The sequence below is a fragment of the Thermodesulfovibrio hydrogeniphilus genome, from assembly GCF_054657355.1.
Genome location: NZ_BAAHYW010000001.1, coordinates 2,202,365 through 2,260,035, shown reverse-complemented (window position 1 = coordinate 2,260,035; position 57,671 = coordinate 2,202,365). Strand labels below are relative to the sequence as shown.

The 57,671-nt window shown below is 34.7% G+C and carries 56 protein-coding genes, 2 tRNA genes and 1 pseudogene (2 of these 59 running past the window's edge); 29 read left to right on the top strand and 30 right to left on the bottom strand.

The window, feature by feature from the left end; all coding sequences use genetic code 11:
- From ACYQ3P_RS11505 to ACYQ3P_RS11485, 5 genes are all read left to right on the top strand, one after another.
- Positions 1–11 carry the end of a glutaredoxin family protein gene (locus ACYQ3P_RS11505; protein WP_460178005.1) on the top strand. Its footprint begins 391 nt before the window's first position, so 11 of the gene's 402 nt are visible here — the last part of the coding sequence; the start codon falls outside the window, past its left edge; it ends in the stop codon at positions 9–11.
- Between the two features lie 116 nt (positions 12–127).
- Positions 128–2,134 (top strand): cytochrome c family protein, encoded by a 2,007-nt coding sequence (locus ACYQ3P_RS11500; RefSeq protein ID WP_460178004.1) that lies wholly within the window; start codon positions 128–130, stop codon positions 2,132–2,134.
- Complete coding sequence (locus tag ACYQ3P_RS11495; protein WP_460178003.1) at positions 2,134–2,766, top strand: cytochrome b/b6 domain-containing protein; 633 nt, start codon at positions 2,134–2,136, stop codon at positions 2,764–2,766. Before ACYQ3P_RS11500 ends, ACYQ3P_RS11495 begins: the two co-directional genes overlap by 1 nt.
- A 25-nt stretch (positions 2,767–2,791) precedes the next feature.
- Positions 2,792–3,163 (top strand): cytochrome c3 family protein, encoded by a 372-nt coding sequence (locus tag ACYQ3P_RS11490; protein WP_460178002.1) that lies wholly within the window; start codon positions 2,792–2,794, stop codon positions 3,161–3,163.
- A 70-nt stretch (positions 3,164–3,233) separates the two neighbouring features.
- Entirely contained in the window at positions 3,234–3,368 is a 135-nt protein-coding gene (locus ACYQ3P_RS11485) for a hypothetical protein (RefSeq protein ID WP_460178001.1), read from the top strand.
- 54 nt (positions 3,369–3,422) lie between these two features.
- Here the strand turns inward: ACYQ3P_RS11485 and ACYQ3P_RS11480 are convergent, their stop codons facing one another.
- The 4 genes from ACYQ3P_RS11480 to ACYQ3P_RS11465 form a co-directional block, all read right to left on the bottom strand.
- Complete coding sequence (locus ACYQ3P_RS11480; RefSeq protein ID WP_460178000.1) at positions 3,423–3,593, bottom strand: hypothetical protein; 171 nt, start codon at positions 3,591–3,593, stop codon at positions 3,423–3,425.
- Between the two features lie 244 nt (positions 3,594–3,837).
- Entirely contained in the window at positions 3,838–4,701 is an 864-nt protein-coding gene (locus ACYQ3P_RS11475) for a peptidylprolyl isomerase (protein WP_460177999.1), read from the bottom strand.
- Between the two features lie 984 nt (positions 4,702–5,685).
- The gene (ppdK, locus tag ACYQ3P_RS11470) at positions 5,686–8,406 is read right to left on the bottom strand and encodes a pyruvate, phosphate dikinase (RefSeq protein WP_460177998.1); all 2,721 of its coding nucleotides are present in this window, start codon (positions 8,404–8,406) and stop codon (positions 5,686–5,688) included.
- A 64-nt stretch (positions 8,407–8,470) separates the two neighbouring features.
- Positions 8,471–9,196 carry a YdcF family protein gene (locus tag ACYQ3P_RS11465; RefSeq protein WP_460177997.1) on the bottom strand — a complete coding sequence of 242 codons (726 nt, stop codon included), beginning with the start codon at positions 9,194–9,196 and terminating at the stop codon, positions 8,471–8,473.
- Between the two features lie 243 nt (positions 9,197–9,439).
- Between ACYQ3P_RS11465 and ACYQ3P_RS11460 the strand changes: the two genes are divergently transcribed.
- The 6 genes from ACYQ3P_RS11460 (at position 9,440) to ACYQ3P_RS11435 (ending at position 15,674) form a co-directional block, all read left to right on the top strand.
- Positions 9,440–9,577 (top strand): hypothetical protein, encoded by a 138-nt coding sequence (locus ACYQ3P_RS11460; RefSeq protein WP_460177996.1) that lies wholly within the window; start codon positions 9,440–9,442, stop codon positions 9,575–9,577.
- Positions 9,578–9,597: 20 nt separating this feature from the next.
- Positions 9,598–9,786 carry a hypothetical protein gene (locus ACYQ3P_RS11455; RefSeq protein ID WP_460177995.1) on the top strand — a complete coding sequence of 63 codons (189 nt, stop codon included), beginning with the start codon at positions 9,598–9,600 and terminating at the stop codon, positions 9,784–9,786.
- Between the two features lie 693 nt (positions 9,787–10,479).
- Positions 10,480–11,808 carry a methyl-accepting chemotaxis protein gene (locus tag ACYQ3P_RS11450; protein ID WP_460177994.1) on the top strand — a complete coding sequence of 443 codons (1,329 nt, stop codon included), beginning with the start codon at positions 10,480–10,482 and terminating at the stop codon, positions 11,806–11,808.
- Positions 11,809–11,905: 97 nt separating this feature from the next.
- A complete protein-coding gene (locus ACYQ3P_RS11445) occupies positions 11,906–12,184 on the top strand; it encodes a hypothetical protein (RefSeq protein ID WP_460177993.1) in 279 nt (92 codons plus the stop codon).
- 120 nt (positions 12,185–12,304) lie between these two features.
- Positions 12,305–14,461: an ATP-binding protein gene (locus tag ACYQ3P_RS11440; protein WP_460177992.1), complete on the top strand. Its 2,157-nt coding sequence runs from the start codon at positions 12,305–12,307 to the stop codon at positions 14,459–14,461.
- A 52-nt stretch (positions 14,462–14,513) separates the two neighbouring features.
- Complete coding sequence (locus ACYQ3P_RS11435; RefSeq protein ID WP_460177991.1) at positions 14,514–15,674, top strand: class I SAM-dependent rRNA methyltransferase; 1,161 nt, start codon at positions 14,514–14,516, stop codon at positions 15,672–15,674.
- Positions 15,675–15,685: 11 nt separating this feature from the next.
- Here the strand turns inward: ACYQ3P_RS11435 and ACYQ3P_RS11430 are convergent, their stop codons facing one another.
- From ACYQ3P_RS11430 to ACYQ3P_RS11420, 3 genes and pseudogenes are all read right to left on the bottom strand, one after another.
- The gene (locus tag ACYQ3P_RS11430) at positions 15,686–16,717 is read right to left on the bottom strand and encodes a zinc-dependent dehydrogenase (RefSeq protein ID WP_460177990.1); all 1,032 of its coding nucleotides are present in this window, start codon (positions 16,715–16,717) and stop codon (positions 15,686–15,688) included.
- Positions 16,718–17,314 (bottom strand): methyl-accepting chemotaxis protein, encoded by a 597-nt coding sequence (locus ACYQ3P_RS11425; RefSeq protein WP_460178091.1) that lies wholly within the window; start codon positions 17,312–17,314, stop codon positions 16,718–16,720.
- A gap of 495 nt (positions 17,315–17,809) precedes the next feature.
- Positions 17,810–18,469: pseudogene (locus ACYQ3P_RS11420) on the bottom strand (Cache 3/Cache 2 fusion domain-containing protein); the annotation flags it as partial.
- 553 nt (positions 18,470–19,022) lie between these two features.
- Here ACYQ3P_RS11420 and ACYQ3P_RS11415 point away from each other — a divergent pair.
- Both ACYQ3P_RS11415 and ACYQ3P_RS11410 read left to right on the top strand, forming a co-directional pair.
- Positions 19,023–19,469, top strand: coding sequence for a cupin domain-containing protein (locus ACYQ3P_RS11415; RefSeq protein ID WP_460177989.1), 447 nt, complete (start codon positions 19,023–19,025; stop codon positions 19,467–19,469).
- A 259-nt stretch (positions 19,470–19,728) separates the two neighbouring features.
- Positions 19,729–20,448: an SIR2 family NAD-dependent protein deacylase gene (locus ACYQ3P_RS11410; RefSeq protein WP_460177988.1), complete on the top strand. Its 720-nt coding sequence runs from the start codon at positions 19,729–19,731 to the stop codon at positions 20,446–20,448.
- A gap of 149 nt (positions 20,449–20,597) precedes the next feature.
- On the opposite strand, the gene ACYQ3P_RS11405 is transcribed toward ACYQ3P_RS11410, so the two are convergent.
- Positions 20,598–20,981, bottom strand: coding sequence for a hypothetical protein (locus ACYQ3P_RS11405; RefSeq protein WP_460177987.1), 384 nt, complete (start codon positions 20,979–20,981; stop codon positions 20,598–20,600).
- Positions 20,982–21,188: 207 nt separating this feature from the next.
- Between ACYQ3P_RS11405 and ACYQ3P_RS11400 the strand changes: the two genes are divergently transcribed.
- The 7 genes from ACYQ3P_RS11400 (at position 21,189) to ACYQ3P_RS11370 (ending at position 32,678) form a co-directional block, all read left to right on the top strand.
- A complete protein-coding gene (locus tag ACYQ3P_RS11400) occupies positions 21,189–24,272 on the top strand; it encodes a UvrD-helicase domain-containing protein (protein WP_460177986.1) in 3,084 nt (1,027 codons plus the stop codon).
- Positions 24,254–27,022: a PD-(D/E)XK nuclease family protein gene (locus tag ACYQ3P_RS11395; RefSeq protein ID WP_460177985.1), complete on the top strand. Its 2,769-nt coding sequence runs from the start codon at positions 24,254–24,256 to the stop codon at positions 27,020–27,022. Before ACYQ3P_RS11400 ends, ACYQ3P_RS11395 begins: the two co-directional genes overlap by 19 nt.
- Before the next feature lie 40 nt (positions 27,023–27,062).
- The gene (locus ACYQ3P_RS11390) at positions 27,063–28,157 is read left to right on the top strand and encodes an ABC transporter substrate-binding protein (protein WP_460177984.1); all 1,095 of its coding nucleotides are present in this window, start codon (positions 27,063–27,065) and stop codon (positions 28,155–28,157) included.
- Complete coding sequence (locus ACYQ3P_RS11385) at positions 28,141–29,700, top strand: sensor histidine kinase (RefSeq protein WP_460177983.1); 1,560 nt, start codon at positions 28,141–28,143, stop codon at positions 29,698–29,700. Before ACYQ3P_RS11390 ends, ACYQ3P_RS11385 begins: the two co-directional genes overlap by 17 nt.
- Before the next feature lie 382 nt (positions 29,701–30,082).
- A complete protein-coding gene (locus tag ACYQ3P_RS11380) occupies positions 30,083–30,688 on the top strand; it encodes a response regulator transcription factor (RefSeq protein WP_460177982.1) in 606 nt (201 codons plus the stop codon).
- Between the two features lie 95 nt (positions 30,689–30,783).
- Positions 30,784–32,091 (top strand): tetratricopeptide repeat protein, encoded by a 1,308-nt coding sequence (locus ACYQ3P_RS11375; protein WP_460177981.1) that lies wholly within the window; start codon positions 30,784–30,786, stop codon positions 32,089–32,091.
- Complete coding sequence (locus ACYQ3P_RS11370) at positions 32,091–32,678, top strand: RNA ligase partner protein (RefSeq protein ID WP_460177980.1); 588 nt, start codon at positions 32,091–32,093, stop codon at positions 32,676–32,678. Before ACYQ3P_RS11375 ends, ACYQ3P_RS11370 begins: the two co-directional genes overlap by 1 nt.
- Here the strand turns inward: ACYQ3P_RS11370 and ACYQ3P_RS11365 are convergent, their stop codons facing one another.
- Positions 32,679–33,638, bottom strand: a complete 960-nt coding sequence (locus ACYQ3P_RS11365; protein ID WP_460177979.1) for an NAD(P)-binding domain-containing protein — start codon at positions 33,636–33,638, stop codon at positions 32,679–32,681.
- Between the two features lie 272 nt (positions 33,639–33,910).
- Between ACYQ3P_RS11365 and ACYQ3P_RS11360 the strand changes: the two genes are divergently transcribed.
- Positions 33,911–34,042: a hypothetical protein gene (locus tag ACYQ3P_RS11360; RefSeq protein ID WP_460177978.1), complete on the top strand. Its 132-nt coding sequence runs from the start codon at positions 33,911–33,913 to the stop codon at positions 34,040–34,042.
- A 196-nt stretch (positions 34,043–34,238) separates the two neighbouring features.
- Here ACYQ3P_RS11360 and rpe read toward each other — a convergent pair whose 3' ends face one another.
- Together rpe and tkt are read right to left on the bottom strand one after the other, a co-directional pair.
- The gene (rpe, locus tag ACYQ3P_RS11355) at positions 34,239–34,904 is read right to left on the bottom strand and encodes a ribulose-phosphate 3-epimerase (RefSeq protein WP_460177977.1); all 666 of its coding nucleotides are present in this window, start codon (positions 34,902–34,904) and stop codon (positions 34,239–34,241) included.
- A 14-nt stretch (positions 34,905–34,918) separates the two neighbouring features.
- Positions 34,919–36,931 (bottom strand): transketolase, encoded by a 2,013-nt coding sequence (gene tkt, locus ACYQ3P_RS11350; RefSeq protein WP_460177976.1) that lies wholly within the window; start codon positions 36,929–36,931, stop codon positions 34,919–34,921.
- Between the two features lie 155 nt (positions 36,932–37,086).
- Between tkt and ACYQ3P_RS11345 the strand changes: the two genes are divergently transcribed.
- A complete protein-coding gene (locus tag ACYQ3P_RS11345) occupies positions 37,087–37,503 on the top strand; it encodes an acyl-CoA dehydratase activase (protein WP_460177975.1) in 417 nt (138 codons plus the stop codon).
- Between the two features lie 13 nt (positions 37,504–37,516).
- Here the strand turns inward: ACYQ3P_RS11345 and ACYQ3P_RS11340 are convergent, their stop codons facing one another.
- Both ACYQ3P_RS11340 and ACYQ3P_RS11335 read right to left on the bottom strand, forming a co-directional pair.
- A complete protein-coding gene (locus tag ACYQ3P_RS11340) occupies positions 37,517–37,795 on the bottom strand; it encodes a GYD domain-containing protein (protein ID WP_460177974.1) in 279 nt (92 codons plus the stop codon).
- A gap of 50 nt (positions 37,796–37,845) precedes the next feature.
- On the bottom strand, positions 37,846–39,201 hold the full coding sequence (locus ACYQ3P_RS11335; protein WP_460177973.1) for a rhodanese-like domain-containing protein: 1,356 nt from the start codon (positions 39,199–39,201) through the stop codon (positions 37,846–37,848).
- 304 nt (positions 39,202–39,505) lie between these two features.
- Here ACYQ3P_RS11335 and ACYQ3P_RS11330 point away from each other — a divergent pair, with 304 nt between their 5' ends.
- A complete protein-coding gene (locus ACYQ3P_RS11330; protein WP_460177972.1) occupies positions 39,506–40,612 on the top strand; it encodes an IS4 family transposase in 1,107 nt (368 codons plus the stop codon).
- Between the two features lie 145 nt (positions 40,613–40,757).
- Entirely contained in the window at positions 40,758–41,252 is a 495-nt protein-coding gene (locus tag ACYQ3P_RS11325; RefSeq protein WP_460177971.1) for a ribonuclease H-like YkuK family protein, read from the top strand.
- Positions 41,253–41,479: 227 nt separating this feature from the next.
- Here ACYQ3P_RS11325 and queF read toward each other — a convergent pair whose 3' ends face one another.
- Both queF and ACYQ3P_RS11315 read right to left on the bottom strand, forming a co-directional pair.
- Positions 41,480–41,845, bottom strand: coding sequence for a preQ(1) synthase (gene queF, locus ACYQ3P_RS11320; RefSeq protein ID WP_460177970.1), 366 nt, complete (start codon positions 41,843–41,845; stop codon positions 41,480–41,482).
- Between the two features lie 3 nt (positions 41,846–41,848).
- On the bottom strand, positions 41,849–42,310 hold the full coding sequence (locus tag ACYQ3P_RS11315; RefSeq protein ID WP_460177969.1) for a RidA family protein: 462 nt from the start codon (positions 42,308–42,310) through the stop codon (positions 41,849–41,851).
- 88 nt (positions 42,311–42,398) lie between these two features.
- On the opposite strand from ACYQ3P_RS11315, the gene ACYQ3P_RS11310 reads away from it, so the two are divergent.
- Positions 42,399–42,968, top strand: coding sequence for a helix-turn-helix transcriptional regulator (locus ACYQ3P_RS11310; protein WP_460177968.1), 570 nt, complete (start codon positions 42,399–42,401; stop codon positions 42,966–42,968).
- Positions 42,969–43,396: 428 nt separating this feature from the next.
- Here the strand turns inward: ACYQ3P_RS11310 and ACYQ3P_RS11305 are convergent, their stop codons facing one another.
- From ACYQ3P_RS11305 to miaB, 10 genes are all read right to left on the bottom strand, one after another.
- Positions 43,397–44,338, bottom strand: a complete 942-nt coding sequence (locus tag ACYQ3P_RS11305; protein WP_460177967.1) for a CsgG/HfaB family protein — start codon at positions 44,336–44,338, stop codon at positions 43,397–43,399.
- A gap of 18 nt (positions 44,339–44,356) precedes the next feature.
- Positions 44,357–44,758, bottom strand: coding sequence for a curli assembly protein CsgF (locus ACYQ3P_RS11300; RefSeq protein ID WP_460177966.1), 402 nt, complete (start codon positions 44,756–44,758; stop codon positions 44,357–44,359).
- 13 nt (positions 44,759–44,771) lie between these two features.
- On the bottom strand, positions 44,772–45,146 hold the full coding sequence (locus ACYQ3P_RS11295) for a CsgE family curli-type amyloid fiber assembly protein (RefSeq protein WP_460177965.1): 375 nt from the start codon (positions 45,144–45,146) through the stop codon (positions 44,772–44,774).
- A complete protein-coding gene (locus ACYQ3P_RS11290) occupies positions 45,143–45,493 on the bottom strand; it encodes a hypothetical protein (RefSeq protein WP_460177964.1) in 351 nt (116 codons plus the stop codon). Before ACYQ3P_RS11290 ends, ACYQ3P_RS11295 begins: the two co-directional genes overlap by 4 nt.
- 56 nt (positions 45,494–45,549) lie before the next feature.
- Entirely contained in the window at positions 45,550–46,107 is a 558-nt protein-coding gene (locus ACYQ3P_RS11285; RefSeq protein ID WP_460177963.1) for a hypothetical protein, read from the bottom strand.
- An 80-nt stretch (positions 46,108–46,187) separates the two neighbouring features.
- Entirely contained in the window at positions 46,188–46,667 is a 480-nt protein-coding gene (locus ACYQ3P_RS11280) for a hypothetical protein (protein ID WP_460177962.1), read from the bottom strand.
- Positions 46,668–46,923: 256 nt separating this feature from the next.
- Positions 46,924–47,289, bottom strand: a complete 366-nt coding sequence (locus ACYQ3P_RS11275; RefSeq protein ID WP_460177961.1) for a sirohydrochlorin chelatase — start codon at positions 47,287–47,289, stop codon at positions 46,924–46,926.
- Between the two features lies 1 nt (position 47,290).
- Complete coding sequence (locus ACYQ3P_RS11270) at positions 47,291–48,031, bottom strand: N-acyl homoserine lactonase family protein (RefSeq protein WP_460178090.1); 741 nt, start codon at positions 48,029–48,031, stop codon at positions 47,291–47,293.
- A gap of 398 nt (positions 48,032–48,429) precedes the next feature.
- Positions 48,430–49,647: a tRNA (N(6)-L-threonylcarbamoyladenosine(37)-C(2))-methylthiotransferase MtaB gene (mtaB, locus tag ACYQ3P_RS11265; protein ID WP_460177960.1), complete on the bottom strand. Its 1,218-nt coding sequence runs from the start codon at positions 49,645–49,647 to the stop codon at positions 48,430–48,432.
- Positions 49,644–50,939, bottom strand: coding sequence for a tRNA (N6-isopentenyl adenosine(37)-C2)-methylthiotransferase MiaB (miaB, locus tag ACYQ3P_RS11260; protein ID WP_460177959.1), 1,296 nt, complete (start codon positions 50,937–50,939; stop codon positions 49,644–49,646). The genes mtaB and miaB overlap by 4 nt, the downstream gene beginning before the upstream one ends.
- 63 nt (positions 50,940–51,002) lie before the next feature.
- Between miaB and ACYQ3P_RS11255 the strand changes: the two genes are divergently transcribed.
- Positions 51,003–52,985, top strand: coding sequence for a monovalent cation:proton antiporter family protein (locus tag ACYQ3P_RS11255; protein WP_460177958.1), 1,983 nt, complete (start codon positions 51,003–51,005; stop codon positions 52,983–52,985).
- Positions 52,986–52,991: 6 nt separating this feature from the next.
- Here the strand turns inward: ACYQ3P_RS11255 and ACYQ3P_RS11250 are convergent, their stop codons facing one another.
- The 4 genes from ACYQ3P_RS11250 to ACYQ3P_RS11235 form a co-directional block, all read right to left on the bottom strand.
- Positions 52,992–53,627 (bottom strand): flavodoxin family protein, encoded by a 636-nt coding sequence (locus tag ACYQ3P_RS11250; protein ID WP_460177957.1) that lies wholly within the window; start codon positions 53,625–53,627, stop codon positions 52,992–52,994.
- A 26-nt stretch (positions 53,628–53,653) separates the two neighbouring features.
- Positions 53,654–53,744: transfer RNA gene (locus ACYQ3P_RS11245), tRNA-Ser, on the bottom strand.
- A 47-nt stretch (positions 53,745–53,791) separates the two neighbouring features.
- Positions 53,792–54,625, bottom strand: coding sequence for an oligopeptide ABC transporter permease (gene opp4C, locus ACYQ3P_RS11240; RefSeq protein WP_460177956.1), 834 nt, complete (start codon positions 54,623–54,625; stop codon positions 53,792–53,794).
- On the bottom strand, positions 54,618–55,598 hold the full coding sequence (locus tag ACYQ3P_RS11235; RefSeq protein WP_460177955.1) for an ABC transporter permease: 981 nt from the start codon (positions 55,596–55,598) through the stop codon (positions 54,618–54,620). The genes opp4C and ACYQ3P_RS11235 overlap by 8 nt, the downstream gene beginning before the upstream one ends.
- 805 nt (positions 55,599–56,403) lie before the next feature.
- On the opposite strand from ACYQ3P_RS11235, the gene ACYQ3P_RS11230 reads away from it, so the two are divergent.
- Positions 56,404–56,619 carry a lipopolysaccharide assembly protein LapA domain-containing protein gene (locus tag ACYQ3P_RS11230; protein WP_460177954.1) on the top strand — a complete coding sequence of 72 codons (216 nt, stop codon included), beginning with the start codon at positions 56,404–56,406 and terminating at the stop codon, positions 56,617–56,619.
- A 48-nt stretch (positions 56,620–56,667) separates the two neighbouring features.
- The gene (locus ACYQ3P_RS11225; protein WP_460177953.1) at positions 56,668–57,069 is read left to right on the top strand and encodes a phosphate-starvation-inducible PsiE family protein; all 402 of its coding nucleotides are present in this window, start codon (positions 56,668–56,670) and stop codon (positions 57,067–57,069) included.
- Between the two features lie 232 nt (positions 57,070–57,301).
- Here the strand turns inward: ACYQ3P_RS11225 and ACYQ3P_RS11220 are convergent, their stop codons facing one another.
- Positions 57,302–57,427 (bottom strand): hypothetical protein, encoded by a 126-nt coding sequence (locus tag ACYQ3P_RS11220; protein WP_460177952.1) that lies wholly within the window; start codon positions 57,425–57,427, stop codon positions 57,302–57,304.
- 207 nt (positions 57,428–57,634) lie between these two features.
- On the opposite strand from ACYQ3P_RS11220, the gene ACYQ3P_RS11215 reads away from it, so the two are divergent.
- A tRNA-Leu gene (locus tag ACYQ3P_RS11215) sits at positions 57,635–57,671 on the top strand (it continues 44 nt past the right edge of the window).

Genomic DNA, 57,671 nt, shown 5'->3' with positions numbered 1-57,671 from the left:
AAAGTCATTAATTAAGTTATTAAAAAAGTTTTATACCTTCCTTAGCATTTTTTATTGATATTATCTCTGTCATTTGTGTTATAATTTTCCAAACTTCAAATAAAAATCCATTTTAAAGGAGTGGCATATGCGAGCGATTTTTATTGGTGGATTTGTAATCCTGTGTTTCTTGATTTCTTATTTTGTGCCTTTAAACGATGCTGTTTCTGATGATGCCAAATCATGTCTGCGATGTCATGGAATCAAGACACTTCAAAAGTTGACGGAGAAGGGTGATAAGATTTCTCTATTTGTTGATGGAGCAAAGTTTGAAAAATCTGCTCATGGAGCTATGGATTGCTCCTCCTGCCATCCAAACATTAATCTTAAAAATCATCCAAAACCCAGAAAAATAGCGAATAAAAGAGTTTACACCGAAGAATTTTCCAAAAATTGCCTGACATGTCATCAAAAGACATCTCTTTTGAAACCAAGAGTTCATGGTGTTGTTGCAACAAAGGGTGAGGTTCTTTGTTCAGAATGCCACGATGCCCATTACATGACATCCATCAAGAAATGGAAGGATTCGACAAGCTTTACAGAATATTGTATGGCATGTCATAAAACATCAATGACAAGGCGGCTTCCAAGTGGTGAAACAGTTTCATTAAAAGTTAATTCAGACGAAATTAAAAAATCAGTTCACGGAAATTTCCAGTGCATAGTATGTCACAGTGGTTTTTCAAAGAAAGAACATCCAATTTACAATTATAAATCAAGAAATGAGTACAAAGCCGGACTTTCAAAAGAAATATGTCAGAAATGTCACACTGATGAGCAACTCAAGAAAAATCCAACCCATTATGCATTAACAAAAACTGCTTCATGTATTGAATGTCATGGATATCACGGAGTTAAATCTGCAAAAGTAGCAAAGAATCTTCCTGAAAATCAGTACTGCTTAAACTGCCACAGCAGAGCACTTACAATGAAAATGAAAAATGGAGAAACATTATCCGTACAAGTAAAGGAAGCAGATATTCTCAACTCAGTCCACAAAAAACAAAAATGCACAGATTGTCACAAAGAATTCTCAACAACCCAGCATCCAGTTAGAACATTTGAATCAGTAGCTGATTACAGGGCTCAATCAAAGCAGATTTGTAACAGTTGCCATCAAAATGAAGTGAAAAAATTTGATATAAGTATTCATGCAGAAGCAGTAAAGAAAGGCAATGCTCAAGCACCAGACTGTTTAAAATGTCATGGAGAACCTCATAAAGTTGCATCTATTAGCAAAGATAAATCAGCAAGCTTAGAACTTTGCGTAAAATGCCACAGTGATTCAGGAAAGGCATTTAAAAACAGTGTTCACTTTACTGCAATGAATCAAGGAAAGAAGGATGCTCCAGACTGCGTATCCTGTCATAATGCCCATGATGTTTTATCAACAAACATTGCAAAACTTGGTGATTCATGTATAAGATGCCATAAAGATGCAAAGACAACTCACAATAAATGGCTATGGAATCCACCATTTAGGCTAACAAGCTTTGTTGAAACTCACTTCAAATCAGCTACATGTTCATCATGTCACACAAGTGGGGAGAAGGCAATAATCCTTACTCTATTTGACAGAGCAAAAGGTAAGCCACTTACAGCTGAAGAGGTTGCAAAAGTTTTAGGTGTAGATGTTAAAGAAGTTAAAGCAAAGGTTGATTTTAACAGTGATGGAAAAATACAAGAAAATGAACTCTGGCAGTTCATGAAAATGATATCTGACAAAACAAAAGCAAATCTCTCTGGAAGAATTGACATAGCCATAGCAAATGATGCTCATAAGATTGAAGCAAAAGACAAAGCAATTAAAGACTGTGCAGTTTGTCACAATCCTTCTGCTCCATTTACAGGAAAATTGGAGATTAACCAAGAAGGAGCAAAACCTGTTAAATTTGCTCTTGAAACAAAGACTGTCAATTCTGCCTTTGCAATACCAAACATAAAAGACTTCTATGTGCTTGGACTCACAAAAATCAAAATTCTTGATACTTTATTCTTCTTGGCTTTGTTAGCAGGTATAGCAGTTCCAATAGGACATATAACACTTAGAATCTTAACTGCGCCAATTAGAAGAAAGAGAAGGGAGGGAAAATAATGAAAAAGATTTATTTACATCCATTACCAGTTAGGATATGGCATTGGATAAATGCAATTGGTTTTATTATTCTAATTATCACAGGAGCTCAAATAAGATTTGCTGATTCAATGGGACTTATGAGTTTTGAGACCGCTGTTCAGATTCACAGTTGGCTTGGATTCATACTTCTTGCAAACTATTTTATATGGCTCATATACTATGTTGCCACAGGCAAACTATTCAAAATTTACATTCCTCCTTTCTGGAAACCAATAGAATTCACAAAAAAAGCCATAAAACAGGCAAAATATTATGGTTTTGGTATAATGATTGGAGATAAAAACCCGCATCACCCAACACCTGATAACAAATTCAATCCAATGCAGCAAGTATCGTATTTGATGATTATGGTTCTTCTTATTCCACTTCAGATTCTAACAGGCTTAGTTCTTTGGGATCCAAAGGCTTTTGGCTGGTTAGGCTCTATAATGGGTGGAATTCAGATTGCGACATTGATTCATACAGGACTCTGGATTTTCTTCAGCGCGTTCATACTTGTTCATTTTTACCTTGCAACATTAGGACACACTCCAATGGCGCATATTAAAGCCATGTTTACAGGATATGAAGAAGAACATGATGAACACTAAAACATATGAAAGGAGGTGAAAAGAGATGAAAATTAAAAAAGGGTTACTTGTATTGGTTGCTACATTTTTCATGTTTGCTATTTCCTTTGTTTATGCTCAACCACAGGATGTCTACAAACTTCATTGGGAAGGAGCAAAGTTTCCGGCTGTTGATTTTACACACAAAAAGCATGCAGAGGATTATAAGATTGATTGCAAGGTATGTCATCACAAAGATGCAAATCCTGCAGAAAAGGCTCAGAAATGTACCTCCTGTCATGATATTGCAGAAGAAAAGGATGGAGCACCAAAGGCAATGGATGCTTATCACAAAAACTGCATAGATTGTCACAAAAAGGAAAATGAAGCTGGCAAGGCTGCTCCAACTAAATGCAACGATTGCCACAAAAAGTCTTAGTAAATGGTTTAAAATACTAAATTCAAAGGGAGACCATCAGGTCTCCCTTTTTTATTTTTAGAGGTCGCTTATGGAAAGATTCAAACATTTCATAGGCAAAGATGTAAACTTTAAAAAACTAAGTAATTTCAAAATATTTGAACAATACGGTATTAAATGCCAAAGTTTGCCCGATACGATAGTTTTGAAGAGTTTGAAGAAATAGAGTTACTGATAAATGAAACAGTTGTTCTATGCATTGCAATACTCAATGGACAAATCAAGAGAATAATGTTTCCCAAAAATAGAGATAGAAATCCAATAATTGGTATAACCATTTGAAAATTAAGCATTTTTTGCTGTCATTGCGAGCATCCGAAGGATGCGAAGCAATATCTACTTTATTTTTCAATAAAGCCTTATTAGAGACTGCTTCGCCCCAGATTGCCACGCTATCGCTCGCAACAGGGGGGCTCGCAGTGACGAGTGTCTATCGCTATTTTTGGGTGTTTGTTAAAATAAACAAAGAAGACCCTGATGCATGCAGTCCTTTGACAAAAGAAGAATTGAATAACTTATTACAAATAAATGGCGAAAAATTAATTCAATTTTTTGAAAGCATCACATCATGAACTAATTCTTATTTGATGGCGGTGGCTTTTTATAATTATTACCACCGCCCAATCATTTATTGATTAACGAACCTGTGGAGACTGTGAGGTTGGGGCGAGTATATCCTGTAAAACCTTTTCATTTACCTCAACCTTGTGTTTCTTCTTGAGCTCTTCAATGTAGCTGTTGAACCATTCTTGTTGTTTCTTAGCTTTTAACTGTTCTGTAAGTTGATTTTTAATCTGCTCAAACTCAACAGGTGTTCCTTTTACATCGGTAACTTTGAAAATATATATATCACCCTTTAGAGTAAGGGGCATACTGACCTGTCCTTTTCTGAGATTAAATACTAAATTTTCAATCTGTGGATTAAGTTGTCCTTTTTTGAAAAATCCCATATCACCGCCACTGGCTTTTGTCTTCTCATCCTTTGAAAGTTCCTTAGCTATTTTTGCAAAATCTTCACCTTTATCAACTCTTTCATATACTTTTTTGGCTTCATCTTCATTCTTTACAACAATCTGGCTTAACCTCACTTCTGTAGGTTTAATAAATTGGTCTTTGTTTTTCTCATAATATTCCTGAGCTTCCTTTTCTGTAACTTCTTGAAGCCCTTTTATTTCCTGCTCAAGAAGCATATTAATAAGTGTTATTTTCTTGAACTCCTCAACTCTTCTTTTGAACTCATCTGATTTTGCTAAACCTTTTTTCTTTGCCTCTTCATAAAGCACTTCTCTTTTAATTAGCTCATCTTTAAGGCGATTAACTCCTTCAGGTGATGCTAAAAATAGCTTGGTTTGGGGTGGAAGATTTTTTAAATCCTCCTGTAACTCTTGCTTTGTGAGTTTTGATGAACCTGCCTTCACTACTACTTCATCTTTACCTTTGCTGCATGAGAAGATAAAACTGAGCAAAAAAATGCAAACAACGATTTTAAAAAGCTTCATTTCATACTCCTTTCCTCTTTGAAATATTGCAAAACCTTAGATTTTTATTAAAACAAATCTCACAATTTAAATGCAACTTAAACTAATTGATTCTATAAAATTCATTACAATCTATGAAATTCTTTACACTCTATCAAAGCGAGTTAGGCTCACCTCAACATTGTGATGCCTCATGATGACTAAAAGGAGTCACTGCAAGGCATTATTTTTTGTCATTTCGAGCCTACTGTCTATGTTTTTCAGTCATTGAGAGTACTTCCCTCCTCGTTATTGCGAGGATGCGTAAGCACCTGAAGCAATTTCGCCTTTCTCTTGAATTGCTTCAGCATCCTTATGGATGCCTCGAAATGACTGTGTAGTGTGTTGCTGTTTTATTTTTCAGTCATCACGAGGCTTACGAATCAAACCGAAGTGCTCTATTTTTTAGGGAATAAAAAAGAGATTGCTTCGTCGCTATCGCTCCTCGCAATGACGGAGAGGGGAAGTCCTCGCAATGAAAAAGGAAGGGGTCATTGCGAGCCTTACCGATTATTTTTTCCGTCATTGCGAGCCTGCCGACAGGCAGGCGAAGCAATCTCTCTTCCTTTATTCCCATCCTGTCATTGCGAGTGAAAAGCACTGCGTGGCAATCCCGTTCCTTATTGAAAGAGAAAGGCGAGATTGCTTCGGGCACTTCGTGCCCTCGCAATGACGGAGAGGTGTTCACCATGCACCATCCACGAATCACCATCTACCAATCACCATCCACTAAACACTACTTAAAGACTGCTTTGCCCCAGATTGCCACGCTATTGCTCGCAACATAAGGGGCTCACAGTGATGGAGTGTTGGACTGCTACGCTATCGCTCAATAAAAGGAAAGCTCGTATTGACCGAAGTTAATTGTTAAATATTTAGCTTTTAAAGATAAAAAAAAGCATGGCAACTCATGATAAGACGAGCTGCCATGCTTTTTATGAGCTATAGTAAGTCTAAATTACAATATTACAATGTAGCCTTTGAGACTTTGGCTCCCTTTTCCTTTAATTTTGCATGAGCTGCTGCAAGTTTTGCTATAGGAACTCTGTAAGGTGAACAACTTACATAGTTCAAACCGATTTTATGGCAAAACTCAATGGATGCAGGATCACCGCCATGCTCTCCACAAATACCAAGCTTGAGATTTTTGTTGACCTTTCTTCCTTTTTTCACTGCAATCTCCATAATCTGTCCAACACCCTCTGTGTCAATTGATATAAAAGGATCCTCTGGTATAATTTTATTGTCAATATAATATGGCAAGAACTTACCTGCATCATCCCTTGAAAGTCCGTATACAGACTGTGTTAGGTCATTTGTTCCAAAGGAGAAAAACTCAGCCTCTGTGGCAATCTGATCCGCTGTAATTGCTGCACGTGCAAGCTCTATCATAGTTCCAACTGTGTATTTCACTTTAACGCCGTATGATTTCATTACATCCTCTGCTGTTTTTACAACAAGTTCTCTCATTACTTTTAGTTCGTTAACATGTGCAACCAGCGGAATCATTATTTCAGGAATTACTTTTATTTTTTTCTTTGCAAGTTCGCAGGCTGCCTCCATGATCGCTCTTACTTGCATCTCATAAATTTCTGGATATGTGATTCCAAGCCTACATCCTCTATGACCAAGCATTGGATTAAATTCTGCCAATGCTTTAACTTTTGCCTTTATCTTTTGCACAGAAACGCCTGTGTCCTTAGCCAAAATTTCAATCTCTTCGTTTGTCTTTGGTATGAATTCATGAAGAGGTGGATCAAGTAGTCTTATTGTAACAGGTAAGCCTTTCATTTCTTTGAAAATTCCTATGAAATCTTCTTTCTGGAAGGGTTTGATTTTATCAAGTGCTTTTTTTCTGTCCTCAACTGTATTTGCTAAAATCATCTCTCTGAAAGGTGTAATTCTTTCAGCTTCAAAGAACATATGCTCTGTTCTGCAAAGTCCAATTCCTACTGCTCCAAAATCCCTTGCAACGCGGGCATCTTTTGGAGTGTCAGCATTGGCTCTTACCTGAAGTTTACTTATCTCTTCAGCCCATTGCATTATCGTATAGAATTCTTTTGGAAGTTTTGGCATCACAAGTGGTGCCTGACCAAGAATAACTTCTCCTGTTGTTCCATTTAGGGTTATAAAATCTCCTTCACTGACCTTTATATCTCTGACTGTAAAATATTTTTCCTCTTCATTGATATTTACTGCTCCACAACCAACAACACAGCATTTGCCCATTCCTCTTCCAACAACCGCAGCATGGGATGTCATACCTCCACGGGCTGTGAGAATTCCTTCTGCTGCAGCCATTCCACCAATATCCTCTGGTGAGGTTTCATCTCTTACGAGAATAACCTTTTCACCATTTGCTGCCCATTCTTCAGCGTCCTTTGCAGTAAAAACAACCTTACCAACCGCAGCTCCGGGGCTTGCAGGAAGTCCTTTTGCAATGACTTTAACCTTTGCATTAGGATCAATTGTCGGATGAAGGAGTTGGTTTAGCTGTTCAGGTTCTATTCTTAAAAGTGCTGTTTTCTTATCAATAAGCTTCTCCTTTACCATATCTACTGCAATTTTAATTGCAGCTGCGGCTGTTCTTTTTCCTACCCTTGTCTGAAGCATATAAAGCTTTCCTTCTTGAACTGTAAACTCTATGTCAAGCATATCTCTATAATGCTTTTCAAGCTTTTTCACTATATTTTCAAGATCAGAGTATACTTTTGGCATTCTCTTTTTGAGCTCATCAATTTTCATTGGAGTTCTAATACCTGCAACAACATCTTCACCCTGAGCATTTGGTAAGAATTCGGCAAAGAACTTCTTCTCTCCTGTTGAAGGGTCTCTTGTGAAACCAACGCCTGTTCCTGAATTTTCTCCCATGTTTCCAAAGACCATTGCAACAATATTGCACGCTGTGCCAAGATCATCAGGAATGCCGTGAAGTCTTCTGTAAGTTACTGCTCTATCACCAAACCATGATGCAAAAACTGCCTCAATTGCCATTTTTAATTGCTCATAAGGGTCTGAGGGAAATTCTTTTCCAGTTTCCTTTTTATAAATATCTTTAAATTTTTTAACAAGATCCTTAAGGGTTGCTACATCAAGGTCAGCATCAGATGCTACACCTTTTTTCTTTTTTACTTCATCAAGCAAATCCTCAAATTTTTTTCTATCTATGTCAGAAACTATACTTCCAAACATTGTTATAAATCTTCTGTATGTATCATAAGCAAAACGCTCATTGTTTGTTTTTTCTATTAAACCTTTTAAAGTTTCGTCATTTAAGCCAAGATTTAATACTGTGTCCATCATGCCTGGCATTGAAAACTTTGCTCCAGACCTTACTGAAACAAGTAAAGGTTTTTTGGGATCTCCAAATTTTGCTCCCATTGATTTTTCAACTTTTTTAAGATTAGTAAGAACCTCATCCCACATGCCCTCTGGAAACTTTTTTCCCTTGTTAAAATACTCACGACAAGCCTCAGTTGTGATTGTAAACCCCGGTGGCACAGGAATTCCAAGATTTGTCATTTCGGCAAGTCCAGCTCCTTTTCCACCTAATAAATCCTTCATCTGACCTGTTCCTTCAGCCTTACCATCTCCGAAGTAGTAGACATATTTTTTCTTTAGAGTAGTTTTTTTGGTTTTTGAAGTTGCTTTGGCAGTTTTTTTTGTTTTTTTTGACTTCAATGCCATTTTAGGCTCCTCCCCATTTAATTTATTAAATGCTATTCATAATACTATGAAAATAAAAAATTTTTCAAGAAAAATTAAAGCTCAAAATCAAAAGAGCAAGGTATTCTCTTAATCCTTTGACTGCAAGATAAAAACTGCTGAATTTGGGTAAAAAGTCATAGATATTATAACTGCCACGAATCTTAAAATCTGTTGGATACGGCAAAACTTCAACTCCAGCTTTATTGAACAATTTTTTTGCCCTTTGCATGTGATAAGCAGAGGTTACAAGGATGACTTTCTTAAAATTTTTTTCCTTGCATTTATGAGACACATAAATAGCATTCTCTGAAGTATCTCTACTTTTCTTTTCAACAATTAGATTTTCCCTTTCAATCCCAATTTTTACTAAAAAATCAGACATAAACAGGGCATCTGCAATTTTTCCCTCACCAGCTCCTCCTGAGACAATGATTGGAAGTTTTGTTTTTTGATGAACAAAATACGCAGAAATTGTTCTGTTTGCTGTATCCTCTGAAAATGAATTTTCATTCCTTACGCCACCGCCTAAGACAACAATAGCATCTGCCTCAAGAGTTTTGGGAGTTTCATATTTTTTCTCAAGGGGATAAAAAATTAAATCTTTTGCAGGTTCAATTGAGATTAAATACAAAAATAAAGCAGAAAAAATTGCTATAATGCGAATGGATTTTCTCTTTTTCTCAACAAAAGCAATAAAGATAAAAATCAAAATAAAAAGACCCGGTGGGAGAATCAAAGATGTCAAAAGTTTTTTGAGAAAAAACATCATATTGACAGCTTCATAACCTTTTTTTATTTTAAATTATGTCTCATTCAAATCCTCAATTAAAGCGAGTTAACATAGCCTATCTTGAAAGCATAGGAATAAATCATAATAATATAAAAAGGTTTCTTAAGTCTACTTTACGCATTAGATAATAAAAAATGTCCGTAAAATTATAGAATACCTTCTGAGTTAAAAAGACTAAACTCAAGAGGACAAAACATAATACAGGAGTTTGATATGCAATTAATGACAAGGTTGATAAAAAACTACATAAACGCATCAAAAAACAAAAAATCTGAAATTATCAGACAGTATGCTGAAATCTCAGGTATTTCAATATCTACGGCTCAGAAGAGACTGAAAAGATTTGAAAAAAGTATTTGACAGGACAATATCATACAAAAATGAAAAATACTCAGAAAAACTCTAAAAGAAAAAAGAAGTACAATTGGCAACATATTGAACTATTGAGACAGTGCCTTAAACTTTCAGGTTTTATATGTGCAGAAAGGCTTCATCCAATACTTTCTGTCTGTATTGAAGAACTTACCAAAAATAGCGATAGAAATCCAATAATTGGTATAACTATTTGAAAATTAAGTATTTTTTGCTGTCATTGTATGTTAGATATATGGACATTGCGAGAGATTTTATTTCTGAGGCTATACTTTCTTTTTATGAGATTGCTTCGCCTGCCTGTTGGCAGGCTCGCAATGACCCCTTTCTTTGTCATTGCAAGCCTCAATGATTATTTTTTCTGTCATTGCGAGCCGCACAGAAGGTGAGGCGTGGCAATCTCTCTTCCTTGATGTCTACATTCTCTCACTGTGAGCAGTCTGAAGCATTGCAAAGCAATCCTGTTCCTTTATGCCCCATCCAGTCATTGCGAGGTATCCGTAAGGATGCCGAAGCAATCTCTGAAATCTCCACGTTATTGTTCGCAACAGGGAGTCGCAGTGATGCGTATCTATCTCCATTTTTTGGAAAATAAGCAAAAAAAACAGTTAAAAGATGACTTGAGGCATTTTTTACAAATTAAAAAATGATTTTAGATGTTAAGAAATGATGATAAATTAATCTTCATAGCTTTTAAAGTTGATTGTTAGTAAACACAAAGAAGTAAATACAATTTTGTCAAATCATACAAAATTGTCAGTATTTCATGTTTAAAACGTTTTGATTTTTCAAATTTTTTAATTTGGCATTTTTTTTGTAATAAGCCAGTTTAGTTAATCTTTGCTTTTTCATCATTTAGTTCGTATAAAAAATTAATTGGGAGGGGAGCTATGCTATCTGTATTAAAAATTTTCAAACCTCAAAACAATGGTAAAAATGGGACGGGGGAGTTAGATTTTTTAAGAAATGAAACCCTAAAAAGAGTTTTAGAAAATTCAGTGAAACTGATTGAGCTTGTCCCATGTATAGAAAATGAGACAAAAACACTATTATCTGGAACTTCAGAAATTAAATCCAGTGTAGAGGAGACTTCAAGTAAAATGCATATTCTCAATAGAGTGGTGGAGCAGGTATCATCATTCTCAAGGAGAAATTTTGAAGGAATAAATTTTTTAAGCCAGAATATTAATGATGTAAAAAGTAGTTTTACTGAAACTGAAGAAAGTATGATGGCTGTTAAAGAGGCGGTAATTTTACTTTCAGAAACATCAAAAAAAATGGATGAGACTATTAGGATAATATCAAAATTAGCAACGACAATAAAAGATATTGCTGACAAAACAAAGCTTCTCTCTATTAATGCATCAATTGAGGCTGTTCATGCAGGAGAATATGGAAGAGGATTTGAGGTTGTAGCACAAGAGGTTGGTAAACTTGCACAAGTTACAATGGAGGCAACAAAGGATGTTACTTCAAAAACAAAGGACATATTTGAATTAATTGATAGAGTTACAAAAGGAATAAAGTCAATTGAAGAGCAAGTAGGGAAAACTATGCAAAATTTGATTCAAAATAATGAAAAACTGAATGCAGTAGAAAAACCTATCGGTGAACTTACCTCAAATGCTAAGAAATTGGATGAAATTTCATTTCAGCTCAGAGAAACTTCTAATGTTGTTGAAAATTCGGTAGTTGTTTTATCCGAATTTATAAAAAAGCTATTGTCTTCATCTTCAAGTTTGAACCAATGTGCTGATAACCTTCATAAACTTTCTGAAGAACAAATATTGGATATTGGAAAAGTAAGAATAGGTATCCATCAGATGGCTAAAAAAATTATTGAAGAAGCTGCTAACTCTGAGGAAATCAAATCAATGCACAGATTTACAATGGAAAATTATCTGAGAGATTTATTCAAAAATTACAATATCTTTGAACTCCTATATGTTACTGATGAATACGGAAGACAGATAACAGACAATATATCTGGAGAGGAGTTTAAAGCTCAGTATGGCTCTACAGGTTTTGGTGAGGATTGGTCAAATAGGGAGTGGTTTGTAAGGGCTGTTGAGTTACAATCATCTTACATCTCGGATATTTATATCTCCGTTGCAACTAATTCATATTGTTTTACAGTTTCAACTCCAATTTTTGACAAAAATGGAAAACTAATTGGTGTATTGGGAGCAGATATTGATTTAAAGAAAATAATATCTTGAAATGAAGGGAAATGTAAATTTAAAAAAGATACTTTGATTAGTTTGGATAAGAAAAAGACTTTATCTTTGATTAGTAGTTAATAAAGGAGTATTAGCTGTGATCATACAACCCAAGTCTGTAGATATTGATTTGGTAAGTGTATCTAAAATATCAAGATTAAAAACCTTAAATGACATACTTCGCAGTATTAAGCCTTCAATGAATATTGGCTTTGTTTATGACGATGAAGAAGAGTTTTATGAGCTTTTGACAAACTTAATTTCAGAGGATTTTAGTGAAGATATCCTTATCTTTACTGATGCTTATTGTGATAATGAATTGAAAAAAAGGCTTTCAAAAGAGAGTGGGCGGATTAAGATTTTCAGGATTGAGTAGATTTTAAAAAAAGACAAAAAAGTAGACTTTAATGTCATATCCAATGAGATAAAAAACTACTTAGAAAATAGAGAAAACACTTTTCCTGTTAGAGTATTCATTGATACAAGATTTATTTTTGTGAATGAAAAGGACATTATTGATTGCTTCTTGACTGTAGAAGAATTAGTAAGAGCCTATCCGATTAGTGTAATCTGTGGTTATAGCTTTTCAAGCTCAGATAAGGATTTTCTTAACATAGCTTTAAGACTTCATCCCTTTATTTTAAGACAAGGCAGGTTTTACCATAACTTTTATCATTTCTCACCGGAAGATATTTTAAAAGAAGACTTCTCCACAGCAAGGCTTCAAAGAATTTTTCATAATTTAGAGGTTGTTCATGATACATTTTCAGAATTGTATGAAACTTCGCAGAAGCTACAAAGAATATACAACAACATGATCGTTGGAGTTTTAGTCCATACAATAGATAGAGATATATTAGACTTCAACGAGGCTTTTTTAAACATGGTAGGATACTCAGCTGAAGAGATAAGAGGGAAGAATACAAGTATTTTCTACAAGGAAAGAAAACACTATGAAGGAGTTGGCGAGGAACGTCTTAAACAGCTTTTTGAAAAAGGATTTATTGACCATGAGATTGAGTGGCTCAGAAAAGATGGAAGAAAAATTTGGGTAAAGCTATTTACAAAACCTCTTGACAAAGAAAATATTGAAGAAGGATTATTTTCTGTTGTAGTTGATATTACAAAGGAAAAGAGAGCATTAGAGGCTTTAGAGAATGAAAGAAATCAACTTCTTTCAATATTTGACAGCATAGACTTTATCATATACATCTCTGATCCCTTTACCCATGAGATTTTATATGCCAATAAGTATACAAAAGAGCTTTTTGGCAAGGATTTGGTAGGCAAACTATGTTATGTGGAGCTTCAGGGCAAAGACCAGCCATGTGAATTCTGCACAAATGAAATAATACTTAAACTTGCAGGCAAGCCTTACAAATGGACATATTACAATCCAATTTTAAAGCGATATTATGAAATAATTGACAGAATTATAACATGGACAGATGAAAGACCAGCTAGATTTGAGATAGCCATTGATATAACAGATGTGATAAAAGCAGAAGAGGAAAAAGCAGAACTTCAAAGGCAGATTAATCAGCTTCAAAAGCTTGAGGCAATTGGAAGACTCGCAGGTGGAATAGCCCATGACTTTAACAACATTCTCGTTGCCATTAGAGGAAATGCGCAACTTGCACTTATGAAAATGCATGACGATGACCCCCTGAGGACAAGAATTGAAGCAATAATTGAAGCCTCTGACAAAGCAGCAGCTCTCACAAGAAAAATACTTGCATTCAGTAGAAAACAGGATTTTGAGCTAAGAATAGTAAATATAAACGAAGTAATCGCGGAACTTAAGCGGATGATTGAAAGGCTTATGGGTGAGGACATTGAGCTACATTTTGACCTATACGGTGAGCCTTTAGCAGTCAAGTGCGACATCTCACAGATTGAACAGGTAATCATGAATCTTGCTGTAAATGCAAGGGATGCGATGCCAAATGGAGGCAAGCTTACAATTAAAACCTCAGCGGTAACCCTTACAGATGAATATGTAAGCGCGCACATAGGAGCTAAAACTGGCAATTATGCTTTAATTGAAGTATCAGACACAGGAGTTGGAATGTCAAAGGAAGTAATGGAGAAGTGTTTTGAGCCATTCTTTACAACAAAACAAGGAGGCACTGGATTAGGTCTTGCAACTGTATATGGCATAGTAAAACAGCATAATGGAAATATCTGGGTTTACAGCGAAGAGGGTAAAGGGACAACGTTTAAAATATATCTGCCATTGACTGAAGGACAATCAGAAAAACTAAAATCTTTGCATAATGCGCAGGAAATACCAAAAGGAAAAGAAACAGTGTTTGTTGTTGAAGACAACAACGAGACAAGAATAGTGACTTCAGAGATGCTAAGAAATCTTGGATACAAAGTTTATGAGGCAAAGGATGCTGAAGAGGCTCTCTCCATATTTAAAGAAAAAGCAAATGAGATAGACATAATACTTACAGATGTGGTGATGCCAAAGATGAGCGGAGTTGAATTAGTCAAGGCAATAAGAAAGATTTCACCAAGAGCCAAAGTTTTATACATGTCGGGCTATTCACAGGAGCAGTTAAACCTTCATGTTGGAGAATTATATCTGCTTAAAAAACCTTTCACTCTTCAGGAACTTGCACAGAAACTAAGAACTGTATTGGATTAATACGAAAAATTTTTCTTGACTTTTTATTCTAAATTCTTTCAAATTAACCTTCATGGAGAAAATATTTATAAAGCCTCAAAAGAGATTTGGTAGTCTTTGGATTTACAAAAACGAAATAGTCTCTGATGTAGAAAATATTGAGCCTGGAAGCATTGTCAAAGTCTATGAATACAAAAGGGAAAAAATCATTGGCACAGGCTACATCAATCCAAAATCAGTAATTTCAATCAGGCTCTTGAGTTTTCACGATGAAAAAATAGACGATGAATTTTTGAAAAAAAGAATTCAGAAATGCATCCAGTATCGGGAGGAATTTTTAGGACTAAAGGGAAGCTACAGAGCTGTTTTCAGTGAATCTGATTTACTGCCAGGGCTTATAGTTGATAAATATGAAAATTGTCTTGTGATTCAGATTTCAACTGCTGGTATGGAAAGGTTAAAAGATAAGATCTTAAACATTCTTGATGAAATATACACCCCAGAGACTATAATTCTCAAAAATGACTCGCAGGCAAGATTGAAGGAAGGACTTGAGATTGAAAGAAAAATCGTAAAAGGAAATATAGACGAACTGCCCATCATAAATGAAGATGATGTCAGATTTATCATAGACCCTATTCATGGGCAAAAAACAGGCTTTTTTCTTGATCAAAGGGAAAACCGACTATATTTAAAGCAAATAATAAACTCAGGTGAAGGACTTGACCTTTTCTGCTATCTTGGTGCATGGAGTGTGCATCTGGCAAAGAGAGGAGCTTTAGTAACAGGAATAGACAGCTCAGATAGGGCTATAGAACTTGCAAAAAAGAATGCAGAAATTAATAATCTTTCAGATAGATGTAAATTCATAAAAGCAGACGCCTTTGATTATCTTAAATGGGAAATAAAAAAGGGTAACAAATATGATTTTATTATTGCAGACCCTCCAGCATTTGTAAAATCAAGGTCAGAAAAAAGGGATGCAATTGAAGGTTATTTAAATCTAAATCTTATGTGCGTTAGACTTTTGAAGAAAAATGGTATTTTAGTGACTTCATCCTGCTCTCAACATATATCTGAAATGGATTTTTCAGAAATAGTTAAAGAGGCATTTTTGCGTAATAGAAAAGCAGGAATTTGCATATACAAAGGCACTCAAAGCAAAGACCATCCTGTGCTTTTGTCAATGCCAGAGACAGCATATTTAAAGTGTTTAATTATACGAAAAATATAAAGACAAATAACTCAGAAAAGTATCATGCATTTTAATGAGTTTTCTGCGCGGGCTGTTATTTCATAAGCTTCTTTGACTTTATCTATTGAAAATCTGTGAGTTATAAGTAAATCGCTCTTTACTGTTGCTTTTTCTATAAATGAGAGAGCCTTTTTCATATCATCAGGACCACAGGAATAACTGGTGGTGATGGTTATGTCATTGAAGTATAAGTCATTTACAGAAAGAGTAAGTCTTTCCTGAGGTGGAGTAGGGGTAAAAATAACAATCGTGCCACCGGGGGAGACGAGTTTTAATGATTGTGAAATTAAATCTACTTTACCGGGTCCTACTATAACTGCCTGTGCCATCAATCCGTCTGTAAGCTCTTTTAATCTTTGATAGATTTCTTCCTTTGAAACATCTATGACATAATCTGCTCCTGCAAGGAGTGCCCGTTCAACTCTGAAAGGAACCATATCCGCACCAATAATTTTATTAGCACCAAATTCCCTGCCAAGCATAATATGAATTTGTCCCATTACTCCAAGTCCAATAACAAGCAATGTATCTCCTTTTTTGAGTCCTGCTCTTTTTAATGACTTAACCACACAAGCTGTTGGCTCAGTTAAAGATGCCTGTTCAAAAGAGAGAGAGTCGGGAATTTTTAATGTGTCATTTTTGAGATTTTCGTATGGCAAAACAATATACTCTGCCATGCCACCGGGAATAATTTTTGAGCTTTTCCATGTTTTACATTGCACATAATCACCTCTTTTGCAATGGAAACATTCCATACAAGGAGCATGATGATGAACTACAACCCGATCACCTTCTTTAAGAGATATTTCTTTTTTCGCTTTTTCACCAATTTTTACAATCTCTCCAGAAATCTCATGACCAAGAACAAGAGGAGCTTTTTTTTCAATATACCATGGCATTACATCGCCCGAACATATTCCACAAGCCTTAACCCGCACCAGAGCCTCATTTTCTTGAGGCTCTGGTATGGGTATATTTTCAATTCGTATATCACCAAATTTATAAAGCTTAGCTACTTTCAATTATGCCCTTACGCCTTTTATTAAGTCTGTAAGCTTTCTTATAATATTATTGAGATTTTCAACTTCTGCAACAACTTGTTCTGTTGTCTCTTTTACATTTTGGGAAAGTAAACTTGAATTTTCTGCCCGTCTCGCTACTTCCTCACTGGCAGAGGATTGCTCCTCAGTTGCTGTTGCAATCTGTGTAATTGAGTCTTTTACTTTCTGTGAGTATTCAGCAATTCTGTTCAGTGCTTTCTTTACTTCATTAAGTGCTTTTAATGCCTCTGCTACTTCATGGGATGCTGCATCCATGTTTTTAAGAGAATCACGGGACTCTGTCTGAACTGCGGTGATTTTGCCTGCTATCTCATCTGTTGCTTTAATTGTCCGTTCAGCAAGCTTTCTTACCTCATCTGCAACAACCGCAAATCCTCTTCCCTGCTCTCCTGCTCTTGCTGCCTCAATTGCAGCATTCAATGCAAGTAGGTTTGTCTGGTCTGCTATGTCTTTGATTACTGTAATAATGTCTCCAATTTCCTCCACTCTTTCGTTTAGTGCATTAATTGTCTTTTTAAGCTCTACTGTTGATTTGTTTGCAGACTGAACTGTCTTCATAGCATTATCTGAAAGCGTTACTCCTTCCTGAGATACATTGCGAGACTCCGTTGCAAGGTCTGATGCCTGTGCTGCATTCTTTGCAATATCTGTTATGGTTTGTGACATTTCCTCTGCAGCAGTGGCTATCTGATGGGCTTGAGAGGTCTGCTCATCTGCCTTTGCTTTTACATTTGCTATGTTTTGCTCCAATGCACCAATTACTGATTGCACCATCGTTATTGTCTTTTTTATTTCCCTTACTAATGACTGAGTAAACTCTTCAACTTTAATTACACTTTTTGCGATAAGTCCTATTTCATCTCCTCTTTGTCTATATCCTTTACCAAAACCTACACGGCTGAAATCTCCTTTTGCAACTTCTTCAAGCTTTGCTGCCATGTCTGGAATTGGTTTCAATGACCTTTGCGTTACAAAGAGTATAAGCAATGCTACCAGTATTGCAGCAACAATGTTTACTGCCCACATTGTATTTCTTATAACTGCTCCTTCAGATGCAATTTCGTCTGCATCTATTCCAACAGCTATTAACCAATTCCATGCAGGGTAGTATGCAAATGATACAACCATATCTTTTGTTGAAGAACCATCGGTTAATTTTATATTCACAACATTATCTTTTCCATCTTTCTTTTCAAACATATTTTTGGCAGAACCCTTATCTTTTTCAAGGATGTTTTTACCTTCCTGTGTTGGGTGTATTATTAACATGCCCTTATTCTTCTCAGAAGCATCTGCAACAAATACATAACCAGTTTTTCCAACTTTTATTGAACGAATAAACTCTTTAAAATGCTTCATTGTATCAGTTATGTCAAATCCGATAAAAAGCACTCCAACTACATTGCCTGAACCATCTTTTACAGGAACATATTTTGTCATGTAGTCTTTGCCAAATAAAACTGCTTTACCCACATAAGTCTCACCTCTGAGTAATGGCTGTTAGGCAGGGTGTGCTCTGTCAAGTGCTGTTCCTACTGCACGGGAGCCATCTTCTTTTTTAAGGGAAGTTGCAATTCTTATGAAGTCATCGCCTTTTCTTTCAAAAATAGTTGCAACAGAACCACCTGTAATTGCTGTAAATCTGTCAGGAATTGAATTGTCTGCCTTAATAGATGAAGGAACAGGCGGGCATATACTTAAAAAAACCTGCATGAATTTGTCAGCAGAGTTCTTTGCTGCTGTGTCAAACACTGCAATCTGTTCCTTAATAAGGGATACTTCACGCTTCAGTGCTTCTACATTGTAGTGCTCAATCTTTGATTTTGTCTGCAGAAAAATTGTAATAGCTACAACAGAATAAACCGCTAAAATAGCAACTACCGAAAGTACAAAAACCTTCTTGGCAAGTGTTAGATTGTTAAAAATTTCCTTGAGTTTGTTCATAACTCACGCCCTCCTCCAAAGATATTCTCTTTATAGTAATATTTTTTTATCATTGCGAGGATTTCCTCTTCTTCCTCATCGCAAGACATTCCCCTACTTGTCATTGCAAAGCATCCTACCTCTCAGTCATTGCGAGGCATCCCTTTATTTTTTCTGTCATCGCGAAGCTGTCCCCTTCTTCGTCATTGCGAGCAGTCCGAATGACTGGGAAGCAATCTCATAAATCGCAACGACCTCTGCTCCTAACTACTGATTTCAATAATCAATGTTTTATAAAAAATCTCTTTAGATTCTAATAGGCAAAATTTGTTAGAATTATATCATGAAAGAAACAAACGATGCAAAAAATTCTTTTTGCGAGATAAGTGCAAATAAGAATTTCAAAAAGAGTAAGATTATTCGCTTTAAAAATAAAAACTGGGAGGGTATACACAGCATTCCCTATAAAAATCATGACGGAACATGGGCTAACATCGTAAGATTTCCGCTTTTCAAAAGCGAGTTTGCAAGCTTTGAGGTCAGATATTTTGAAATTGCACAGGGTGGTTGTTCTTCATTGGAATATCATAATCATATCCATTTAGTTATTTGTATTAAGGGCAAGGGAAAAATTAGATTGGGAAAAAGGCAGAGAGTATTGAATTATCTTGATATAGCATACATCGCACCCAATGAAGTTCACCAACTTTCAAACCCCTATGACGAGCCATTTGGATTTCTCTGCATTGTTGATGTCAACAGAGACAAGCCAATTGAGTTAAAAGATTAAAATTTAAATAACCTAAATTGAGCGAATCTCAATTACCTTTGCGAACGGTTTTCACTCCTTCGGATGGCGACATTTTCACTATTTTTCGTTATTACTCAGGTGCGATAGCACCAGAAGCAATCTCCAAAGAGTTTGCTTCAATATATTCGCAATCAAAAGCTATAAAGTTTTCTGTAAAAATCTTTCACTTTAGGGTAAAATTAATTAATTGATGAGTAGTTTTAAATGTTTAAAATCGCATTAAATATATCCGAAAATTATGTTTGAAGAAATTGTAAAATTGATCAAATCTGTAAAAAAATTTTCTGCTTTAACTGGTGCAGGAATATCTGTAAATGCTGGAATTCCTGATTTTAGAAGTGACAAAGGAATTTATACTTTAGGTTTATTCCCTGAGTACATTTTTTATATTGACTATTTTCTATTAAATCCAAAATCTTTTTATGATTTTGCAAGAGCCTTCTATCCAATTTTAGAGCAAGCTAAGCCCACCAAAGCTCATTTATTTCTTGCTGAAATAGAGAAAACCCATAATGTATGTATAGTTACTCAAAATATAGATCTTTTGCATGAAGAGGCAGGTTCAAAAAAAGTAATTCATCTTCATGGAAGTATTAAGGATTCGTATTGTTTGAATTGTGATAAATATTTTTCACTGGAGCAAATGAAAAGTGAAATAACCGAAAATGATGTGCCCCGATGTGAATGCGGTGGATTGATTAAACCAAATGTTGTATTTTTTGGTGAGTCAATTTTAGATTTTGATAAAGCTATAAAATGTATTGAAAATTCTGAGCTAACTTTTGTTTTAGGTACTTCTCTTCAGGTATATCCTGCGAATACCCTTGTAAATTATGCGAAGGGATATAAAATTTTGGTAAATAAGGATAAAACACCTTATGATGATGTTTTTGATTTTGTTTTTCATGGAGACCTTGATGAATTTTTTGAAAAAATTTCAGAAGTATATTCCAAATAACCATTTACTTATTCATTAATCCATTTGTTTCCTAGCAAATTTTTATGTATTTAATTTCTTCTGATACTTTTTCTGCAATTTTTAATGCGTGTAGAATTTGAGGAGTATTATATTTTTCTTTATATTATTGAACATTAATAATTAGTCCTTTAGGATTTGAAAAATAAATTGAAACTCAACACAGCGAACCCGCCTGTTGCAAGCAATAACGTGGAGATTTCAGAGATTGCTTCGGCATCCTGACGGATGCCTCGCAATGACCCATCCGCCCCGTCATTGCGAAGACTTTCCTTCTCGTCATTGCGAGGGACGAAGTCCCGAAGCAATCTCGTCTTTCTATCCCCGTCATAAAAAAAGAGATCACTTCGGCTTGCTAAAGCAAGCCTCGTGATGACGGAAAAATGTTGCTTTGCAAGCCTCGTGATGACGGGAAAAAGTTGCTTCGCAAGTCTCGTGATTACAGAAGGGGTATCATTGGGATTGGTCGCAATTCCTTTGGTTTGGAGTAACGGATAGAAGTCATCACGAGGCATCCCCTCCTCGTCATTGCGAGGAGCGATAGCGACGAAGCAATCTCGCCTTTTTCCATAGATTGAGAGAAGAGATTTTTTTATATCCTTCGGACTGCTCGCAAATTAAAACGAAAATATTTATTCAAATGTTTATAGCAATTTTTAAATTTCTATCGCCATTTTTAGCTGGATTTGAACTATTACTGTGTTCTCTGTTAAGTTAATCTTATGGCAATGCCTCCACAGGCAGAATACACTATTATCAAAGCTTCTGCAGGAGCAGGAAAAACAACAGAGCTTACAAAAAGATTTATTGAATTGCTCATTAGCATGTCTAATGATGCAAATGCCTTAAAGAAAATCCTTGCCATTACTTTTTCAAACAATGCTGCCCTTGAGATGAAAACAAAAATTCTTGAGCGACTTAAAAAACTTTACTTTAATGATGAAGAAACAGTTGCCTCAGTAAAGCAAACATATCCTGATATTGAGCCTCAAAAAACAGCTGAGATTCTGATTGACAAACTTATCAATAACTACTCTGACTTTCAGGTCAAAACAATAGATAGCTTTATGACCTCAATTTTTAAAGCCTCTGCCATAGACTTTGGTTATAATCCAGATTTTGATATTCTTATGGAAAATAAATTTTATCTTGACTATGCCTTTGATTTTTATCTCAAAGATGTCGGAGAAGGCACAGAAAAGGCAAAAAATATTGAAAAGATAATTGAAATCATCTCTCGTGAAAATACAGGAAAGCGATACATATGGCAACCTCATTCGGATATTTTTAAAAATATCAAAACCATATATGACAAAAGCTCTCTTTTGAATAAAAAATTTTGTGATGTCAGTGAATTTATAACAAAGCAAGATGTTTGCAGAGACAAACTTATTGAAAAAATTAAACAATTTTTGGATTTTATCCAAAAACATCAATTAATAGTAGCTCAAAAACGCCATTCTTTTATTGAATCTTTAAAAAAGGCAGTTGAAACTAATAACCCTTTGGAAGTATATGAAAAATCTATTAAACAAATTCCCCTTGCATATTCACAGGACGACAAAAACAGAAAGCCACTTTATGACGAGGCATCAGAAATCTGGGAGGATATAAAGGATTTGTGTTCTGAATACTTCTTCTATTATGCCTTTACTTATTTCTTGCCATACAATAATATTTTCAATGACTTTCTGCATGTTCTTGAAAAAATAAAGCAGAGCGAAAGTAAGATTTTTATTGAAGATGTTAACAAAAAACTTTGTGACTATATCCCTTCATTTGTTCCTGACATATACTTTAGGCTTGGAGAGACCATAAAACATTATTTTATTGATGAATTTCAGGACACCTCGCCAATTCAGTGGAGCAATCTCTCTCCTTTAATTGAAAATGCTCTTTCAGAGGGTGGAAGTCTTCTTGTAGTTGGGGATACAAAGCAGGCAATATACACCTTTAGGGGCGCAGATTACAGAATAATGAAAGAGATGGAGAAAAACGAAGTTTTTCCTTCAGCACAAAAAAAATCGGAAAATCTTGAAACTAATTACCGTTCAAGAAGAAAAATACTTGATTTTGTAGAATATTTCTTTAATGAAAAACTAAAATCCGATGAAACTTACATAAATGCTATGTCCCTTACTGGTCTTGATGAATTTAAACAGAAAAGCAACAAAGAAGGCGGATATGTTGAGCTACGCAATATTTATTTTGAGGAGCAAGAAGATACGGATGATATAAAAGCCTATATTCAAACAACCATAGATGATATACTCAGTCGGGGTTATTCTTTTAAAGATATTGCTGTTCTTGCATGGAGAAATGAGGAAGTTGTCAATCTGAGTGCTATTCTGAATGAACTTGGATATCCATTTATCTCATATAGCAGTCTTGATGTAAGGAAAAGAAAGGTCTTTGATGAAATTATTCATCTTTTCAGGTTTCTTGACAGCCCCATTGATGATTTCTCTTTCTCAACATTTCTTCTTAGTGATATTTTCAGGAAAAGAGCTTCAGGGTTTATAAACACTGATGAATGCAACTTATCCCAACAAATTCAATCATTTTTGCTCAGACAAAGAGGTCAATCGCCAATTTACAAGGCATTCAAAGAGGAATTTGGGGACTTATGGGATAAATTATTTGATGGACTTTTCAGAAAAGCTGGATATCTTCCTGTTTATGACCTGCTGTGTGATATATATGATACTTTTGCTGTATTTAAAAATTTCCCTGACGAAGAGTCCGCATTTGTTAAATTGCTTGATGTAGTTCAGAAATTTGAAAGCAAAGGCTTTGGAAGCTTTAAAGAGTTTCTTGATTTTGTCAATACTGAAGGAGACGACAGTAACATATGGAATATCAATGTTGGTTCAGACATAGATGCTATACAGGTAATGACAGTGCATAAGGCAAAGGGACTTGGTTTTCCTGTGGTCATCTTTTATCTGGACTGGCATAAACATCACAGTGAATCACTTTATTTACATGAGAATGAACAACAGGTTTATTTGGTAAGGATTAGCGATAATATTGCTAAAAATTGCGATTCCATCGCAAAAATAAAAGAGGCAAAGAAAATTGATGATTTGGCTGATGATATGAACAAGCTCTATGTTGCCTTCACAAGAGCTAAGGATGAGCTTTATATTCTATGCAGATTAAAAAGTAATGAAAAATCTAACAGTCAGGGCAAGCATTTTCCTTTCAATGTATTTCATGAAATCTCAAACCTCACTCTTGGCGAAAAAACTTTTTATAAAAAAGAGTTTAAACCTCAGAGAATTACGCTTGATTTTGAGCCATCCATCAGAATAACCGACGAAAAGCCATCCTATGAATCTGTTCATATTGAGGAAAAATTAAGGGGGGAATTGATTCACAGGATATTGTCAGAAATTCAATATTATAACGAATCTACCATTGATTTGATTAGAGAAAGACTTAATTTTTTAAATCAAAGTATTCTCATTGATAGTGAAAAATTAAAGCAAATTGGAGAGTTGCTTGCAAAACTATTTGAAAATGAAGAACTTTTCTCTTTCTTTCTTCCTAAAGACAACAGAAAAGTATTCAATGAATTTGAAATGGCAGACAGGGAAGGCAAAATCCATAGAATTGACAGGCTGGTAATTGATGAGGATACTGTCACGGTTATTGAATATAAAACAGGGAAAGAAACACCAGAACATGAAAAGCAGATAAAAGAATACATGGAACTAGTATCCTCAGTTTACAAAACAAAAACGGTCAGAGGCATGATTTATTATATTGATTCAGGAGAGATAAAATGGCTCAATCTGAGATAAACTTTCTTCATGCCATACCCAAAGGAAAGATAATAAATGTTGCGGCTGAAGAAGACCTATCAGAAGTAATATACAAAATGATTGAAGAGGACAAAGGTGATTACTCTGAGAATTTCATTGTTTTTCCCGGTAAAAGACCTGAGTATTATCTTTTAAAAAAAATATCTGAAAAAATCAAAAATTCTTTCATTCCCCCTCGCATTTTTTCAATGGATGAATTTATAAATATTTGTTTTGAAAAGATTTCAGCTTCAAAGCCAATAGAGCGAATTGATGCAGTTGGTATTATATACAGCCTTTGCAAAAACGAGCTTCCTGCTCCTTTTTCTGAATTTGACCGATTTATCTCATACGGATTTAAATTTCTTAATCTGCTTGAGGAACTTTACATTGAAATGATATCTATTGACAGCCTTAAAAATGTGGAGACTCTGATAGACAGTAGCATCATAAAATCAACTGAAAATCTTAGGTTCCTCTCCACTATCTATGAAAGATTTTACAGTTACTTAAAAAACAATAATCTTTCAACACGAGCCTCAAGATACAGAACAGTGGCAGAAGAAGACATCATCTCTCATCTTAACTTTAAACGCATAGTATTTGCTGGTTTTTACGCTTTGACGAACTCAGAAAGAGAAATATTTAAGAAATTCAGTCAACATGAAGGCTTTTACTGTCTGCGTCAGAAAATTGAAGATTTTGAAGAGGAAAAAATAAAGATCTATAGCTGTTCTGATGATCACGGACAGGTAAAAATTGCTGGAGAAATTATAAATGGATGGCATTCGGAAAATCCTCAATTGCTTAATGAAAAAACAGTCATTGTGCTACCCTCCTCTGATAAGCTTTTTCCTCTTTTGAGATTCGGAATTCCATTTATGGATGAGAAAAAATACAACATCTCAATGGGTTATCCGCTTACAAGGACGCCAATTTATGCCTTTTTTAATGAACTTTTTGAAGTTATTAAGACTATGGAGAACGAAAACATTTATATTCCTGCCTATCTTAATTTCATGCTTCACCCCTATACAAAAAATATACTCTTTCAAGGCTCAGCTGAAACAGGTAGAATAATCATTCATGCCATTGAAGATTTTTTTGCCGATGAAAATATAAGTTTTGTCTCCATTGAATGGATTGAAAATACTTTGCCTTCAAAAATTGAAAAAATAACAGGTATACAAGAACATGACATAAAAAACCATTTGAGAAATATCCATGAGCAAACAATCCGCAAATTTCTTAAAATTGACAATATCGCAGACTTTGCAAGGAAATGCTTAGAAACCCTAATTTTTATAAAAAATCACAGCACCGCCTATTATCATCCATATTTTATTCCCTATGTAGAGAGATTCCTTAAGGTGTTTGATGAAATCTCTTTATCTGTTGTTGGAAGCTTCAGTTTTCAAAGAACTGAGTCTTATTTCACACTCTTTCAGAACGCTATTATTTCTGAAAAATACCCATTTGTAGGCACACCCCTTAAGGGATTGCAAATCTTAGGTTTCCTTGAAACAAGAAACATCAAGTTTGAAAGAGTAATATTTCTTGACCTGAATGAGGAGATTTTTCCAGACCTTTCAGAGGACTATATAATGCCTTTTTTTGTAAGAAAACAGCTTGGGCTTCCGACAATATCGGATAGAGAAAATCTTCAGTTTTACTATTTCTCTCTACTTCTTCAAGGAGCAAAGGAGGTTCATCTTATTTACAAGAGGGATGAAAAAACAGAAAGGTCAAGGTTTATTGAAAAACTTATCTGGGAAATTGAAAAAAAGAAAAAATGCCTATTCAATGAGGAAAATAAAATCATTGTTTTGAGAAATTACAGACTTAAACTTGACAGCTCAATTCCTTTACCAGTACATAAAAATGATGAAATCATGAAAATTATTGAAAATCTTGTATTCTATCCAACAAGTCTTGATGAATATATAAAATGCGGACTCAAATTCTACTATGGTAGTATTTTGCGACTTCAATCCAGAGAACAAATCTCAACAGACTTGGATCGCTCCCACATAGGCACAATTGTTCATGATATTCTTAGGAATTATTTTGCAGATAAAATTGGAGTTCTGCTCTCAGAAAAAAATCTTGACTATGACATCGGTGTGCTTGTTAACAGATATTTTAATGAGAAATTTAGCGGAGTTGTGGTCGGAAAGACGTATCTCATAAAAAATCAGATATTAAAGAAAATGAGAGAAATCGTAGATTTTTATAAAAAATTGTCCCAAAAGCATAAAATCACTGTTCTTCAAGTTGAAACTTGGCTTGAGGGAGAGCTATTTGGTGCTAAATTTGGCGGGAAAATTGATAGGATAGATTCTGTAGATGATAAAACAGTAATTCTTGATTACAAGATTTCCTCAAATGATGACAATTTGAAAATTAACTTTGAAAAAATTGATTTAAACGAAAGAGAAAACTGGCATAAGAGTGTAAAAAGTTTGCAAATACCTATTTACATGCTTCTTTATATACAAAATTTTGACAAATCAATTGAAAAAGTCGAAGGAAAGTATTTTTTACTTGGAAAATCCTTTCTTAATGATACAGACTCCTTTTATTCTCCGATCAACAATAAAAATATCACAGACGAAATTGAAAAATTAAAATTTGTTATAAAAACGCTAATTGAAGAAATAAAAAACCCGAATGTGCCATTCAGTCCCACACAAGACAGAAAAAAATTCTGCCGAATTTGTGATTTTAATTCTCTATGTGGAATAAAATAAAATATTACAATGTTCAAAGTCAAAGACATCGGAGGAAAAAATGAATAGAAGGCATTTTTTAAAAGGAATTTTATATGTTAGCTCATCCCTTGCAACAAATGGCTTGTCAGGAACAATTACGAAGGTTTTTGGTTCCTACGCAAAGGAAGTAAAAATTGGCATTTTTGCTCCTTCCCATTGTTGTGTTCCACTGGTTTATGCTGAACAAAAGGGTTATTTCAAAAAAGAAGGTTTAAGAGTATCTCTTCAAAACTACAAAACCATGCCTGAGCTTGTAAAAGACATTCTATCAGGTAAAATATTTGCTGGGCAGGTGATTGGTCCTATGGTATTTGCTGTGCATTTAGGGATTGAGCCTTTTCAGTCACCAGTAAAAATGGTTGTTCCAATGATTTTAGGAATACATGGCTCTAATATAATGGCAGTCAAAGGAGCAGGAATACAAAACTTTAAAGACTTCAAAGGCAAAAGGCTTGCGTCTCACTCAAAACTCAGTATCCATTATTTACTTACAAAGTATTTTCTCATGGAAAATGGGATAGACCCTGAAAAAGATGCAAGCATAAACATAGTAAGTCTCTCAGAAATTGAAGAATATGTGCATAAAAAGAAAATTGATGCATTCATGATGCCTGAACCTGTTAACGCAGTTATTGAAAGCAAAGGAGAAGCATCTGCGAAGATGCTAAATAAATATATATGGAAAAACCATCCATGCTGTGTTTTAACTATGCGGTATCAAGACTTTCAAGCTGAACGGGAAGTTGTAAAAGCTATTACAAGGGCAACATCAAAAGCATCAATTGAGCTGTTTAAAATGAACGACAGAACCGAACTCGTAAAAATGCTTCGTAAAACTCAATATGGCTTTTTAGAGATACCTGAAAACACTTTAACACTTGCTTTCAGTAAAGAAAGGTCTGATTGGCATCCATTTCCTTATCAGTCAACAGGCGAGGTAATATTAAAACTAATGCAGATTTTTAAAATTGCAAAAGCTGATTTGGACACTAAAAAAATTGCACAAGAAGTTTTTCTCTCGGAACTCAACAAGGAATGCCTAAATGAAATAGGCATAAGACCTCCTTATCAGAATACCCGTCCAGAATTTTTAATGGGTGAAAGATTTGTTTAAGAGTGTAAATTCACGAATAATTATCCCAATAATTCTTATACTTGCTTCCACTTCGTTTATTGCGATGTTTTTGATAAAGTCTTATATTGACAGAACAGCTTCAGAACTTCTTATTAGCTTCTTAGACACCAGAGTTAACACTTTGTATTCTATTGTTGAGCGTTCTTTTTACACTTTTACAGCTTCTTCAAAAAAATTTACAGAAGAAGAGATTGAAAAAATCAAAGAATACGCTATAAGTGAAATAGATTTATTTCTCTCATCGGAAAACTTAGATGGTTTTGTCATTGAAAATGACAAGGTTGTCTACACTACAATAGCTGACATATATTTTTCTAAGCAAAATCTTAGCAAAGATGCAGGGATACTTAATTTAGAAACGGAAAAAGGCAGATATACAGCTTATTACAAGTATTTTTCCTTATGGAATTGGTATATTGTTGTAGCAGTTCCTGAAAATTATTATCAAACATTTGCAAAAGAAGCATATCAGACAGGAATAACTATTACTATATTTCTCGTTTTGTCTACTGCAATAGTTTGGTTCTTGCTTTATAGATTATTAAAAAGACCACTTGATAGGATTCAAAAAGAGCTTTTACATGAACAAATAATAAATACTCGTAGCAATATTGTAGAAATTGACTCCCTTGTTGAGACGATCAACAAAGTAATTGAGAGTCTAAAAGAAAAAAACAAAGCATTAGAAGAACTAACTCTTCAACTTCATGACAGGGTTATGCAGGAAGTTCAAAAAAGTAGAGAAAAAGACAGTATAATTGCTCATCAATCACGGCTTGTAGCAATGGGAGAAATGTTAGCTGCCATAGCTCATCAATGGAGACAACCTTTAAACGCTGTAGCTACTATAGTACAAGATATAAAAGATGCTTATGATTTTGGCGAACTTGACAAGGAATATTTGAGTAAATCTATTGACAAAGCTATGCAACAGCTTCAATTTATGTCTAACACCATAGATGAGTTCCGGAATTTCTTCAGACCTGACAGAGAAAAAGAGATTTTTGATGTAAAAAACTGTGCAGTATGGGTTTTTTCAATGCTTTCAGCTCAGCTAAAAGCCAACAATATTAGTTACAGAATTATTTGTCATGAACATGACAAAACATTTGAAAACTTTAATGATTTATCTGAGGCATCCTTATGTGATGCTTTCATGATTGAAGGTTATCCAAATGAAATGAAACAAGTATTTTTGAATCTAATTAACAATGCAAAAGACGCTATATTAGATGCAAGAGAGAAAAATAAATTGACTGTGGAAAACGGATTAATAAGTTTAGAGTTTGCAAAGGCGCAAAAAGATATTATAATAAAGATTTATGACAATGGAGGAGGAATTGCTGAAGAAATTATTGATAAAATATTTGAACCATATTTTACTACAAAAAAGCCGGGGAAGGGGGATGGAATAGGACTTTATATGACAAAAATGATTATTGAAGAACATATGAACGGAAAAATATATGCTGGAAACTGGGAAAAGGGAGCAGTTTTTACGATATGTTTACCCTACATTTAAACTAAACGATTGTTTGAAATTGCAAGCAGTCCGAAGGTGAGGCATGGCAATATCTTTATTTTACAAAGGGAAAATATGAGATTGCTTCGGGACTTCGTCCCTCGCAATGACGAGAAGGAAAGTCTTCGCAATGACGGAGAGGGGATGCCCTCGTAATGACGGAATGGGGATGTTATCGCAATGACGGGGCGGATGGGTCATTGTGAGGCATCCGTCAGGATGCCGAAGCAATCTCATAAAAGGCGATACTGCTTCTATTGCTGAGGCTAACTCGCGATGACGGAAATGTGGGAGACTGTTGCGAGTCATAGGAGTTAGTTATTATAATGAAGTTTGATTACAGCAAAATCTACCTCATAAAGTAATTTTAGAGGAGGGTTAAATGGATATAAAGGATGAAATTTTAAAAGGAATTACTGTTCTTTATGTTGAAGATGAACTAATACCGAGAGAGACTTTGGCAAAATTTTTATCAAGAAGAGTTGCAAAAGTTTATACTGCAAGTAGTGGAAGGGAAGGTTTGAAATTATTTAAAGAAAAGATTTCAAAGATAGATTTAGTTTTGACAGATATTCTCATGCTAGATATGAATGGACTGCAGATGGCTGAAGAAATGAGAAAATTAAGGGATGATCTTCCAATAATTATCATAACAGCCCATTCCGAAGTTTTATACCTAATGAAAGCCATTGAAATGGACATAGATGGTTATATCCTGAAACCTGTTGATTATGAAAGATTAGTAAACACTATGTATAAGATTGTATTAAGAAATCAGCAAAATAATTTTGCTTTACATGTTGCCAACGAATTGAATAATCTTTTAAAACCTATTTCTGATTTCATATCTCTGGCAAGCCAAAAAATTTCTAAGGAAGAAGAACTTTATGAGAGTTTACAAAATGCTATAAGTGCTTCTAAAACTTTAGAATTTTTTATTTATAGTTTGTCACCAAAAGACGAGCATGATATAAAAGATAAAAAATAAGACATTGGCTTAAATTGAAACATTTAAGCTCGCTTAGATGCTTTAAAATTAAAAATTAAGGTATAATTAAAAAATGCAATCAATAGGAGTTTAAGATGTCCAAGTTTATAATTTTTCTTATTCTTATTTTTCTCACCATTATCGGTCTTTTTGCAATGGAAAATAAAGATACTGTAATTTTGAAAATTCCATTTGGTGCATCCTATGAGATGCCGAAAATTGGACTTATTCTGCTTTCTCTCAGCTTTGGAGCTTTCTTTGTGTTTGTTGTTTTTTTCATAAGGGATACTACCAATCTGATAAGTAGATTTCAGATGCAGAAGAAGCATAAGAGAGAGGAAAAGATTAAGGAAAATTATGCAAAGGCTCTTAATGCAATTATGAGAGAAAAGTATTCTGAGGCAAAGGAAGCTTTGCAGGAAATCCTGAAAGAAGAACCTGAGCATATTGATGCTATTATTCGGCTTGGAGATTTAGCTGTAAAAGAGGGGGATTATAAAACAGCGCTTAAGTACTATAAAAAAGCTTATGAACTTGACCCTAAAAACATAGTGCCTCTTTTTTCACTTGAAAGTATTATGGAGAAAATGGACGATAAAGAATTGGCTCTTAGCTATATTGACCAGATAATAAATCTTGAGCCTGACAATGTTACTGCATATTTTAAGAAGAGAGAAATTCTTGAAAAACTTGAAAAATGGGAAGAGCTGATATCTATTCAGAAGAAAATATTGAAATTAATACCAGATTATAGAAAACAGGAGGAAGAAAATAGACTTGTAGGATATACATACGAATACGGTAGAGTTTCTCTTGAGGCTGGAGAAATTGATAAGGCTGAAAGAGTATTTGAGGGCATAATTAAAAGTTCTACCAACTTTATTTCAGCCTATTTAGGACTTGCTGAAGTCATGATTGCAAAGGGTGAGATTGAAGAGGCAGTTGAATTTCTTAAAAAATCATATAAAGAGTTAAAGTCAAATCTTCTGCTTTTAAGACTTGAAGACCTGCTTATCAGCATGGGTGACCCAAAAAGATTGATACAGGTTTATCTGCAGTCAATCAATGAACAGCCTGAAAACATAGAATTAAAATTTCTGCTTGGAAGGCTTTATTACAGATTAGAGATGATTGATGATGCTATAGAGACTTTATCTGCTATTGATCCTGCTATTTGTTCAACGCCTAAGCTGCATTGCATTAAATGCTATTTATATCTACGAAGAAATCAGGTCCAAATGGCTGTTACCGAGTTTAAGCAACTTTGGCCTGAAAACAAAGTCTCCAGCATCACTTACATCTGCAAAGAATGCCATTCTGCTTTTGATGAATGGACTGGAAGATGCAGTGTTTGCAACAAATGGAATACCTTTGAGGTTGACCTGAGGGGCTGTGAATTTTAATGTTTTGGTTTCTAAATAAAAAACGAAAGATCGTTTTAGATACAAGCGTTTTTGTTAATCCTGATGTAAGAGGCTATTTTGGAGATACCCCTGAATCCGCAATTGAAGAGTTTTTAAAAATAACCAAAAAAAATGCCAATAAGTTAGATTTTTACATTCCTTCTTCAGTTTTTAAAGAATTGATGTATTTTGCAGACGAGAAAAAAATTCCAGCTGATTTCTACAGCCTTATTAGAATTAAATCTCCGGACAAACACAGAATATTATGTCCTGCAATATTTTTTTATGAACTTGTTGAGGAGATAAGGGGTAGGGTGAATAAAGGATTGCGTGTAGCTGAAAATGCAGTACGCGCTGTCAGTCAAAAAGGAGTTGATGAAACCATAAAGGATTTACGGAAAAAATACAGAGAAGCACTTCGTGAGGGCATCATTGACAGTAAGGAAGATGTTGACCTCATTTTCCTATGTCTTGAGATTAAAGGAGCACTTGTCACAGGAGATCAAGGTCTAATTAAGTGGGCTGATAAATTAGGTATAGAATGGATTGTGCCTCAAAAATTCAGAGAATTTTTAGAAACTTCCTGATTACTTAATATCAGGATATTTTTCCAAAATCCTTTTTACAGCTCTATGGGCTGAATTAAAGGCATGCATTATTGAACCACTTTTTACAGCAACATCTCCTATGAGGAAAACCTTTTGAAGATTACTCTCTCCAAATTCATCAATCATTGGAGAGTTGTTGTTGAAAGCTATTCCCATTCTTTCAAGAAAAACTTTAGGAGTGCTTCCACCAAGACAGTAAAAAATTTTTGAAAAAACTTCTGTATGCCCATCCTGAAACACTGCTTTAACTCCATCTTTGTCAGGTTCTAATCCTACGATGTCTTTTCCAAGATAAAAGGTTATCTGCTCTTTTCTTTTTTCAAGCTCATTAAGATTTTCTTCGTTTATTCTAAAAAACTGATGTCTTCTGTATGCCATCTTTACATCACATTTTCCAGCAAGCAAACATGCAAGTTCTGCAGCAGTGTTGCCACCACCAACAACAAGAACCTTTTCTCCCTCTGGAATTTCCTTTGGGATTTCAAAAAATACTCTATCCTGAACTTCTTTTGGAATAGAATAGGAAGGTTTTTTGGGTCTGTCAAAAACTCCAGTTGCTATGATTACTGCTTTAGCCTTAGCAACCTCATATGTTCCTGCTTTAAGAATATAAGAGTTTTCCTGCCTTTTCAATCCATTTATCTCAACTTCAAACTCTATTTTTATCGCATATTTTATTATATATTCCTTCATTCTTTTGAGAAATTCTTCCTTTGTCTCTGTCTCAAATGTGCAGATTCCTTCTGCCTCTAATGTTATACCTTTGTATGTCTTATCTACTCTTTTTCCTGCAGGATAAAGCCTTCTTAGGGTCGCGCAGGGCTTTGATGTTTTTTCAAAAATAACAACATTGTCTATTCCATTGACTTTACACTCAACTGCTGCAGCGATTCCAGCAGGACCTGCTCCAATTATTCCAACGGAAATAATTTCTTCCATTTTACCTCCTACATAAATTGTGCGATTCTCAAGCGTAATTGTGAAAACATTTTTCGTCAAATAGGCTTAATAGCAATCTTTGAGATTGCTTTGTCACGGACCTGTCGCGAAAGGCGAGATTGCTTCGGCATCCTGCGGATGCCTCGCAATGACGAGGCATGGCGACCACTCGCAATGGTGACTTTGTCGTCATCACAAAGCTTGCGAAGGAACTTTTTCTTGTCATCACAAATCTTGCGAAGCAAGCCGAAGTGATCTCCTCCTCGGTGAAAATGGAAAAGAGGAGATTGCTTCGCTTCGCTCGCAATGACAAAGAGGTTAATGTCCACAATGACAAAAAGGTTAATATCTGCAATGACAAAGAGATTAATGTCTGCAATAATGTAGTAGAAATTGCTCCGTAATGACTATTAAGGAGAACAACTCGCAACGATGAAGGGTAATACTTCGCAACGATGAAAAATACCTTGCAACGACGATAAGTATCACTCAAAATGACGAACAAATGGTCTTTGAGTGTAATCGCCATAATTGCCTTACAGCAGGCTTGCAATATCTGTCTAACAATCTTTTTATATAAAAAATCGCTCAATTTAACCTCTAATTTTTACTAAATTCTTTCATGAAAGCTTTATACCTTGCTTTATATGGAGGATGATTAAAAAAAGCAGAGCCAGATACAAGAATATTTGCTCCTGCTTTAACTATTTCCCTTGCATTTTCCAGCGTTACTCCTCCGTCAACCTGAATAAGTGTTTTTAATCCTGATTTATCTATCATTTCTCTTAGTCTTTCAATCTTTTTTAAGCTAAATGGAATAAACTTCTGCCCTCCAAATCCAGGATTGACACTCATAATTAAAACCATATAAAGCTCAGGGAGCAAGTATTCAATTTGCTCCAATGGTGTGTGAGGATTAAGAGCAACAGCTGGTTTAGCACCAAGACGGGCAATTTCACTTATTGCTCTTTCAAGATGAATTTCTGCCTCTGCGTGAATACATAATACATCAGCTCCTGCATCTACAAAGGCTTGTATGTATCTGCTTGGATTGACAATCATTAAGTGGACATCAAAAGTAAGCTTGCTTTTTTTTCTGCAAGCCTCAATGACACAAGGACCAACTGTAATATTTGGCACAAAAACACCATCCATTACATCCCAATGCACCCACTTAAGCCCAGCATCCTCTAATTGCTGAAGTTCCTCATAAAGTCTTCCAAAATCAGAGGACAAAAGGGATGGAGCAAGAATTATTTCATTCATATTTTTGATTCTCCTTATTTGTTACTTATCACTTCAATAACTGCTTCTGCTACCCTTTCAGGAGTGATTCCAAAATATTCATATAAAATCTTGGCAGGTGCAGACTCTCCAAAACGGTCAATTCCTATGACTTTTCCTTTGCTTCCAACATATTTATACCATCCGAGCGTGCTACCAGCCTCAACGGCTACTCTTGCTGTAATATCGGATGGAAGCACATATTCCTTGTATGATTTTTCCTGCATTTCAAATATTTCAATGCTTGGCATAGAAACAACTCTTGTTGGTATTCCTTTTTCTTTGAGAATATCAACAGCTTTCATTGCAATTTCTACCTCTGAACCAGTGGCAATGATTATTGCATTTGGAGTTTTATCTGGTTCGTAGAGAATGTATCCACCTTTATAAATATTTGCTATTTGCTCGTTAGTTCTGTTTTGATGAGTAACTTTTTGTCTTGAAAGGACTAAGCATGTTGGGCCGTCTTTTCGCTCTATTGCCTGTCTCCAAGCTACTGCTGCCTCAACATCATCAGCTGGTCTTATAACAGTCAGACCTGGTATAAGCCTTAAACTTGTAATATGTTCAACAGGCTGATGAGTAGGTCCATCTTCTCCAACTCCTATAGAGTCATGTGTAAAAACATATATCACTCGCTGTTTCATCATTGAAGACAAGCGAATTGCATTTCTTGCATAGTCGGAAAATACTAAAAATGTTCCGCCATATGGAATAAAACCACCATGAAGAGCTATTCCATTCATTATTGCAGCCATTGAAAATTCTCGCACTCCGTAATGGATATAATTTTTTCCAGTAAAGGGCAGGCACTTTTTGATAGCTTGAGACCCTGACCAAGCTGTTAGATTTGAAGGAGTGAGGTCTGCTGAACCTCCCAAAAGCTCAGGAATAATACTTGCATATTTTTCAAGGGCAAGATTTGCAGACTGCCTTGTTGCCATGTCTTTTCCTTCAATTTGAGTTTTGGCAACTAAATAATCAGCCTCCTTTGCAAAATTTTCAGGCAACTGTGCATTCATTCTTCTTAAAAACTCTGCTGCGAGCTCAGGATAATGCTTACGATATTCTTCAAAAAGCTCATTCCACTCCTTTTCCCACTGAGCTCCTTTTTGTCTTGCATCCCATGCTTTGTATATATCATCAGGAATTACAAATGGTGGATAATTCCAGTTTATTTGTTTTCTTACAAGTTCAACTTCTTTCTCACCCAATGGAGAGCCATGACACACTTCTTTGCAGGCTTTGTTTGGTGAGCCATATCCTATTATTGTTTTACAACATATTAGAGTTGGCTTTACTGTTTGATTTCTTGCCTCAATTATTGCTTCTTTTATAGCATCTGGATTGTGACCATCAACATCTTTTATGACATGCCATCCGCAGGCTTTGAATCTTTTTGGCACATCCTCTGAGAACCAATCTTCCACCTCGCCGTCAATAGAAATTCCATTGTTATCCCAGAATACGATAAGTTTTCCAAGCCCAAGAGTGCCTGCAAGTGATATAGCTTCATGGGCAACACCTTCCATAAGGTCACCATCACCACAGAATACATAGGTGTAGTGGTCTATGATTTTTAAATCTCCCCGATTGAATGTATCAGATAGTATTTTTTCAGCAATTGCCATTCCAACAGCATTTGCCAGTCCCTGTCCAAGCGGACCTGTTGTTGTCTCAACTCCAGGGCAGAGCCCATATTCTGGATGTCCTGCTGTTTTTGAATGAAGCTGTCTAAATGCTTTTATGTCTTCTATTGTTACATCGTATCCTGTGAGATGCAGCAGACTGTAAAGAAGCATGGATGCGTGACCATTGGAAAGCACAAACCTGTCTCTGTTTATCCATTTGGGATTTGACGGATTGTGCTTCATAAAATCATTCCATAGCACCTCAGCAATATCTGCCATTCCAAGAGGTGCTCCCGGATGCCCTGACTTTGCTTTTTCAATAGCGTCAATGCTTAGGGCTCTTATAGCATTTGCGAGCTGTTTTCGTGTAATATTCATTTTTCCTCCTGTTATGAAATTGTGAATATTTAAAGTCTGAAAAATTAAAGCTTATTTATTTTATCATAATTCATTTATTTACCTAAATTGTGAAAATTTCCTTAAAAAAGGGAGCAATAGAAATCCAATAATTGCTATAACAATCAGAAAATTAAATGTTTTTTGCTGTCATCGTGTGTGCTGCAGGTACTGGAAGATTTTTAGAGATAATGGCAAATGCACTTGGATACTCAATTGAGGAGTTTGCAAATATACCAGAGTCTTACGATTCTGGACTGACAATCAGTAGCATGTGCACTGTTTTTGCAGAATCTGAGGTTATATCATTAATCAGTAGTGGCGTTTCAAGAGAAGAAATTGCGATAGCAATTCATAAATCAATAAGCAAGAAAGTTGCCTCAATGGCAAAAAGAATTCCATTGGTTGACGATATAGTTTTTGTTGGTGGTTGTGCTTCAAATAAACTATTGATAAATCTACTTGAGAGGGATTTGGGCAAAAAAATCAAAACAAACTCCTTACATCAACTGGCAGGCGCAATTGGTGCTGCGGTTTATGCAAAAACTATGTAAATCTAACTTACTGTTATTTTTTTACCAACTCCTCTACCTTCAGAGCTGGCATACTTAGAAGCTCAACTGTGCCCCTTGAGCCTAATTCAACAGACATTTTAAAAATTGTGTCATTATCAGTTGCCTCAACTATATTTACGAAATCATAAGGACCAAGCACTGCAAACTGCTCCAAAACTTTTACTCCCATCTTCTCAAGCTCCTTGTTTACCTCAAAAATTCTTTCTGGTTTTTCCTTCAGAGTTTTTCTTCCATCATCTGTTAACTTGCTTAAAACAACATAGTAGGGCATTTCAAACCTCCATTTTTTTTATTAAGGGAGGGTTAGACCCTCCCCATTTATTAATCTTCCTTTGTTATTTCAAACTTACCATCCTTTTGAATCTTAATATTTGCGTTGAGGAATTTTACATTTTCATATCCGAGTTCTTTAAGTATATTATATGCCATTTCTGCTCTAACTCCAGTAGCACAATGAACAATTATAATTATCTCTTTGTCTTTTGGTATTTCCTTAACCCTGTCTTTTATTTCGTCGACTGGAATGTTTATAGCACCCTTAATCATTCCTTCTGCCGTCTCTTCCACATCTCTTACATCAATAATAAGCTTTTTCTTTGAAGTATCAGCTAAAAGCTTCTTAAATTCCTCTGGAGTTATTTCACCGGGTTTTGGTTTGGGAACATATACAATCTCTTTCTTTAGCTGACCTGAAGCTACTTGTCCACCAGCTTTCTTCCACTCTTCTATGCCACCCTTTAAATATGAAGCATTTGCAAATCCCCATTTTCTGATAATTTCAAAGGCTTTTTGGGAAAGATTATCTTTGGTGCAATAGATAATAATTGGTGCTGATTTTTTGATATTAAATCTGTTCTTAGATTTTTCAAGGTCCTCAAGTGGAATGTTTACAGCACCAGGTATGTGTTCTTTTTCTGCAACATTGGTAGGTCTTACATCAATTAATACATGTGGTATATCTTTTGAGATTAGCTCCTTTAGATTAACAACTGTTGATGCTACTGGATATCCTTTCTTTTTCCAGTCAGGCATTCCATCCGTATATTGCTTTACATTAGTGTATCCTAAAGCTTCTGCCTTTCTGGCTGAACTTGGTGATAATACGCAGGTAGGTCCTCCACAGTAGTAAACAATTAAGCTATTTTTGTCCTTAGGGAGTTTATCAATGTGTTTGTCAAACTCAACATACCAAATATTGATTGCTCCCGGAATATGTCCTTCATGATATCTTGCTGGTGGTCTACAGTCTATGATAAGACCTTTGCCCTCTTCTGCAATTTTTTTGACTTCCTCTGCTTTGATTACTTTTGCCGGGTCAACAGAGACAAGAGGCTTAGCGGCAATAGATTTTGCATAGAATTGTCCATCTTTCTCCTCGTAGGTTATGGAAACTTCTTTGCCCTTTGGTAATTTGTTAATTGGCTGTTTCCAGTTCTTAAGAGTCGTGTTTTCGTCAAATTTGAAAGTCCATACAACGCCAGTATCAACCTGAATTAATTCAGCTTTACCAGATGCTGAAACCAATGTGCCCCAAACTTCATTAGACTTCGCAGTATGACATCCCGGTGCTGAACATGGCTTTGCTATCTTTGGTTTCTCCGTTGAGAGAACTTCAATAGAAAAAAGCAACGAACTTACCAGAAATGTCACAAGCAATAATGTTCGTAACCTTCGCATATTTCCCTCCTTTTTTTGTTTTTTAATGCTAACTAATTCTAAGCAAATAATTACCAAACCTGTCAAGGTATTTTTTTATATTGAAAATAAAAGATTTATAATTTGTTTGAGAGGGGGTATTATGAAAGCACATAGAAATATAATTATGGTCACTCTTGTCCAAAATAAATTTTTTAAAAAGCTCCGATCTGGGTAAAATAGATAAACATTTAGCTTAAAAATTAAAGACCCAGATCGGAGGTGTATATGAATAAGTATAGCAGTATTTTCAGTCAAATTCTATCCCTTTTTCCAAGATTAGAATTTGAGAAGTCAGTCAAAGCAGACAGAAGCTGAGCGTAGAGCAAAAGGGTTTACGAGTTGGGGGCAATTTGTAGCTATGTTATTTTGTCAACTTGGGCAGGCGCATTCTCTAAGAGAGATATGTAATGGACTTGCCAGTTGTATTGGCAAGTTAAGACATCTTGGTATAAAAGAAGCTCCAAAGAGCTCTACCCTTGCCTATGCAAATGAACACAGACCGTGGGAACTTTTTCAAGCAGTATTTTATATGCTTCTTCAGAGATGTCAGTCTAAATTTACTGGCAAGAGGAAATTCAGATTTAAGAACAAGCTAATGAGCTTTGATGCATCTGTAATAGAGTTGTGTGCAACAGTATTTGACTGGGCAAAATTCAGAAAGACTAAAGGTGCGGTAAAGTTGCATTTACTACTTGACCACTCAGGATATTTACCTGAATATGCGCATATAACAGAAGGTAAAGTGCACGAAGTAAACATATTAAGGAGACTTCAATTTTGTTCTGGTGCCATAGTAGTAATAGACAGAGGGTGTGTTGACTATGCTTTATTTGGTAGATGGACAGAGGAGGGGGTATATTTTGTAACAAGGTTAAAGGACAACGCCTCTTATAAAGTGATAAAGAGCCTACCAGTGCCAAAGAACAGAAACATAATTCGGGATGAGATAATCAAGCTTAAGGGTTTTTATGCAGAGCAAGACTGTCCATATGAGCTACGGAGGATAGAGGTCATGGATAAGGAAACAAAAGATACAGTTGTGCTACTCACGAACCAACTGAACTTTGGTGCAACGACCATATCAGAGATATACAAAGACAGATGGCAGGGCAGATTTTTTAAGACATTGAAACAAAATCTAAGAGTAAAAACCTTTGTAGGGACATCAGCGAATGCACTTAAGATACAGATATGGACGGCATTAATAGCGATACTGATACTGAAGTATCTGAAAGAGTTATCAACATTTGGATGGTCATTAAGTAATCTAGTTGCATTGTTGAGACTAAACCTATTTACATATAGGAATTTATGGGAATGGATAAATAAACCGACAGAGACACCGCAAATTGAGCCTCAAATAGAACAGTTAAAATTTAGACTTGTTTAATTGGACAGCAAATAAAAAGAAAGGGGGTAACCTGATTTTGAAAAAGCAAATTTTCTTGTCCAAAAGTCTTATTTTATGCGGATGTTTTTTATGAGTTTAGATTATTTTGGACAGCAATGAATTATGGTAAAATGAAAATATAAAGATGGATACGGAGTCGTTACAAAGATTTTATTTTAACAGTCCAACTTTCGGGTATATTTCTTTTGAACAGGTTTTTGAGAAAATTGTTGAATTTATTAAAAAAGAGCCTGAAAAGAAATATAGTCTTATTGTAGGAAGCGATTCATTTCCTGGTGAGGAAACAGTATTTGTAACAGCTATTATTGTTCATCGCAAGGGTGCAGGCGGAATATATTTTTACAGAAAAACAAGACACGAGAAAATGGAAAACCTGAAACTTCGTATATTCACCGAGGCATCTTTAAGTCTTGAAATCGCTGAAATTTTAAAGAAAAAGCTCTCTGAAAATGGCTTAAGTTCTTTGCCTGTTGAAATTCATCTTGATGTTGGAAAAAATGGAGCAACAAGAACGTTAGTAAAAGAAGTAATCAAAATGATTGTAGGCTCAGGTTACATCGCAGTAACCAAACCAGATTCCTTTGGAGCCTCTAAAGTCGCAGATAGACATACAAGCTAAATCAAGATCTAAATTAAACGATTCTTGGGTGTCATTGCTAATGGATACCACGCCTTCGGCTTATGTCAGGCTTCGCGACTAAGCAATCTCTCCTTTCTATAAGATTGCCAAGCCTCACCTTCGGTGATGGTCGTAATGACAAATAGAATGCTGAAGCAAAATTGTTTTTATGAGAGTACCACTACAACCTAACCATTACAGCCTAATAAGGGTTTTATATAAATTTTTTAACTTTTTGATGAGACTTTAATTATTGTTTTTACATTACCACGAGGATTAAAGTCTCCTATCACTTCAATGTAGCGGGGTTGTAGGAGATTGTTCAAGTCATCATAAATTTTATTTGTTACTGCCTCATGGGAGATATAAGTGTTTCTGTATGAATTAAGATAAAGTTTTAGGGATTTAAGTTCAACAATTTTTTTGTCTGGAATGTATTTTATCCTTATTGTTGCAAAATCAGGATAACCAGAGCGGGGACATAAACAAGTGAACTCAGGAAAAGTAATCTCTATTTCGTAATTTCTGTCAGGATAAGGGTTTTCCCAATCTTCTAGTTTTGCCTCTTGAATTGCCTTCTCTCCGTATTTCATGGTTTACTCCTTTATTTCAAATATAAATTCAACTTCAACTGAGGCATCCATTGGAAGACTGTTTACACCAACAGCCACCCTTGTATGTTTTCCCGCCTCTTCAAAAACTTCAACCAGAAATTCCGATGCTCCGTTCATAACCAGATGTTGCTCAGTAAAATTTGCAGAAGAAGCCACATAACCTGCGATTTTTACACATCTTTTAACTCTATCAAGACTGCCAAGATAACTTTTAAGAATTGAAAGAGCATTTATCACACACTGTCTTGCTTCTTTTTGAGCCTCTTCAACATTAAGTTCCTGCCCAACCTTACCTTTTTTAATTAATTTTCCATCTCTAAGTGGTAAAATTCCACTTAGAAAAACTAAATTTCCAATCTGCAGTATTGGAATATAAGAAGCAAGAGGCTTTGGAGTTTCTGGCAGTTCGATTTTCAATTTTTTGAGTTTTAATTCAATATTCATCAAATTAATTATATCCTAAAAAAATATTTATTTGCTATTTCACAACTTAGTTGATATAATATAACCATTACAAAATAAAGAGGCTATTTTGAAAATATTAGTCGATTTAAAATGCGTTTTATTAAAGGATTTATTAAGCGCATCATTATCGAAAGAAATAGATTGCGATATCATTTCACAAAATGAAAATTCAGTTCCTGAAATTGTTGTTACTGATATCTATAAAATCAGGTCTGTAAAAGAGAAATATCCAAACTTAAAAATTGTAATCTTAGAATTAGGAAATCAGAAAAAAGAGATTTTATCAGCAATTATTAATCACAATATCAAGGGAGTAATCTCTTCAAATTCTGATTTTAATCTATTTAAAAAGGCATTAAAAATGATTTGCGATGGCGAGTTATGGTTGAGTAGAGAGTATATAGGTTGTTTGATGAACAATATCTTTAGAAAAAAATCGTCCTTTGATATCCACTTTACTGCCAGGGAAAAACAGATTATTGATATGATATGTAAAGGATCATCCAACAGAGAGATTGCAAATTCGCTTTTTATTGCTGAGCAAACAGTAAAGACTCACATTAATAATATTTTTAAAAAGCTCAATATAAAGAAGCGGTATGACCTCATAAAAATATGCGATGATATTGAACATTAATGAAGCAGTAATTTAAGCTGACAAAAATTTAGAAAAAATTTCTCCTCTTGGAGAATTTTTAAAAGTTTGATTTCAAAAAAAATTGGTGAAAATTTACAATTACTATCAATTTTGTCAAGTTCAGACTTAATACGATTAAATACTTTTTTAGCATTCTTTAGACTACAGTTACTTAGAAATAGTAAAATAGTTTTGTTGTCTAAGTTAAAAAATTTCAAAGAGACGCTCTCTATTGGAAAATTCATAGTTCGGATAATCAATTTTAATCTTTAGGCTAGAAAAATAGAAACCTTATAAAATAATCCTTAGAGCTGATAGTGATATTTTAATTTTATGACAATTTAAAATGTTTTTCAATTTCAACCACAAAAATATAAAAAAGACTGACATTGCTTAGCCCCTGAGCGGGCCTTGCAATGTCAATTTAATCATTTAAAAAGCTTTTTTGAAATATCACCATCTTTAGTATCGGGCCATGTTGATTCATCAATTTTTTCACCGTAGAGCTTTTTGCTTTTTTCCTCTTCGTATTTCTTTAAAAACTGCTCAAATTCCTTTTCATCCTTTGGTTTCCAGATTCCTACCCTGAAACCTTCAACTATTAAATCATGCACAGCCTTTTCAATAGCTTCTTGCACAGCCATTTCAACTGGTTCATTAAAGGCTATACCTGTCTCAGCCTCAAGAAGTCTATTTAATCTTACAAATCTGAATATACCTAAAGATATCTGCTGTGAAAGAACAGTTTTTGATGTCTGCACAGTTTTAAGTATAACTCCTGTTTTAACAGATACAGCTCTTAAGTAAATTGTGACTCTGTCCACTCTATACTCTGCTGAACCACCTGCTCCAAAATATTTAGCTCCAGCACCACCTGTGGAAATGTTTGAGTCATAACCAATTATTCCGCCTTCAAGCAAAATTCCTGCATAATAAAGAGGAGGAAGAGGCTCTATTGTCTTTTTTTGCTCTTCGTTTAAATAAATTTCTCGCATCTGAAGAATTATTTTTCTCTCCTGAAGTAAATTTGAAAGTCCTTCTCTTTCAAGGGGCATAAACCATCCACTGTCCTCAAGAGCTTTTATAAGTATTGAAGTTGCACCTTGTGTTACTGCTGTTGAGAAGTTTGTTGCATTTGTTGGAGATTTATACTGTCCTGTTTGATCTCTAAATTTATAAACTGCAACAGGAATAGGTTTTTCAGGCTTAGGTAGTGAGGCAAGGTCTTTGTGAATAGAGGTAATGTAGTCAGGTCCACTTGTTGCTCTTTTTGAAGCTATCTCAGGTGTCATTGCCACACAGCCTGTGAAGAATATGGAAATTAGCAGTATTATGGCTAATTTAGTTAAGTCTAATCTTTCTTTTAACATCTCTCGCTCCTTCCTTTATCATGGCGAAATGCCATATGGTATCTGATAAGTCCACTGATTTCCTGTTGATGTATCTGTAATACTAAGTGTAATTATCGAGCTTTCCACCTTTGTAACCTTAATAATCAGACCTCCCAGATTGTATGTATCTCCTTCAGTAGGAGTTAATTTACCCTTGTAAATATCTTCAAGAATTGTTCCTAAATATTGAGCTTGATACATTTGGTTCATCTGGTCCATTAGGGATGACTCTGGTGTTTTTTCCTTAAATTTGTTCTGAAGTTGTGCCTGCTGAAGCAGAAATGAGCCATTCAATGGATTACCACCAAATGACGGGTTTGTAAATTGAAAAACGAGTTCACTTCCAAATGCAGAACTTGCAATAATAGTCGAAATGAAAAAAATTAATAATCCTCTCATTTAAACCCTCCTTTTATCTTATTTTTCCTTCTTCTTCAAGTATTTTTTGATATTCTTTTAAATTTAGGAAGAATTGATTGATTGTCTCGCTAGCTTCAGTTGCTTTTTCTTCTATATCATCATACCTTGAAGTTACAAAGTTCTGATATAAAACTATGCCGTTTATAGATATTGAAACTCTGTTCCCAAACTGAGGATCAAAAAACTCTTCAACAACAATATTAAAGCTTTCCATCTCTGGCACGCGCTCTAGCTTAAAATAAAAGCTTTCATAAAAATCCCTTCCTATTTTTGATTTAGTCTTATCAATAACTAATCCTTCAATCTGAGCTGAGCAGATAGAATAGAGGGAGATTAAAATTATAGTTATATGAATTAATAGCTTCATTTTAAATCCTTCCCTTTAAAAAGCATATCCTCAGCGATGAGTATATTATCTTTATAGACTTTCAGTTGTATTCTATATTCATCGTCAATATTTTCACTGATTGTTAGATAAGGAAAACATCTGGTTTCTCCTGCTTCAAGGACAACATCAGATGATTGCGAACTTTTACTTATTCCGCTTTTACCATACTTTGCGGTTGTTAATTTCAATAAAAGAATGACTTTCTCTGAAGTATTATTTCTACAACACACAGTAATTTTTAAATGATTTTTATCAGTTTCAACAACTAACCATGCCTCATAATCTTTTGGATTAGTATTAGCATGAAGGGATTGTCCACCGGACATCAGACTAATACAAGTAGAAAACAATAAAAAACTTATCATAAAAATTTTCCTTATCATCACTGAACAACTATGTTTAATTTCCCTATACCTATTTGAATGAGATTGTTGTAATTCCAACCCGTTCCATGTATGCCCTGAATTTGAAAGGAAGTATTAAAAAAGCCTATTTGCATCACAGTGGCTTTGTTATTAGAAGTGATTTGTATTTGGGTTGAAGAGTTTCCAGCTCCAAATTGATTTGCAGTAGCTATGTTATTGTTTCCGTTTTGTGTTTGTTCCGCACAGTTAAAGAAGCCTGCCTGCTGAGCATAAGCATAATTCTCAATTCCTGACTGATTAACAGATGCTCTGTTTACCGCGCCGTACTGAATGACATCTGCGTTATTTTTGATGGATACAATAGTCTGATTAATTGTTGCATTATTTTTCAATCCTTCTTGGATAATACTTGCTCTATTTAATGGAACTTGCTTGATTTGGGCATTGTTTAAACTTCCTATTTGCTCTATATTGGCGCTACTGCATCCGTGGTATCCATCATATCCACATTCAAAAGCATAAGCACTTGCTGGTATTGCCATCAGAAACATAAGAAGCATATTAATCCATCTCATCCTTACCTCCCTTTTAATTAATTGGGGCGGTTCTTTCCGCCCCAATTTTAGCCCGACATAACTGATATTCATGAAAACTTTTAATACTGAAGAACTGTAGCTGAATTAGCCCAACCAGCCTGATAAATAGTGGCTGTGTATCCACTACCCATCATTCCTTGTGTTATGGAGCCGCTATTGCCGATTCCAGATTGATTAATTGTTGCAAGATTCTTTGAACTGTACTGGTCAATATTTGCATTATTGCCCATTCCATACTGGTTAATGAATGCATCATTTGTCCAGCCATACTGTTCAATATCAGCTTTGTTACAGCTTCCGTTCTGATAAATAGCTGCTTCATTAAACATTGAAAATGCTGCCTGCTTGATGTTTGCACTATTATGGAATCCATTCTGGTCAATTGTGGCAAGATTATTAGAGAAAGCTCCACCATACTGTTTAATTGTTGCCTGGTTTAGCATTCCAATTTGTGTTATCTCTGCTTCTGTGCAGCCATGGTATCCATCTCCTCCACAAGAAGGGGTAGGATTACATCCGCCACCATTGCAAAATGCCATACTCATTGCAGGAATAGCAATTATAAGTAAAAGTGCAAAGATTATGCTTGTTATTTTTTTCATCTCTTTTCACCACCTTTCTTTTTCGGATTTTTAAGCCTCTTATATGTCGGGCTTTGCTCTTGATTTAACTTTAACATATGCAGAAAAAAATGATAATCAATCACTAGTTTGATTTTGCACTTAACTAAAGTTGGATTTTTTGAGACTAAGGTTATAGAACTAAAGTATGGTGTAGAATAGTAAAACTTTGATTTTATTTGATTTCTTCAAGTCTTTCTTTTATAATATCAATCAATTTTTCATCCAATCCAAGTGGTTTTGTGCAGATAATTTTTATTTGAGGATATAGTGATTGAAACTTTTTGATTATTTCAGGGATTTGATAGTTTACATGGGTGCCTGAAAACAAAAATAGGGGATGAATTATTATTTCAGTAGCTCCTTCATCAATGCATTTCTGGATTGCTTCTAGAAGAGTAGGGGAGTTGAATTGAAGATAGGCATACTTTACGTCTTCTGCATTTTTATTAAGTTTTAAAGATAGAGATTTTGAAAAATCTTCAAGATTGTTACTGTCTTTTTTAGGGCTTCCGTGGGCAACTAAGATTATTTTTTGCACTTTAAGGAATACTCTCTATAAAAGCATATTTCGGTTCGTGAAGAGGAATAACAATATCCGCCATATCTTTTGACTGTAAAATTATATCATAGGCTTGATAAGAATTAATAAGAGTTCCGGGAGGAATAACCTCCATTCCCATTCCAAGTATTTTAGGGGGTGGATTTAAATTTTCCTCAATGATACAAAAGCCTGTAATTAAGACTGGGCCTTTTTCTGTATTGATAAGGACTGACATGCCACCTGGTGTATGGGCAGGTGTGTGAATCATCTTTATTCCAGGCAGAATCTCCTTATCTTCTTTTAGTTTTACAATTTGTTTATTTTGTTCAATTTCAAGAATAAATTCTTCGTTGTATCTAAAATCAAGGGGATGAGGATTATGGATTTGTTCTAGCTCTTTTTCATGGATATAAAAAATTGCATTCACACATTTTGAATCATTCTCGCAGTGGTCGTTGTGAAGATGAGTGTGAATTACAATGTCTATATCTTCAGGTTTTAAACCAAATTTAGCAAGTCCCTCTTCAAATGTGTAAACTTTTCCAATAGCTTTTTCTATTTCAGATGATGTGCGAGGTCTGAATTCTCCTGTGTCAATAAGAATGTTTTTGTCTGCACCTTCAATATACCAAGAAAATATAGGAATTACAAAAGGCTTTCCATAATCGTGCTGATAAGTCATCATACCTTTATCAAATATCTTTGCTCCAACAACAATTGGATGAATTCTGTAAAACATATTGGCATTATATTTATTTTTTTTATCAGTTGTCAAGTTAATATTTCTAAATTGAGCGATTTTTTAAAAAATTTTAATTACAGCTCTCACCAAAGGTTAGGAGTGGCAATCTCTTTATTAGACAAAAGGGGTAAAGTCGAGATTGCTTCTGGTGCTATCGCACCTTCGCACTGAAGCTCCTTGCGCAAAATTATCAATAATCTGCCTTTTTTAACCAATATTTTATCACAAAATTTAACATAATATATCTTATCAGACATTTTTTAAAACTAAAAAATGTTGAAAAGTTGTCAATTCTTTTGTGAAAAATTTGTAAAACTTATTATTCTGGATGGATAATTATTAAAATGACTATCTAATGGGCAAATAAAAAATTCAATTGATTTCAGAAGTTCTAATTAAAAAATTAAATATGCGTGTTCATCATCGGTCTGAACCACTTTTCCTTTTACAAGACTACCAGACACTACTTGATTTTTCTTGAAAATACACTTGATGTAATTGTCAGAAGTGCCTGTAGATAAATCGTTTTTTTTATTTTCTACTATTACTTCAAGTTCTTTTCCAATAAATTTTTCAATATAAGACTTTTTCTTTGATTTGGCAATTTCAAGAAGTTGATTGGTTCTTTCTTTTTTAATCGGCTCTGGTATCTGTTCTGAGAATTTTGAAGCAAGCGTTAAAGGACGAGTTGAGTAAGTAAAAACATGTAGATATGCAAATTCTGCATCTTCAATGAGTTTTTTAGTATCTTTAAAATCTGCTTCATTCTCAGAAGGAAAACCAACTATTACATCAGTGCCTATTGCAATTTCTGGATAAAGCTTAAATATTTTATCCAAAGTTTTTATAAACTTTTCTCTATTGTATGGTCTTCTCATTAAATTCAAAATCTTATCACTACCACTTTGAAGCGGAATATGAAGGTGTTTACAAATTCGTGGATGCGAAATTATCTCTAAAAATTCTTCATCTATAAAATTTACATTTAGAGAGCTAAGTCTAATTTTGCATTGATTGCTGTTTTTAAGAATTAACTTTAATAATTTATTCAAATTCAATTGATTTTTAATATCTTTTCCGTAAAGTCCCAAATTAATTCCACTGATAACAATTTCTTTGATCCCCATATCTTCATATTCTTTTATAACTTTTAAAACCTCATCAGCGTTATAACTTTTTGGTTTTCCTCTTAAATATGGAACAATGCAATAACTACAAAATTGATTGCAGCCGTCCTGCACTTTAACTATTGCTCTATGCCTTTTAAGTTGAGGCAAAATTTCTTTGGTAGCTATTGGTGGGAATAAACTGGCTAAACTGTCTTTTTCATAATTAGAAATTAAAGTTAATTTTTTTTCTTTAAGTTTTTTCTCATAAAGTTCCGCATAACATCCTGTTACAAAGCATTTTTTTCCTAATTTTATCGCTTTATTTATGATTTGCCTTGATTGAATTTCTGCTTTATGAGTGACTGCACATGTGTTTATAATCCAGCAATCAGCTTCTTCTGAATTTTCTGTGATTTCATATCCAGCCTGTTTCAAATATTTTTCTAATTGTTGAAACTCTGCCTGATTAACTCTGCAGCCGTAGGTAATAAGAGAAACTTTCATTGTGAAAGGATTACTCCTTCTAAGGAGTGTCTGTGAGCTTTGTTAATTTTTACTTTTATAATTTCTCCCGGATAGATTTCTGAGTCTATCTTTACAATTTTGTTGGTTCTTGTTCTTCCAGTTGTAAATCCCTCTTCGTCTTTTCCTTCTACAAGAACTTCCTGAATTGTTCCTTCTAATCTTTTGTTTTTTAATTCTGTTATTTTATCTTGGATTTTTAAAATCTCTGTAAGTCTTTGAGATTTAAGTTCTTCATTAATCTGACCTTCAAGCCTTGCACCGGGTGTTCCAGGTCTTGGAGAAAATTTAAATGCAAAAATACCATCAAATTGAATTTCCTTTAAAGCATAGATAGTTTTTTCAAAATCTTCATCTGTTTCTTGAGGAAAGCCTACAATAATGTCTGAAGTAATAGCTATTTCAGGAATAGTATCTCTAAGAAGATGAATTTTTTCAAGATATTCTTCATAAGTATATTTTCTATTCATGAGTTTTAAAATTTTTGTTGAACCTGCCTGAAGTGGCAGATGAATGTGTTCACATACTTTTGAACAATCTCTTATTACTTCAACAAGTCTTTTAGACAAATCCTTTGGATGGGATGTTACAAATCTAATTCTTTCAATGCCTTCAATATCATTTATTTTTTCAAGTAATGCTGGAAAATCTATTTCTCCATCTTTGTATGAGTTAACATTTTGTCCAAGAAGTGTTACTTCTTTATAACCACCTTCTGCAAGTAGTCTAATTTCATCAACTATATTTTCAGCGGGTCTGCTTCTCTCCCTACCCCTTGTATACGGAACAACACAATAGCTACAGTAATTATTACAACCATAAATAATATTTACCCATGCTTTCACAGGCTCTTTTCTTTGTGCGGGAAGATTAATTTTATGAATATCAGGATTTTCATGAATCAGTAGCTTTTCATGAAAATTCCTCTCTATGATATTTTCAATTAATGAAATGTTATCTGGACCAATTATATAATCTATATATGGAGCTTTTTCTAAAAGCTTTTCTCCTTGAAGTTGCGCAGAGCAACCAGCAACGATGATTTTTAGATTAGAATTTCTTCTTTTAAGATGCTTAACTCTTCCGAGACTACTTAAAAACTTTTGTTCAGCCTTCTCTCTTATTGCACATGTGTTAAAGATAATTAAATCAGCCTTTTTGGGTTCCTCAACCTCAATAAATCCCTTTGAAGTAAGAATTCCCAAAATCCTCTCTGTATCATGCTCATTCATTTGACAACCAAATGTTTTTATGTAAACTGCCCTACCCTTCATAATATTATTATAACAGGCTAACAGCACTTTGCTAAAATTCAATTATTTGTTATCATATGTATTATGATTTACGAATTTCTCCAGGCTATACTCATCATCTTTGGTATTTCCGGACTTATAATCTATATATTGGGAAAACTTCACATCCCACCAATTGTTGGATTCCTTATTGCTGGCACAATTATAGGTCCTTATGGGATGGGATTAATTAAAGATCCCCATGAAGTTGAATTGATAGCAGAAATTGGAGTTATTCTTCTCATGTTCACCATAGGAATTGAATTCTCAATTCCAAGACTGATTACCTTAAAAAAAGAAGTCTTTTTATTGGGAACTCTTCAGGTTGTTGTAACGATAATTGTAATTAGCTTGCTCAGTCAATTTGCTCTCAATACTGATTTTAATAATGCCATATTTTATGGTTTCATCGTGGCTTTAAGTAGCACTGCCATTGTCATGAAACTTCTTTCTGATCGGGGCGAATTAAATACGCCTCATGGAAAAATATGTTTAGGAATTCTTTTATTCCAAGACCTTTGTGTAGTGCCATTAATGCTTTTCACTCAGATGCTTTCCGGTCAGGGAGGTAGCTATTATAATTTTTTTACGGTTATTCTTAAATCTTTCGCAATTCTATCTTTAGTATTCCTTTTTTCAAGGGTTGCTGTCCCCTATATTCTTCATGAAATAGTAAAGACAAGAAGCAGAGAACTTTTTATCATTGTTGTAATATCTATTTGTTTGGGAACAGCTCTTTTTACTTCTAAATTAGGGCTTTCGCTTGCACTTGGAGCTTTTTTAGCAGGCGTTGTTATTTCAGAGTCTGAGTATTCTGCTCAGGCAGTCGCTGATATTTTACCTTTTAAAGAGACTTTCTCAGGCATCTTTTTTATATCCGTTGGTATGCTTCTTAATATTGATTACATCAGAAATCATTTGTTAGAGGAAGTTATACTTGTAGGAAATATTTTTGCAATCAAAGCTTTGATTATAGCTTTTATTTCATATACTTTTATACATTCCCTTAAAGTATCACTTAAATCAGCTTTTTCTCTCGCGCAGATTGGTGAATTCTCTTTTATACTGGCATTTACTGGAAAGACTGCTGGTCTTTTAGATGAAGATGCTTATCAAAGTTTTATTTCAGCTTCTGTTATAACTATGCTATTTACTCCGCTGATTATAAAATACTCTCCAAGTTTAATTGACCACTTAGTACAAAAAAAGCCTTTTAAATATTTTGAAAAGGCTGGAAAAATCAAAGAAACTGATGTTATTGTGAAGAAATCAAATCATGTGATTATTATAGGTTTTGGTCTAAATGGTAGAAATCTTGCGAAGGTTCTTAAAGAAACAAGGATTCCATACACGATTTTGGAATTAAATCCTGATACAGTAAGAAAGATGAAGAAAAAAGGAGAGCCGATATATTATGGAGACGGGACTAATCCTGAAATTTTGCATAAACTTGGTATAAAAAGAGCAAAAGTAATTGTAATAGCAATATCAGACCCTAATGCAACGAGAAAAATTGTTCAGCTTGCAAGGGCTGAGAATCCGAAAATACATATAATTGTCAGGACAAGGTTTATTGCGGAGATACAAGAGCTCAAAAAATTAGGTGCCAATGAAGTCATACCTGAAGAGTTTGAAACTTCTCTTGAAATTTTTGCTCGTGTGTTACATCATTTTGGAGTTCCGAGAAATAAAATTCTACAAATGATTGAATCCATTAGACAAGAGGGATACGAAATTTTAACTCAGTCAGAAATACCAAAAACAAGAGCGGGACTTGAATGCGTGCTCTTTGAGGGACTTGAGATGGATAGCTTTTATGTTGAAAAAGACTCATGGTTAGTTGGGCATACATTAAAGTCTCTTGATATAAGGCACAAAGCAAAGGTTACAGTAATAGCAATTCAGAGAGGAGAAGAAACGATACTAAATCCTCCAGCTGATTTTATCATAAAAGAGGGTGATATCATTATTTATGTTGGCAATAAAAAACAGTTAATTGAAGCGATTAATTTTTTCCATAGAAAATAAATGACTTTATCTTATAAAGCTGAAAAATATCTTATCTTCCTTCTCTGGTGAAATAACTTTATCTTTTCCATTTTCAACAAGTTTCAATGTCCATGCCATATTTTTTCCAAGAATTCGCATGATCTGCATTCCTTCTTCATCCTTGAGAACTTCTCCGGGATTCCTTCCAAAAATAACATTCCAATAATTGGAGGATGGAACAATCATTTCAGCATAATGCAAATAATGCAGGAGTTGGTCAAAGGTGCTCACCCCACCTGAACGCCTGTCAGCAACAACAGCTACACCTACTTTATGTCTGAATAAACTTCCATTTACTGATGATACAAGAAATGCTCTGTCTAAAAAACATTTAAAAGTTCCGGCAATACCTGAAAAATATACAGGAGAGCCTAAAATAACTCCATCGGCTTTTTTAATTTTTTGAATCCAACTGTTAACATCGTCATCAATAGCACATCTTTCATTTTTATTCTGAGCACATTTATAACAGGCAATGCAACCTCTGATATTTTTGCTTCCAGCTTGAATAATTTCTACCTTTATATTTTCCTTTTCTAATTCCTCAGCAACCATTTTTAAAGTATGGTAAGTATTACCATTTTTTCGTGGACTTCCGTTGAAGGCAACTACTTTTAACATAAAATTAACCTCCCATACATAAAATACGGAGAGGGAGGGATTTGAACCCTCGGTGGAGCTTTTAGACCCCACACGCGATTTCCAGTCGCGCCCGTTCGGCCACTCCGGCACCTCTCCAGATTTTCTATTTTAGCACGGAATTATTTATATTTTCAAAATCTATTTTACGCCCAATGTCTGGGGTCCATAGCATCTCTTAAAGCTTCTCCCAAAAGATTAAAAGAAAGCACAGTAAGAAATATTGCAACACCGGGAAAAAAGCTCATCCACCACGCAACTGTAATATAATCTTTTCCAACGCTAAGTATTCCTCCCCAACTTGGCTCTGGAGGTTGAATACCAAGTCCAAGAAAGCTGAGCCCACTTTCAATTAAAATAGCTCCCCCAACTGAAAAAGTTGCAGCAACGATAACAGGATAAATAGCATTTGGGAGAATGTGTTGAAAAATTATTCTTCCAGAACTTGCACCCATTGCCCTTGCTGCAAGAACAAACTCCCTTTCTTTTATAGACAAAACTTCTGCTCTTACAAGCCTTGCAACATCCATCCAACCTGTTAGTCCTATTACAACCATAATAATATAAATGCTGGGTTCAAGAACTGCAACTACCGCAAGAATTAAAAACAATGTCGGAAATGCGAGCATTACATCAACTACTCTCATGATTAATGTATCAATAAATCCAGCATAATATCCAGCTATTGCTCCTAAAATAGTTCCTGTAAGTATAGCTATACCCATTGCAATAAAGCCAACTTTTAGAGACACTCGTGCACCGTATATTATCCTTGAAAATACATCTCTACCAAGCTCATCTGTGCCAAATATATGCTCCTTAGATGGTGGCTCAAGCACATGATAAACATCAATTTTGTATGGATCATAAGGTGAAATTATTGGAGCAAACAAGGCTATTATAAATATTAATAAAATAAAAGACAAACCACAAACAGCAGGCTTGTTTTTGAGTATTCTTTTAATTATTATTCTAAACATTCTTGTTTACTCTGATTCTTGGGTCAACTATAAAATATGCTATGTCAGCCAAAAGATTTCCAATCAATGTTAAGAATGCTCCAAACAAAAGAATTCCCATTATAGTTGGATAATCCCTTGCCATTGCAGATGAGTAAAACAACTGACCCATTCCGGGGATTGAAAATATACTTTCAAATATGACGCTACCACCAATAAGTCCCGGAATAGCTAATCCCAAAAGGGTTACTACTGGTAGCAATGCATTTCTTAAAGCATGTCTGATAATTATAACTCTTTCTGGAAGTCCCTTTGCCCTTGCTGTTCTGATATAATCTTGCTTTAGTGTTTCAAGCATGCTTGACCTTGTATAACGAGACATACCTGCCAGTCCAGAAAATGACATAATTGTAACGGGTAAAATCAAATGTTTAATCCAGTCTAATATTCTTTCATGCAAAGGCAAATTCTCTGCTCCTATGCTCTGAATTCCTGAAATGGGAAGCCATCCAAGATTTACTCCGAACACTATCATTGCAAGTAACGCAAGCCAAAAAGTTGGCACAGAAAATCCCGTAAACACAAAAACAGTAAGAGCTCTATCAATCAGACTTCCGGGTTTTAATGCAGAATAAACTCCTATAGGAATAGCAATGATAAAGATAAATAAAAGAGAAAGGAGATTTAAAGTGACAGTAATTGGTAGTCTTTCTTTAATCTTTTCATTTACGGATCTTCCATCAACAAAGCTTTTTCCAAGGTCTAAGGTAATTACCATTCTTAACCAATTTATATATCTTTCGTGTAATGGTTTATCTAAACCATAGAGTTTCTTTAAAGCCTCAGCTGCCTCTGGAGAAGCTTTTGGAGAAAATTCTTCTGAAAGAGTAGCTGGAGAACCGGGTGCAAGATTTATTACAACAAAGCATATAAGAGTTATTCCAAACAGGATTGGAATCATCAGCATAAATCTTTTCATCAAGTAGGAAAACATAGATTAAATTTTACAACAAAAAAGAAAACAAAGGAAATAGCTTGATTTTCTCAAAAAATAGCGATAGAAATCCAATAATTGGTATAAACGTTTGAAAATTGAGTATTTTTTGCTGTCATTGCGAGCAATCCTTTATTTTTTTCGTCATTGCGAGCATACGAAGGATGCGAAGCAATCTCTTCTTATTGAAAGAGAAAGGCAAGATTACTTCAGGCAATTCGTGCCCTCGCAATGACGGAGAGGGGAAAGTCATTGCGAGGCAGACCAAAGGTCTACCGAAGCAATCTCTTCTTAAAATAAGTTCTGTCGCTCTGTAGCACTGTCGCTCTATGTCACTATGACGACGAGATTGCTTCCTCCTCGCTTTGCTCGCAATGACTGAGAGGTGTTCACCATCCACCATTCACCACAGTCACCAATCACTAACCACCATCCACCAATCACCAATAACTAAATTGAGGCTCACAGTGAGTTTCTCTTTTGTCATCACGAGGCTTGCTAAGCAAGCCGAAGTGATCTATCTTTTTGTGACGAAGGATAGAAAGGCGAGATTGCTTCGCTTCGCTCGCAATGGCAGGGCGGGTGTTCACCAATCACCATCCACCAACCACGAATTAGAGACTGCTTCGCCCCATCGAGGGGCTCGCAGTGACGGTGTGGATAATTGCCACGCTATCGCTTGCAACAGGTGGGCTCGCAGTGACGCGTGTCTATCTCTATTTTTCGGAATAAGGTTGAAGTTTTATTGGGTTTAGAGTATATTTAAATAGTTTTAATTTTTTAAAGATGTGATGACATTTTTAAAATGATAATGTTCATAATACTTTTTTTGTTTGTCATTCTATTTTCTATCCAGAACACCTATGTTGTTAATATTTCTTTTATTTTTTGGAGTTTTGAGGCATCTCTTGCTATAGTTATATTTCTTTCTGTTGTCGTTGGTATTATTATTGGATTTTTATTTTCAATATGGCTTAAATCCAAAAAGAATGACGAGAAACAAGTAAAAACAGAGAATTAGAGAAATAGTAATTTTTTTGATATTATAAAAAAAATAAGGAAGCTGGTTGTGTTTGACTACCTCATAAAATTTAAAAAACTTATCATTAAAGTTCTTACTGTAATGATGGCGTTTGTTTTGTTGCTCTCTACTGTTGAACTTGGCTGGCTTATAATAAAGGATGTTATTACTCCGCCTGTTTTTATTCTTGATATTGAAGAACTTCTTGAACTTTTTGGATTTTTCATGCTTGTTATAATTGGAATTGAGCTTCTTAAAACTATAATGAAGACATATCTATCCGAATCTGTTGACCATGTTAAAGTTGTCATGGCAGTAGCAATTATTGCTATCTCAAGGAAGGTCATTATACTTGATGTCAAAGAAATTCCCAGTCTTTCACTAATAGGAATAGGTGTGATAATATTAGGACTTACCGCAGGTTACTATCTAATAAAGCGAAGTAAATAATTCATGAAGATATTTAAAATAGTTGATAATAAAATATATCACATGATTGCTATAATTATCTTCTCATTACTTCTTACAATATTTCATTTTATTGCCTTCAAATTTAAAACACATCATGTGGTTTTTGAAGAATTTTATTATATTCCTTTAATATACGGCATCTTAACACTTGGGAAAATAGGAGCAATCTTTACATATATCATAGTTTCAGCCGCGATGTTTGAAATTATATTTAACCAATTGAGCGATTTCCAATTGTCATTGCTACCTGTAGCCACACCATTGGGACACAGCAGGCTTTTTCCGTCTTTTCCTTAATTCTACCATACTTAGACCTTCCCGTATTTGTTTTATTCATAAAAACCCCCTTCCCTGTTATCTTATTCTTATCTTTTTCATTTTTTTCATATAATTTTTGACATTACCTTGTTTTGAAACAGAGGTATTTATGCATTTTATGGACTTTTTATTTTTATCTATCCATATTTATTTAACGGACATTTTTTATTATCTCTAATGCTTATAATTGAAAAACTTCTGAAAAATCACTTAAAATTAAATAATTGCGAGAGTGGCGGAATGGCAGACGCGCTGGACTTAGA

Excerpts from the sequence above, each read along its gene's own strand:
- ACYQ3P_RS11500 (WP_460178004.1), top strand. The coding sequence starts at position 128 with ATGCGAGCGATTTTTATTGGTGGATTTGTAATCCTGTGTTTCTTGATT.
- ACYQ3P_RS11495 (WP_460178003.1), top strand. The coding sequence starts at position 2,134 with ATGAAAAAGATTTATTTACATCCATTACCAGTTAGGATATGGCATTGG.
- ACYQ3P_RS11490 (WP_460178002.1), top strand. The coding sequence starts at position 2,792 with ATGAAAATTAAAAAAGGGTTACTTGTATTGGTTGCTACATTTTTCATG.
- ACYQ3P_RS11485 (WP_460178001.1), top strand. The coding sequence starts at position 3,234 with ATGGAAAGATTCAAACATTTCATAGGCAAAGATGTAAACTTTAAAAAA.
- ACYQ3P_RS11475 (WP_460177999.1), bottom strand. The coding sequence starts at position 4,701 with ATGAAGCTTTTTAAAATCGTTGTTTGCATTTTTTTGCTCAGTTTTATC.
- ppdK (WP_460177998.1), bottom strand. The coding sequence starts at position 8,406 with ATGGCATTGAAGTCAAAAAAAACAAAAAAAACTGCCAAAGCAACTTCA.
- ACYQ3P_RS11465 (WP_460177997.1), bottom strand. The coding sequence starts at position 9,196 with ATGATGTTTTTTCTCAAAAAACTTTTGACATCTTTGATTCTCCCACCG.
- ACYQ3P_RS11460 (WP_460177996.1), top strand. The coding sequence starts at position 9,440 with ATGACAAGGTTGATAAAAAACTACATAAACGCATCAAAAAACAAAAAA.
- ACYQ3P_RS11455 (WP_460177995.1), top strand. The coding sequence starts at position 9,598 with ATGAAAAATACTCAGAAAAACTCTAAAAGAAAAAAGAAGTACAATTGG.
- ACYQ3P_RS11450 (WP_460177994.1), top strand. The coding sequence starts at position 10,480 with ATGCTATCTGTATTAAAAATTTTCAAACCTCAAAACAATGGTAAAAAT.
- ACYQ3P_RS11435 (WP_460177991.1), top strand. The coding sequence starts at position 14,514 with ATGGAGAAAATATTTATAAAGCCTCAAAAGAGATTTGGTAGTCTTTGG.
- ACYQ3P_RS11425 (WP_460178091.1), bottom strand. The coding sequence starts at position 17,314 with ATGAAGACAGTTCAGTCTGCAAACAAATCAACAGTAGAGCTTAAAAAG.
- ACYQ3P_RS11415 (WP_460177989.1), top strand. The coding sequence starts at position 19,023 with ATGAAAGAAACAAACGATGCAAAAAATTCTTTTTGCGAGATAAGTGCA.
- ACYQ3P_RS11410 (WP_460177988.1), top strand. The coding sequence starts at position 19,729 with ATGTTTGAAGAAATTGTAAAATTGATCAAATCTGTAAAAAAATTTTCT.
- ACYQ3P_RS11405 (WP_460177987.1), bottom strand. The coding sequence starts at position 20,981 with ATGCCTCGTGATGACTTCTATCCGTTACTCCAAACCAAAGGAATTGCG.
- ACYQ3P_RS11400 (WP_460177986.1), top strand. The coding sequence starts at position 21,189 with ATGGCAATGCCTCCACAGGCAGAATACACTATTATCAAAGCTTCTGCA.
- ACYQ3P_RS11395 (WP_460177985.1), top strand. The coding sequence starts at position 24,254 with ATGGCTCAATCTGAGATAAACTTTCTTCATGCCATACCCAAAGGAAAG.
- ACYQ3P_RS11390 (WP_460177984.1), top strand. The coding sequence starts at position 27,063 with ATGAATAGAAGGCATTTTTTAAAAGGAATTTTATATGTTAGCTCATCC.
- ACYQ3P_RS11380 (WP_460177982.1), top strand. The coding sequence starts at position 30,083 with ATGGATATAAAGGATGAAATTTTAAAAGGAATTACTGTTCTTTATGTT.
- ACYQ3P_RS11375 (WP_460177981.1), top strand. The coding sequence starts at position 30,784 with ATGTCCAAGTTTATAATTTTTCTTATTCTTATTTTTCTCACCATTATC.
- ACYQ3P_RS11370 (WP_460177980.1), top strand. The coding sequence starts at position 32,091 with ATGTTTTGGTTTCTAAATAAAAAACGAAAGATCGTTTTAGATACAAGC.
- ACYQ3P_RS11365 (WP_460177979.1), bottom strand. The coding sequence starts at position 33,638 with ATGGAAGAAATTATTTCCGTTGGAATAATTGGAGCAGGTCCTGCTGGA.
- ACYQ3P_RS11360 (WP_460177978.1), top strand. The coding sequence starts at position 33,911 with ATGGAAAAGAGGAGATTGCTTCGCTTCGCTCGCAATGACAAAGAGGTT.
- rpe (WP_460177977.1), bottom strand. The coding sequence starts at position 34,904 with ATGAATGAAATAATTCTTGCTCCATCCCTTTTGTCCTCTGATTTTGGA.
- tkt (WP_460177976.1), bottom strand. The coding sequence starts at position 36,931 with ATGAATATTACACGAAAACAGCTCGCAAATGCTATAAGAGCCCTAAGC.
- ACYQ3P_RS11345 (WP_460177975.1), top strand. The coding sequence starts at position 37,087 with ATGTTTTTTGCTGTCATCGTGTGTGCTGCAGGTACTGGAAGATTTTTA.
- ACYQ3P_RS11340 (WP_460177974.1), bottom strand. The coding sequence starts at position 37,795 with ATGCCCTACTATGTTGTTTTAAGCAAGTTAACAGATGATGGAAGAAAA.
- ACYQ3P_RS11335 (WP_460177973.1), bottom strand. The coding sequence starts at position 39,201 with ATGCGAAGGTTACGAACATTATTGCTTGTGACATTTCTGGTAAGTTCG.
- ACYQ3P_RS11325 (WP_460177971.1), top strand. The coding sequence starts at position 40,758 with ATGGATACGGAGTCGTTACAAAGATTTTATTTTAACAGTCCAACTTTC.
- queF (WP_460177970.1), bottom strand. The coding sequence starts at position 41,845 with ATGAAATACGGAGAGAAGGCAATTCAAGAGGCAAAACTAGAAGATTGG.
- ACYQ3P_RS11315 (WP_460177969.1), bottom strand. The coding sequence starts at position 42,310 with ATGAATATTGAATTAAAACTCAAAAAATTGAAAATCGAACTGCCAGAA.
- ACYQ3P_RS11305 (WP_460177967.1), bottom strand. The coding sequence starts at position 44,338 with ATGTTAAAAGAAAGATTAGACTTAACTAAATTAGCCATAATACTGCTA.
- ACYQ3P_RS11300 (WP_460177966.1), bottom strand. The coding sequence starts at position 44,758 with ATGAGAGGATTATTAATTTTTTTCATTTCGACTATTATTGCAAGTTCT.
- ACYQ3P_RS11295 (WP_460177965.1), bottom strand. The coding sequence starts at position 45,146 with ATGAAGCTATTAATTCATATAACTATAATTTTAATCTCCCTCTATTCT.
- ACYQ3P_RS11290 (WP_460177964.1), bottom strand. The coding sequence starts at position 45,493 with ATGTCCGGTGGACAATCCCTTCATGCTAATACTAATCCAAAAGATTAT.
- ACYQ3P_RS11285 (WP_460177963.1), bottom strand. The coding sequence starts at position 46,107 with ATGAGATGGATTAATATGCTTCTTATGTTTCTGATGGCAATACCAGCA.
- ACYQ3P_RS11280 (WP_460177962.1), bottom strand. The coding sequence starts at position 46,667 with ATGGCATTTTGCAATGGTGGCGGATGTAATCCTACCCCTTCTTGTGGA.
- ACYQ3P_RS11270 (WP_460178090.1), bottom strand. The coding sequence starts at position 48,031 with ATGTTTTACAGAATTCATCCAATTGTTGTTGGAGCAAAGATATTTGAT.
- mtaB (WP_460177960.1), bottom strand. The coding sequence starts at position 49,647 with ATGAAAGTTTCTCTTATTACCTACGGCTGCAGAGTTAATCAGGCAGAG.
- miaB (WP_460177959.1), bottom strand. The coding sequence starts at position 50,939 with ATGAAGGGTAGGGCAGTTTACATAAAAACATTTGGTTGTCAAATGAAT.
- ACYQ3P_RS11255 (WP_460177958.1), top strand. The coding sequence starts at position 51,003 with ATGATTTACGAATTTCTCCAGGCTATACTCATCATCTTTGGTATTTCC.
- ACYQ3P_RS11250 (WP_460177957.1), bottom strand. The coding sequence starts at position 53,627 with ATGTTAAAAGTAGTTGCCTTCAACGGAAGTCCACGAAAAAATGGTAAT.
- opp4C (WP_460177956.1), bottom strand. The coding sequence starts at position 54,625 with ATGTTTAGAATAATAATTAAAAGAATACTCAAAAACAAGCCTGCTGTT.
- ACYQ3P_RS11235 (WP_460177955.1), bottom strand. The coding sequence starts at position 55,598 with ATGTTTTCCTACTTGATGAAAAGATTTATGCTGATGATTCCAATCCTG.
- ACYQ3P_RS11230 (WP_460177954.1), top strand. The coding sequence starts at position 56,404 with ATGATAATGTTCATAATACTTTTTTTGTTTGTCATTCTATTTTCTATC.
- ACYQ3P_RS11220 (WP_460177952.1), bottom strand. The coding sequence starts at position 57,427 with ATGAATAAAACAAATACGGGAAGGTCTAAGTATGGTAGAATTAAGGAA.